We start from the raw sequence: 57,671 nt of genomic DNA, 5'->3' as shown, positions 1-57,671 counted from the left end.
ATTTGTAATGGGTAATGGCTTACTGGGGATGGAAGAACGTCTTCAAATGATTGATGGTACATGGTCTATTGGTAATAACAATGGAACAAGTGTTACTATTTCGATCCCAGTTATATTACAAGAGGGGAAGATAGTCTATGATAATCAAAATTGTAATAGCAGAGGATCAAAAAATGCTTCGAGGAGCACTTTCTTCTCTTCTTGATTTAGAGAATGATTTACAAGTTGTTGGCCAAGCAGCCAATGGAATCCAAGCGATTAAGTTAATAGAACAGTTACATCCTGATATTTGTTTAGTAGATATTGAAATGCCAATTATGAATGGACTAGAAGTTGCCGAAGAATTAAAAAGAATAGGTTCGGCGTGTAAAGTAATCATTCTGACAACTTTTGCTCGTCCTGGATATTTTGAACGTGCTGTAAAGGCAGATGTTTATGGATATCTATTAAAGGATGGTTCTAGTGATGAGCTAGCAGAATATATTCGCCAGGCTGTAGAAGGGAAAAGACAGTATGCATCTGAATTAATAATTGGATCAATGAAGAAGGATAATCCATTAACAGAAAGAGAACAAGAAATATTGCTGATGGTTTCAAAAGGCAAAACAACGAAGGAAATATCTCTGATATTGTATTTATCGAATGGAACAGTAAGAAATTATATTTCAGAAATAATCAGTAAGCTTGGTGCGAAAAATCGTATTGAAGCCATTTCAATTGCAGAAGAAAAAGGTTGGATATAATATTTTACTATAAGTATATAGAAAAAAGGGCCATGCTCCTTCAATTAAAAGTTAGAGGATAAATGAAAACATCCAACAAGTAAAGATTCACTTTATCATATCTTAATAATTATGGTAAAATGACAATGTTGAAAAATGAAACTACGATATGTTACAGATTTAAGGAGAGAATATCATAATGGAAAAAGTTCTTGTTTTTGGTCATAAAAATCCTGATACAGATACAATTTGCTCAGCAATTGCATATGCACAATTAAAGCAACAAATTGGAGTTCAAGCAGAAGCTGTAAGATTAGGTGATGTGAATGCGGAAACTCAATACGCACTTGATTATTTTAAGGTAGAAGCGCCAAGATTAATTGAAACAGCTGCAAATGAAACAAATGCAGTCATTTTAGTCGATCATAATGAGCGTCAACAAAGTGTGAGCGATATAGATCAAGTAAAAGTTTTGGAAGTAATTGACCATCACCGTATTGCAAACTTTGAAACAAGTGATCCTTTATATTATCGTGCTGAACCAGTTGGATGCACAGCTACGATTCTTTTGAAAATATATAAAGAAAAAGGAATCCAAGTATCAAAAGAAGCGGCAGGTTTAATGCTATCTGCCATTATTTCTGATTCTTTATTGTTTAAATCACCTACTTGTACAGATGAAGATGTTGCGGCAGCAAAAGAGCTTGCTGAAATTGCGGGAGTAGATGCTGAAGTATATGGTTTAGAAATGTTAAAAGCAGGAGCTAATTTATCAGATAAAACAAGTGCAGAACTGATTTCAATTGATTCTAAAGAATTTCCAATGGGTAATTACAAAGTAGAGGTTGCACAAGTAAATGCCATTGATGTGAATGAAGTATTGTCTAATCAAGAAGATTTAGAAAAAGCAATCCATGCTGTTATTGATGCTAAAAACTTAGATTTATTCTTACTTGCTGTTACAGATATATTAAATAGTAACAGTAAGGTTTTAGCTGTTGGAAAAGAAGCAGCAGCCGTTGAGGAAGCTTATAATGTTAAACTTGAAAATGGCACAGCTCTTTTAGAAGGTGTTGTTTCTCGTAAGAAACAAATTGTTCCAGTATTAACAGACATTTTTGTAGCTAAAAACTAAAAAAGCAGCTCAAGTAAATGAGGTCCATCAGACTGTAGACAAACACGAATAGATTCGAGTTTGTTTACAGTCTTTTTTCTTTTTGTAAGATAGAAAGATAAATACGACCGTTGATTTCCGCTCCGAGCGGACGCTATCCATGGGCTGGACCATAGCCACTTCATTAGCTGCTCTCAGTCCAGAATCTCGATTTTCTCTCTTTTACTACAAGTTGCCTTTTTGAAGCAGCTCAAGTAAATAGAAGCTGCTTTTTTATAGAACAACTGTTGTTTTTAAAAAAGCTTGGTGAATAAAATGAGCACAAAACGGTGGATAGGGGAGTGGGGTACAAGACTGTTGTAGAATCAAAATGTAACTGCAACTAATTTACACTTTTTGTTCCTAGTCATTACAGTAGGCAAAAATAACATATAGAAAAATACTCGACTCAAATCACTAAGATTACGTTCATTATTAGTATTACATTCTTTTTTTACATGAAATCCATCCACGATTATGATATTTTAAAAGTAAGGAAGATTTTTATGGATACAATGAACTAAAAGGTAGGCTGTTTTCAGAAAGAATTTTGTTTTTAAATAAATTTTTTGAATATGCAATCAGCATAAAAAAAGGTTGGTTGATTGGAGTGTACAATGTAAGACTTCCAGAACCAAATTCAACCTACATTCACTACTATATATTAAAAACAAAGTATGTGAATACGCCATAAGGAAAGACAACAGTATCTCTCAATGGAGTTGAACACGATGAAAATAACATGGAACGAAGAAGCGAAAAAAAGATTAGATGCATTGATTGATGGTAAAGAGGGCTATGTAAAGCTTATTTATGATAGTGAAGATTGTGGTTGTGGAGATGATGAAATTACAACACTATGGTACATAGGAGAACCAGAGGGAAATGAAGAATGGATAGAATCGAATATTGGTAAAATGCTTGTTGATCGTGATAAAACGGTCTATTTAGAAGATGAAATGGAGATCGCTTGGGTTAAAGATTACAATTGTTTTCGTTTAAAGAATTCAAATGGCATCATTAATCCTTTTATGAAATTCTACAATTGGATTAAGTAGGCAATCTCATTAAAACCTGTGACGTAGCCCAATAGTTTCATGATGATGTTGCATATACATAACATGAACTATGAAAATGGGAGGCATGAGAATGAATGCTCAGTTAGTGTCATATGATTCCTATTACCCAACAGGATTTTATGAAGATATGAGAATTCGTCCAGAGTTTGGAGGTAGACCAGGTTGGGAATGGGATCAGTCTAGGTGGGGATTTGGCGGCTTTGGCTTACCATTCCTAGGTGGTCTTGCTATAGGGACGTTATTGGCTGGTCCTCTTGGAGCGTACGGTGGATATCCTTACCCATATTCCTATCCGTATTATTATGGTACCCCATATGTTTATTAAACAGCTAGATTTATTCGCTTTATAAATAATAGGGAATTCTTATTAATATTTAGTTTGATTGAAGTGTACTAGGTGTATTACCACAGGCAACACTGTGCGCCGAGGATGCTCACAGCCTGTCTAAAGGAAAGTGAGTATCCTCGGCACATAGAATTCATGCTATATTCGAGCACATATTAAGAGTAGGTAGCAAAGTTTGCTTAAAAGTCTATTTTAAAGAAATATTTTGAGGCGTGAAATTTAGCATGTAAAAGCTGTTTTTCTAATTGTTATATTGATATAATAATAGCGGATAGATATTATTTTAAAACAATTTATTTGATTTTTTTATATTTATTCCTTGATACATAGCAAAGGTAGGAGTAAAATAACTTTTATCATATTTTTCTGATAATTAAAATATAATATTGTTTAGTAAGTAAAGGAGCTATAAATATGAGTGAGAAAAGTATTGAAATTATTTTAAGTAATAACAAAAAACAAAAACCAAAAGATGAAACATTGCAATTTGGTAAGGTATTTACAGATCATATGTTTGTAATGGATTATACTGAAGGTCAAGGATGGCATGACGCTAAAATTGTTCCTTATCAACCGCTAACATTAGATCCTGCATGTATGGTGTTCCATTATGGGCAAACAGTATTTGAAGGAATGAAGGCATATAGAACAAAAGAAGACAAAATAGTTCTTTTCAGACCTGAGAAAAACTTTGAACGTTTGAATTTATCGAATGAACGTTTATGTATTGCTCAATTAGATGTTGAACAAGCTATGAATGGATTAAAAAAATTAATCGAAATTGATAAAGATTGGGTTCCTCATTCTCAAGGGACATCACTATATATTCGTCCATTCATCATTGCAACTGAACCATTTTTAGGTGTAAATCCTTCAAGTAGATATAAATTTATAATCATTATGTCACCAGTTGGTGCATACTACAAAGAAGGAATTAACCCTGTAAAAATTGCTGTTGAAAATGATTATGTACGTGCAGTAAAAGGTGGTACAGGTACAGCTAAAACAGGTGGTAACTATTCTGCTAGCTTGAAAGCTCAAGAAATGGCAAGTGCGAATGGCTGTTCACAAGTTTTATGGCTTGATGGTGTTGAAAGAAAATACATTGAAGAAGTTGGAGCAATGAACGTATTCTTCAAAATTAATGGAGAAATTGTAACACCTATGCTTAACGGTAGTATCTTACACGGTATAACTCGTGCCTCTATTATTGAATTATTAAAACATTGGAATCTCCCAGTTAACGAACGTCGCGTTTCAATAGCTGAAATTTTTGAGGCTAGTGAAAAAGGACAGTTAGAAGAAGCTTGGGGAACTGGTACTGCGGCAGTTATTTCTCCAATTGGTGGGTTAGTTTGGGGAGATAAATCGATTGAAATCAATGACAACAAAACAGGCGAATTATCGCAAAAATTATATGATACATTAACAGGTATTCAAAACTGTGAAATCGAAGATCCATTTGGTTGGGTACAAGAAGTAGTTGTGAATGCTTCGGCAAATGCATAATGAATAAAAAGAAGCGATCTTATGTTTAGGTAAGATCGCTTCTTTATTTATTTGCACATTCAGTTGAAGCTAGTATAAAAAATAATTCAACATAAAGTGAAGGTGATGCCCCAAAATATGATGGAAAATCACTTTGGGGCATCACCTTTGTTTATTTATGAAATAGTTGATGTAGCTGAAGCTTGTTCTTTGAAATATCGTCAAGAGTATATTCATCTAATACTTTTAAAAAGGCAAACAATGCTTGATTTAATACACCTTTAAGAGTGCAAATGGACGTAATCGGGCATCCACTATGATCGCTAGAGAAACATTCTACAATATTGAAGTCCTCCTCGGTTTCTCTTACTAGTTTTCCGATATTAATATCTTCTGGTTTCATTGCTAATCGAATACCACCATTTCGACCTCTAATTGTTTCGATATAGCCTAGCTTACCAAGATTATAAATGATTTTCATCAGATGATTTTTAGATATATGATAGGCATCAGCAATATCTTGGATGGTACTTAATTCGTTATTATGGATATTTAAATACAGTAATACTCTTATAGAGTAGTCAGTATAACTTGTTAATTTCATGTCAAATATTCCTCACTAAAAAAAGCAATTATTTATTTTAATAGTAACATACGATTCGAAAATTGGACACATTTGATAATAAAGATGTATTTTAAATATTGCTTTTAGAAATATGGTTTCTTATAATAAAGATGTATTTAGAATACTTGTTTAGGGAAGAGGAGAAGTTATGCTATCACAAAAAACAATTGATATCGTGAAATCAACAGTACCAGTACTAGAAGTACACGGAAATGAAATTACTAAAGCGTTTTATAAAAACATGTTTGAAACACATCCACAATTACTTAACATTTTTAATCAAGCGAACCAACAAAAAGGTAGACAGCAAACAGCATTAGCAAATACAGTTTATGCAGCAGCGCAGTACATCGATCAATTGGAGGTACTACTTCCAGCTGTTAAACAAATTGCACATAAACATAGAAGTCTAGTAGTTAAACCGGAGCATTACCCGATTGTTGGGGAACATTTATTAAAGGCCATCAAGGAAGTTTTAGGTGATGCTGCTACTGATGAAATTATCGATGCTTGGGGTGAAGCATACGGTGTTATTGCAGATGTATTTATCTCTGTTGAACAAGAAATGTACGACCAAGCTGGAAGTGAGGCAGGTTGGGCAGAATATAAAACTTTTAATGTAGTTAAAAAAGTAAAAGAAAGTGATAATATTACATCATTTTATTTAAAAGCAGCTGATGGAACGAAAACGCCGAATTTTGCTCCAGGACAATACATTACAGTTCGTGTGAACATACCTGGTGAAGAGTACCTACTCAATAGACAATATAGTTTAACAAGTAAGCCAGGAGATGAATATTTCCGAATTTCAGTAAAAAGAGAACGGCTAGAAGGTTTACCTGATGGAAAAGTATCAAATTACTTGCATGATCACCTAAATGAAGGGGATACAATTGAAGTAACGGCACCTGCTGGTGACTTTACGATCGATGTGAATGATTCAAAACCAGTCTATTTTATTGCTGGAGGTGTTGGAATCACACCATTCATGAGCATGCTTCAAGCAACTGCAAGCTCAAATCCAGAGAGAAAGGTATCGGTCCTTCACGCAATGAAGAATCCTTCTCTACAACCGTTTGCAAATGAATTAATGGAAATGAAAAAGACTTTAGCGAATCTAGAAACATCTTATTTCTTTGATGAGGTAGATACAGAGAATACACCTACATTCTCTTACAAAATGGGTAGAATTCAATTACAAGATGTGAATGAATTAAATCAAGAAGGCGTTTTCTATGTGTGTGGTCCAGTACCATTTATGAAATCAATGGTAAATGAACTAACTCAACTTGGAATTGCAAGTGAGCAAATTCATTATGAATTCTTTGGACCTGCAATGAATATAGAACAATAAGATAAAAATGCTTCCTAAAAATTTTTGAAAGCAACTGATTATTGATAAAAGGTATGGAAAGGAAATCCTCTCCATACCTTTTGTCATTTTTACCAGAGAAAAAATACAATCTAAATTCCGCTTCTATTTCTTATAAATGTGAAACTTTACAAAATATACAAATTTCCTATAAATTAAAGATATTGAGATTTACATCTAGATATTATAGATATTAAACTAGGAGTGAAGTGCAATGGGGATTGAGTATAAAAAAATAAAAAAAAGAAAATTGTATGAAGAAGTATCTGAAGCACTTCATAATATGATAAAAAGTGGGGAATTGAAACCTGGAGATAAGTTAGACTCTGTACAACAGCTTGCAGAGAATTTTCAAGTTGGCAGGTCCGCTATTAGAGAAGCCTTAAGTGCCTTAAGAGCGATGGGCTTAGTAGAAATGAGGCAGGGGGAAGGAACTTATATTAAACAATTTGATGTTGACGATTTGGATTTTTCTATCTCGCCTGCTATTTTAATGAATCATAATGATGTCATTCATTTGCTTGAGGTTCGTAAGATTATTGAAATTGGAGTAGTCGGAGTAGCTGCCCGTAATAGAAGTGAAGTAGATATAGAATACTTACAATCTATATTAAATGAAATGAAAGAGGTTTTTGAGAAGGAAGAGGAGCAAGAGAGGTTAGATATTTTATTCCATTTAGGGATTGCTAGAGCGACTCGTAATCCAATGCTTTATAAGCTTATGGAGAATGTGTCGGCAATGATGGAAGTCAATATGAAAGAAACAAGGAAAATTTGGCTGTATTCGCAAGAAAGAAAGGTAGAACAAATCTATCAAGACCATTTAGCGATCTTAGATGCTATTGTCCAAAAGAATGACAAATTAGCAGAATTAACAATGTGGAATCATATTACTGTCGTTGAGAAAAACCTAGCCTTATATAATGAAAATAAAAAATGATCAAAACGCTGTATGTATGTAGTATTTTTAGATAATTTAGATTTATTCAAAAAAATAGTTAATTTAACATGTAATATAGCTTATAATTAGGTAAGGTCATCAGATGACCTTACCTAAAATCATATAGGGGGATAAAAAAATGAAAGTTAGTCTATTTGCCACTTGTTTAGTAGACATGTTCAATGCTAATGCTGGAAAGGCAACTGTAGAGCTATTGGAACGATTAGGCTGTGAAGTAGACTTTCCGGCAGCTCAAATTTGTTGTGGACAACCGGCTTATAATAGTGGTTATGTAAAAGAATCTAAAGAAGCTATGAAAAAAATGATACAGGCATTCGAACATGCTGAATATGTCGTCTCTCCCTCAGGCTCATGCGCTACGATGTTTAAAGAGTATCCTCATATTTTTCAGGATGATGTCAAATGGAAGAGTAAAGCAGAAGAACTGGCTAATAAAACATATGAGTTAACGCAGTTTATTGTAGATGTATTAAAAATAGAAGATGTAGGAGCACGTTTTGAAGGCAAAGTTACATATCATACATCCTGCCATATGACGAGATTATTGGGTGTTAAAGATGCACCAATCACGTTATTAAATAATGTGAAAGGCTTGGAATATACTTCATTACCAAATAAACAAAACTGTTGTGGTTTTGGTGGCACATTCTCAGTGAAAATGGGTCAAATTTCTGAACAAATGGTAGATGAAAAGGTTCAATGCATAGAAGAAACGGAATCAGAATATATCATTGGTGCTGATCCAGGATGCTTAATGAATATTGGTGGAAGAATTGAACGTAAAGGAAAACCAATAAAAGTTCTACATATTGCCGAAGTGCTTAATAGTCGATGAATAGTATAGAAAAAGAAAGAATATGGATAGGAGTTGAAGCAAAGTGGCAATGAGAATCGGTACGGACAATTTTGGAGATCGAATTGAAAAAGGATTGTCTAATACGTTTATGAGACAGGCAGTTTCAAGTGCGCAACAACGATTACATAGTTCGAGAAATACAGCCGTTGATGAATTAGGCAATTGGGAAGATTGGCGTAATCATGGTGAAGAAATAAGACAGCATGTTCTTGAAAATTTGGATTTCTATTTATATCAATTAACTGAAAATGTTTCAAATTTAGGTGGTCATGTATTCTTTGCAGAAACTGCTGAAGAAGCGAGCCAATATATTAAAGAAGTAGCAATTAAGAAAAACGCCAAAAAGATTGTTAAATCAAAATCGATGGTTACGGAAGAAATTAATTTAAATGATGTTTTAGAGGAAATAGGCTGTGATGTGGTAGAAACGGATTTAGGTGAGTATATCTTACAAATTGATGATCATGATCGACCTTCACATATCGTCGCACCTTCTTTACATAAAAATAAAGAGCAGGTAAGAGAAGTATTTGCTGAAAAAATCGGTTATACAAAATCATCGGATGCAAGTGAGCTGACTAATCATGTGCGTGAAGTGCTAAGACCTGATTTTTTGACGGCTGATATTGGAGTTACTGGATGTAATTTTGCTATCGCAGAAACTGGATCAGTAAGTCTAGTAACGAATGAGGGGAATGGTAGATTAGCTACAACTATACCGAAAACACAAATCACTGTAATGGGAATGGAACGAATCGTCCCTACATTTGAAGAGTTTGAAGTATTGGTTGGAATGTTAACAAGAAGTGCTGTCGGTCAAAAATTATCAAGTTACGTATCTATTACTACCGGTCCTAGAAAGCCTGGTGAAGTAGATGGTCCTGAAGAATTTCATTTAGTTATTGTTGATAACGGACGTTCGAAAATTTTAGGTACTGAATTCCAATCGGTTCTGCAATGTATTCGTTGTGCAGCATGCGTCAATGTATGTCCAGTATATCGTCATATAGGTGGCCATTCTTATGGATCTATCTATTCTGGACCAATTGGTGCCGTTCTCACTCCTTTACTTGGAGGATATGATGAATATAAGGAATTACCTTACGCATCTACTTTATGTGCAGCCTGTACAGATGCTTGTCCTGTTAAAATACCATTACATGAATTGTTACATAAGCATCGTCAAAATATCGTGGAGAGGGAAGGTAAAGCGCCTATTTCTGAGAAATTAGCTATGAAGGCTTTCGGGTTAGGTGCAGCATCTCCAATGCTTTATAAGATTGGTTCCAAAATTGCTCCATCTGCGATGAGTCCATTTACAGACAATGATAAAATATCCAATGGACCTGGGCCACTGAAAGCCTGGACAGAAATTCGTGATTTTCCTGCTCCAAATAAAGAAAGATTCCGTGATTGGTTTGCGAATCGTGAGAAAGGTGGTCAATCATAATGGCAGGTACCATTCAAAACCGTGAAAAATTTCTAAATAACATTGCTAGTAATCTTGGTAGAAAACCAAGATTGTCAGGAGTGGAGCGTCCATCATATAAATTTCAGCCTCAGCATGAAGTGTTGAAAGATAAAACGACTGATGAATTGTTAGAAATCATGAAGGAACATTGCACGAAAATTCATACTGATTATTATCAAACGAATTCAGAAAATTTAGTTCATACATTAAAGGCAGCGATTGATTACTTTGGTGGAGGTCCCATCACTATTACTAAAGACGAGCGCTTTGAAGAATTTGGTATTGCGGATTTGTTAAAAAAGGAGCTGCCAAATGAAGGTCATCCTCTTCATGAGTGGAATCCTGATGGGGATGTAGATAATATGGCATTAGCTGAAAAATCTAATGTTGGGATAACTTTTAGTGAATTAACTTTAGCTGAGTCAGCAACAGTATTATTGTTGAGTAGTAAAGAAAAGGGAAGAGCTGTCAGTTTATTACCGAAAACGTATATTGCCATTATTCCTAAGAGTACGATAGTTCCAAGAATAACGCAGGCCGCTAAATACCTCCGTGACTCAGTACAAAGAGGAGAGTTAGTTCCATCAAGTATAAATTTTGTATCGGGTCCTAGTTATTCTGCTGATATTGAGATGATTCTTGTTGTAGGTGTTCATGGACCTGTGAAGGCAGCCTATATTGTTGTAGAAGATAAATAAGTAAAGCACTACTTTCTTGGTAGTACCAATGAGTATCAAAATTATGTTGGTTTATAAACTAGATGGGTTAAGGAGCTAGAGTGAAGGGTTAACATAAAATGATGATTAAAAAACGAAGGATGTTTTCAAAAGTTTGATTAAAAAACCTGGATGAAAGCGTCTGTCTGTCTCGCAGTAAACGAGCATTCTGAAGCAAAATTCAACCTATATCTATATTGTTCATGTGTCATCAAAGTTTGCTAAAACAACAAATAGAAAAAAGAGTCCATTCAAAAAATTTGAATGGACTCTTTTTTTCTATTTATCCTAAGTATGCTTGGAGCATCCAGATATGTTTTTCTAGAGTTGCTTTAATGCCTAAGAAAAGATCTGCTGTTTCTTCATCTTTTGCTTCTTCTGCTACTTCCAATAATTGTTCAATATCTTTAGTTAAAGTAGTGAAGTCTTGAAGAATGATTTTTACCATATCATCAGCACTTTCGCCACCATTAGCTTCTTTGATAGTAGCAACTTCTAAAGTTTCTTTTAATGTTGCTACAGGTTGTCCACCAATTGTAAGTAAACGTTCTGCGATTTCATCAATGTATGTAGCTGTTTCTGTATAGAATTCTTCAAATTTAACATGTAAGGTAAAGAAGTTCGCTCCTTTAACATACCAATGATAATTGTGTAGTTTTGTGTACAAAACTGTCCAGTTTGTTAGTTGTTGATTCATTAATGGGTGTAATTTGCTCATATAAACTCCTCCTATAATTTGATAGTTGTGAATTATGTAACATAATAATATTACCATATTGTCGAGCAATCTAATATTATCTTGCATGTTTTCATTGGAAGTTATGTCTAAATTGTTAAAAAAGCATAATGATTCTTCTATGGTCTTAAAAAGAAAAGTAAAGATCTTTCAGAACCTAAATTATACGTTTGAGAAAATGATATTGTGGTATATCAATATCGTATAGCAATATTATTCGATAAGGAGCTGAATATTAATGGGAAGATTAGAGAATAAAGTAGCTATCATTACTGGTGCTGGTGGTGGACAAGGAAAAGATGAAGCCATTTTATTTGCTCAAGAAGGAGCAAAGGTTGTTGTTACTGATGTCCAAGCTGAAAAAGTACAAGATGTAGTTGAAGAAATAAAAGCAAACGGTGGCCATGCAATTGGTTTCTATCATGATGTTTCCTCTGAAGAAAATTGGAAATCAGTCGTAAAAGAAGCAGTTAGTCAATTTGGAAAAATAGATATCCTTGTTAATAATGCAGGTATTACGATAAATAAATCACTACATGAAACATCAGTAGCAGAATGGAATAAAGTAATGGATATTAATTTAACAGGTGCATTTCTCGGAATGAAATATGTCTTACCTATAATGATGGAAAATGAAAGTGGAAGCATCGTTAATATTTCTTCTATTGCAGGTTTAACAGGTGGAAGTGGTGCAAGTCCATACACTGCATCAAAAGGTGCATTGCGCTTATTAACAAAAGCTGTAGCCATTGACTATGCAAAACATAATATTCGCTGCAATTCCGTACATCCAGGGTATATTGAAACACCAATGACTAAAGATATGTTTACAAATGAACATATGATGAATTGGTTTAAAGCGAATACGCCATTGCCACGATTAGGTAAACCAAGAGATATAGCGAATGGTGTCCTATTCTTAGCTTCTGATGAATCATCTTTTATCACAGGAATAGAATTACCTATTGAAGGTGGCTATTCAGCTGTTTGATATGTAATGATGTTATGAGGTTATTGATTATGATCTGTGTTGAATATGGCTATCATCCGTTTTTAGTTCTACCAATTTTCTTCTGAATTAAAAAAGGATTTTATATAGCTTACTTCTTCCGTAGGAGACTCAGAGATTTATGATTTATATTTCTTGTTTTACACATCGACACAGTGATCCAAAATAAGTGATGATAAAAAAAGAAAGCCGAGTCATATGGTTTATATAATGATTCAGCTTTCTTTATTTTTATGGTCGTTTTCTAAAATAATGTTGTTTTCAAATCGAGACTCTTCCATGAGCAGTGGGAGATGTGAGATCTCCACAAAGTAATTTATGCCGAGCTCACTGCCTACCTTGTGGGGAAAAAAGTCTCCTATTAGCAGCTGAATTAAACTCAGCCAATATTCACTTGTTCAAAGGAACGAAGTATACGAAAACAGCCATTGTGATGTTGGTAGATCTTATTGTGTCTTTTGGTATTCTTTTTCTGTACCATCCGCAAATTTTATTTCTAGGTCAAACTTTTTAAAGTCTGATTTTAAGTTGAAGGATTTTAAAACTTCATCAATTACTTCATCAACCGATGTGTTTTGATCAAACTTAAATTGTTGAAAACGACTTTGCATTTCAGCAAAGGCTTCATCGCCTCTAATTTTACGATTATTTAACTCATCTTCGAGTTTTGCCTCCATACCATCAGATTCGTTTTCATATTCAACTTCAAATGATTTAAAGTTTGCATAATCAACATCTAAATCGAAAGAGGTAAAAGGGATATTTGTTTGATTTTGATTGGATTGATCTGTTGAATCATTCGTATCTGTTGTATCGGTTGCATCCGTTCCATTATTATTTTCAGCGGGTGCATTATTTGGTGGATTTGTTACTTTATCTTTGTCGTCATCATTGCCACAAGCGGCTAATAATAGTAGAGAGCTACATATTATTAATACTCTTAAAGTCTTCATGTAAAATTCCTCCGTATCTAAATGGTAATTAACATACGCTAAAATTATTTCCCATTTTTAACTTGTATAAACCTTTGCTAAATATTTAATTATATTTACGTAGTTTGTCACTTTTTTATAGTAAGTTTGATAATAATTGGCATTCTACACTTTTTTGGAAAGTAAAACGGAATGATCGAAAAAAGCCAAATAGTGAAGAAAGGTTCATATTAGATGAGGTAGAGTCTATATGTAGTGTATAGGTTTTTGGGAATGATTTAAGTATTTTTTAAAAAAGAGAAAAATAAATGAATAAAAATAGTGAACGATTTGCGCATGGGAATCGTATTATAGGTAGTTCAACAAAAAGGAGGCACATAATGAATGGAAATATTGATATAGAGGATGAAGAACATCTTATAGGTAGAGCACAATCTGGCGATGAAGAGGCATTTGTTGAACTTTTTCAAATTCATTATTCTTTTCTTTATAAGTACATTATCAAAATGACATTCGATCCGCTAATAGCTGAAGAAATATTGCAAGAAACCATGTTGAAATGTTACTTACACATTCAAAAATATGATGGTTCGAGTAAATTGACAAGCTGGATGATTACAATTGCAACAAGGATCTATATCGATTATTTGAGAAAAAAGAAAAGAGAGAGATGGTTATTTAAAAAGACGAAAGAAAATTATTCTGATGTTTTACGTTGGCAAATGCAGCACAATGGCTATGAATACGATGAATTGATGGAGATTATTCAGAAGTTGGATGCGAATCATCGGATTTCTTTATTATTAAAGCATTATTATGGATTTACCTATGAAGAGATAGCCGAAATGTTAGGGATAAAAGAGGGTACGGTTAAATCTAGAGTTCATAAAAGTATATTACTTGTAAGAAAGGAGTTGCAAGTGAATGAAAAATGAAGAAGAAAAATTAATAAAGCACGCATTCAAGAAAGTGGATGAGTTGTACGATGTTACCCCACCAAATCATGCGACACTTTCCGTTTTATTAAAGGACAAAAAAGAAGAATACAAAAAATCGCAAAAAAGAGAACTAATGGCATTTATGATTATCGCTTTTGGAATCATCCTTTTATTAACAACTTTATTAATGAAGGCAACGGTTATTTATTTTGTAATTCAAGTGTTAGGTATATGTCTTGCTCTAATATATACGTATTTCGAAAGAAAAAATCGCCATAAAGAGGATCAATGTGTATGAGTGTAAATGTTTTAGATTTACCATTTCCTATTCAGGTTATATTTTGGATTGTTTTAACGTCCGTATTATTGACTCAAAGCACAATCATTTTTCTTTCTGCAAAAAAAAGAGGAAAAAATGCATGGTTTTGGGGATTTATTGGCTTATTAAATATTCCATCAAGCGCGATTCTGTATTATTTTTGTGTTGTGTATCCAGATAAAAAAAGGGAGAGGGAATAGATGGATAAAACGTTGTTGTTACAAATACTAGTACCTATTATCATTCTACAACTTATATTAATGGTTACGGCTCTTGTTAGTCTTATTAAACAGGAAGAGACTAGAGGTCCTAAATGGTTATGGACAATCATTATTCTTTTCGTTAATTTAATAGGTCCTGTAGTCTACTTTATATTTGGTAGAAAGGATAGATAATATGAATATCATTGTGAAAAACATTACAAAAAGTTTTCAAAATAGAAAGGTTTTACAAGATGTAAGCTTTCAAATCAAAAAAGGAAGATGTGTTGCTTTAATTGGTCCTAATGGTGCTGGGAAAACAACTCTTTTGAAAATACTTGTCGGTTTATTAGACAGTGATCAAGGTGAGGTATCTTTTCATAGAACAAATAATTGGAAAAAAGAAATTGGCTTTCTTCCTCAAATCCCAAGTTTCTATAATTGGATGACTGCTAAAGAGTTTTTAATGTTTATGGGGAAAGTATCTCAAATAAACAAATCACAATTAAAAATAAAGGTGGAAGAGGTATTAGACTCTACAGGACTTACTGAAGCTAGCAATAGAAAAATTCAAGGTTTTTCTGGAGGAATGAAACAAAGACTTGGTCTTGCTCAAGCCTTGTTACATGAACCTTCATTACTCTTTCTAGATGAACCAGTATCTGCGCTTGATCCTGTTGGTAGACGAGATGTTATGAATATTTTGTCAGGATTAAAGGGGAAAACAACCATTGTTTATTCTACACATGTTTTACACGATGCAGAGGAAATTAGTGATGACGTCTTGTTTATGAAAGAAGGTTCCATTATTGCACAAGGAACATTAGATCAATTGCTCTCCCAAACCACAAAGACTTATACGTTAAAAATATCAAATGATTTTCCAAGTGATTTCAATACATGTAATTTTATTAAAAATGTCAATATGCTAGATGCTAAGACGGCTAATTTAACCCTACAGAATGAGAAAAGTAAGGAAGAGCTTCTACAATGGTGTCTGAATCATCATCTTGATATTATCCAATTTCAAAAAGAGAAGCTGACATTGGAGAGTGTGTTTATGGAGGTGGTAAAGAAATGAAGATATTTTCAGTGTTGTTACAAAAAGAATTAGTTGGAATATGGAGAAGTAAAAAGCTTATTTATGTACCTATTGTTTTTATGCTATACATGGTGATGCAACCAATTACTAATTATTATATGGAAGATATATTGAAAATGGGTGGAGGATTACCTGATGGAGCGATATTTTCTATGCCTGAATTAACAAGCGGAGAAGTGATGGGAGCTGTTTTGTCACAACTAAATACAATGGGTGTTTTACTTATTATCATAACAGTTATGGGAGCTATTAATGATGAAAGAAAAAACGGTTCATTAAGCTTATTGCTTGTTCGCCCAGTTTCTTTGTTCTCATTGATTGCTAGTAAACTAGTTTCTAACAGTTTATTATTGGTATTTTCGTTTATTTGTGGCTATTTATTGTCCTTATATTACACAATTATTTTATACGATGTTGTTTCATGGAATTTAGTATTAGCAAGTTTACTTCTCTATTGCTTATATATCATTTTTATTGTTTCGTGTGTAGTTTGTACAAGTGCATTATTAACTAGTAACGGAGCAATTGCTATTGTTAATGTTTTCGTTTTAGGAGTGCTATCTATTGGAAGCGGATGGTTTGTAGATGCCCTGAAGTATAGTCCGACACATTTAAGTAGCTATGCAGTTTCAATAGTTAGTGGTGAAAGGAATATCGAAGGCTTATGGGGGTGTGTAATAGTAACAATCATAGTCATGCTTTTATTACACTTTGTTTCAGCAATGGCTGTTAAAAAAATAAATAACTAAAATAAAAAGCCTGTAAAATGGCTTTTTATTTTAGGTGATATTGATTAAAAATTCTAAAAATTCAGTTGAATACCCATATTTCTTATGATAGAATAACTTTAATCTCAAATGAAGTTCAAACTTCATATATAAATAAAAAAAGTATAAAATTCATATTTGTAGAGAGGAAGGATGTTTATTGGATTTTCAGACGAAAGTAAAAGAGATATTCGCTACCCTTTCTACTGGTCAAAAGAAAGTGGCTAAATACTTATTGGATCATCCACATGAGTTTGCTATTCATTCGGCTCAAGAAATTGGCGAAGTTGTAGGAGTGAGTGAGACAACAATTATTCGTTTTTGCTATTCTTTACAACTAAAAGGGTTTAGTGAATTACAAAAAATAGTTCGAAATCAGATTTTTGTTGAAAAAAGTAGTTTAAATGAATATTATTCTTCTAAAAAGCAAGTGATGAATGAACCGAACTTTTTGGAAAGTGTTATGAAACAAGATATGACAAATATAAAAAAGACAATCGAAAACCTTTCGAAAGAGGATTTTTTACATGTAGTGAAAAGATTATCTGAAGCGGATTACATATTAATTTCTGGTTTACGCTCATCTTTTGCTGCTGCTCATTGGCTAGGATTTACATTAAGTATTGTCCGAGATGATATACATGTCTATCGACCTGATATAGATGATGTTTTTCTTCAATTGAATAAAATGTCTGAAAATTCTATCTTTATAGCGTTGTCTTTTCATCGGTATATGAAGGAAACGATAAAGCTTACAAAAATGGCAAAAGAAGCAGGAGCGTTTGTGATAGGAATTACAGACTCTGAGCTAGCACCAATAGCTGATTTTTCAGATGTCTTATTGCCGATATCTAAATCAAGAGTGTCTACTATTGATACTGCTCCGGTCTTATTTTCCTTATTAAATGCTTTGGTGGCTGGTGTTTCCCTTTATGATGAGAAAGCATTTAAAGAGCGCAAGGCGAAATATGATTCTTTTAATGAAGATGAATTTTTCTACAAATAATGAGGTGAATAATAATGGATATTACATCAGTCATACAACAATTAAAGCCAAGAATTTATGAGATATATCATCATTTACACGCTAATCCTGAAATAAGCTGGAAAGAAGTGAATACGACAGCTTTTATTTTAAATATTTTACAAGAAAATGATTGTAAAATTACAACATTTTCAGATTGTACAGGAGTTGTTGCCGAAATAGGAGAAGGAAACCATACAGTTGCTTTACGATCGGATATAGATGCCTTATGGCAGGAAGTTAATGGTGTCTATCAAGCCAATCATTCTTGTGGGCATGATGGTCATATGACGTTGGCACTTGGTGTTTTACTTGTGTTAAAGGAATTGAATTATAAACCTGATGGCAGATTGAAGTTTATTTTTCAACCTGCTGAAGAAAAAGGTACAGGGGCTTTGAAGATGCTTGAAAAACATGTGCTCGATGATGTTGATTATTTGTACGGAGTGCATCTTCGCCCCATTGAGGAAGTGAAGGATGGACAAGCTGCTCCCGCTATCGTACATGGTGCGGCTCAGTTTATAAAAGGTGAAATCATTGGAACGGATGCTCACGGCGCTCGTCCTCACCAAGGACAAAATGCAATTGAAATTGGCGCTTCATTCGTGACTATGTTGAATGCTATCCATTTAAATCCTTCTGTCCCATATTCAGTTAAAATGACACAGTTTTCTGCTGGTGGTGAGAGTAGCAATATTATTCCTGGAAAGGCGTCATTTAGCTTAGACTTACGTGCGCAAACGAACGATGTTATGAAACAATTAAACGAGCATGTGAAACGAATAGCAAATGCGTTAGAATTAGCAAATAATGTCGAGATCAAACTAGAAAAAGGAGCTAACGTGGCAGCTGCTATTGTAGATCAGGCTGCTCTGAATATTATGGCAGAAGCGATTGAGCAAACGTTAGGGAAAGAAAACCTAGTTCGACCAGTGATAACAACTGGTGGAGAGGATTTTCATTTTTATACATTGAAAAATTCACATGTAAAAGCAACCATGCTTGGTTTAGGATGTGGTTTAACTCCTGGGCTTCACCATCCAAACATGTCTTTTAATATAGAAGCTTTACTTTCAGGAATAGAAATTTTAACAAAGGCTATCATGCTAACATTTTCAAAACAGAAATAGAGAGGGACGATTTGGATGAGTGAAATCTTTACGATAAAGCCTTTAAAAACAATAGACGAATTAAAAGCAATGCAAAAACTAGAAATCGATACGTGGGGCATGGATTGTATACCAACTCATCAGACACTGACCGCTGTAAAAAATGGTGGAATTATTTTAGGTGGCTATTTAGGAAAGCAATTAATTGGCTTTCAGTATAGCTTCCCTGGCTTTCGAAACGGCGAAGCTTATCTTTGTTCTCATATGCTAGCCATTGACTCCGCTTATCGAGGAAAAGGATTAGGTGAACAATTAAAGATAGCTCAAAAAGAGGAAGCATTAAAAAAAGGATATAAGTTAGTATCATGGACATTTGATCCATTAGAAACGGCAAATGCAAAATTAAATGTCGGCAAATTAAATGCTATTTGTAACACTTATATTGAAAACTGCTATGGTGAAATGGAAGGAACGTTAACTTCTGGATTAGCAACAGATCGTTTCCAAGTAGAATGGTATATTACTAGTGATTATGTTAAAAATAAACAAGATTTCCTTTCGTATAAGCCGATTCATATAGCGACAGTTGCTAGCCATGATTCCAATTTTCCTATAATCGATTGGTTTGATGTTCATGTGTTAGACAATGTTGATAAAGATGAAGCGATATATGTGCCAATAACTACCCAATTTCAGCAAATGAAAAATGAACATTTAGATTTAGCTTCTGATTGGCGAATGAAAACTAGACAAATTTTTACTATTCTTTTTGAAAAAGACTTTGTTTTAGTAGACGTACAAAGAGAAAAAAATAGTTCCATACAGTATTATATTTTAGTCAGACAAGATATGGTTCAAATAGATCGATAAGGGAGAGAGAAGAAATGCGCATTAAGGAAGTAATATTAAGACAATTAAAAATGAAATTAATTGCACCATTTACTACTAGCTTTGGGACCTTCGTTGATAAAGATTTTATTTTAGTAGAAGTAAAAAATGAAGATGGACTTTCCGGCTGGGCAGAATCAGTAGCCTTTGCAGCGCCTTGGTATAATGAAGAAACGATAAAAACAAATTGGACAATGTTAGAAGACTTCTTAATCCCACTAATACTAGATAAAGAAATTGAACACCCGAATGAGGTCAATGAGTTATTTGCACATATACGTAAGAATAATATGGCGAAGTCAGCGATAGAAGGAGCAATTTGGGATTTATATGCTAAAGAGAATAACCAAACATTAAGTACTGCCTTAGGTGGAACAGCCAAAAAAATAGATGTTGGTATCTCAATAGGTATCCAAAAGACAGTTCCAGATTTATTGAAAAAAATAGAAGACGCTCTAGCAGTTGGTTACAAACGGATTAAGATGAAAATTCAACCTGGCTGGGATGTAGACGTAGTAAGAGCTGTTCGTGAAAAATTTCCAAACGTTCCAATAATGGCAGATGCTAACTCTGCTTTTCGCATGAAAGATATTGAGTTACTCAAACAATTAGATGAATTTAATTTAATGATGATTGAACAACCATTATCATCGGATGATATAGTAGACCATGCAACACTCCAAAAACAAATCAAAACTCCAATTTGTCTCGATGAGAGTATTCATTCTGTTGAGGATGCTAGAAAAGCAGTTGAATTAGGAAGCTGTAAAATAATTAATATCAAAATTGGTCGAGTTGGTGGATTAACAGAAGCTAAGAAAATACATGATTATTGTAAAGAAAATAATATTCCTGTTTGGTGTGGTGGGATGCTTGAATCAGGTGTTGGTCGAGCACATAATATCGCTTTAACTACTTTGGATAATTTTATTCTACCTGGTGATACAGCTGCTTCAGCAAATTACTGGCATAAGGATATCATTGAGCCTGAAGTAACAGTAGATCAAGGTGTTATTACAGTGCCTGATAATTCAGGTATTGGCTATGAAGTGAACTATCGAGTAGTAGATGAGTATTGTCACTTTAGTAAAAAATATACGAAGTAATACATGAAATAGATATATAACTTTAGGTATAAGTTTATGATGGATGAATTATCCATCATAAACTTATACAGTGAAAATTCAGAATTATTAATTAATTTATAGAGGGGCTAATTATGAAGAATAGTATAAATCTTGCAGGCGCATTTGTTGGAATTATTGTCGGTGCGGGGTTTGCATCAGGACAAGAAGTGTTACAATTCTTTACCTATTTTGGTATTTGGAGTATACCAGCAGTCCTTCTTGCCACTTTATGTTTTTCTTTTCTCGGTATGCAAATTGCACAGCTTGGCAGTCATATGCAAACTATTTCACATAAAAAGGTTATTTACAATATTTGCGGACGTTATTTAGGAATCATCGTTGACTTTATCATCACATTCTTTTTATTCGGTGTAACAGTAGTGATGATCGCTGGTTCAGGATCTATTTTCCAACAACAATTTGGTATTTCACCGATCATTGGTAATATTGTCATGACAGTCATTACAATTGCCACGTTATTATTAGATGTCAAGAAAATCATTACAATAATCAGCTCGATTACACCATTCTTACTAGGAATCATGATTATTATAGCTGTCTATTCATTTTTAACAACGGATGTTAGTTTTTCGGAAATGAAAAATATTTCTCAACCAGAATCTGCAGCAGCGTCTAATTGGGTGATGGGTTCTTTATTATACGTGTCATATAATATTGCAGCAGGTATAGCCATGTTAGCATTAATGGGAGGAACGTTAAAAAACAAGAAAGAAGCAGCCATGGGGGGGATTTTGGGAGGAATTGGTTTAGGGGTTCTGTTATTCTTAATTAATATTGGAATGATGGTAAAACTTCCAAATTTAAATGGTATTGAAATGCCAACTTTGTATTTAGCTAATGAAATATCTCCTATTTTTGGAGGGGTTTTAGCGATAGTATTATTAGGTATGGTATATAACACTTCGGTTGGGATGTTATATGCTTTTACCGCTAGATTTGTAACGGCAGAAACAAAAGTATTTAAAGGAGCTGTAATAGTGGTAGGCTTACTAGCGTTTTTTTCTAGCTTTGTTGGATTCATTAAGCTTGTTGGTACAGTTTATCCAGTAATGGGGTACTTGGGATTTGTAATTATAGCAGCAGTTATACTGTCTTGGATTAGAGCCAAACATAAAAGTCATGAAACAGAAAACGTAAATAGAATACTTGATGTTAGATAAGTAACGACGAATGTTGTTTTGGAAAGGTGTTTCAAGAATTTATTTTTGAAACACCTTTTCTTTGAATATAGGTATATGATGTTCATATCATTATAATGAACACTTTGTGAGTAATATAATTTTATAGTTGATTTATTTATAAAAATTAAGAAACTTAGTGTAAAATAGAAATATGTCTTTTCCGATAAATAAATGGAGATTTGTAAAGGGGAAATGGATAATAAATCTTATTATAACTAAATGAAAATATTGCTTTATTTATGTTTAGACAAATATAGATAGAAAGGGGAGGAATATAATAAATGGATGAATTTATAAGCTTTATAAAAAGTAAAGGATTTTCAAGATTCGTTACACTTTTAATATTAATTGTATTTTTGTATCTTATTGGAAATTTGATACATTTGGTGTTGTTTACTTTTATATTTGCTTTTTTAATGAATCAATTTCAAATACATATATCGAAATTATTAGAGAAATTTATTAAGGTTAATCCGAAATTTATTCTAGTTATATTGTACACAGTTGTTGTAGCTGCAATTGGATTAATTATGTATAAATACTTCCCAGTCATAATCAAACAAATCCTAGAGCTCATTGATCAAATTATCCATTTCTATAAACACCCACCGGATGACAAAGTGATAAGATTTATTATAAAGACCATTGGGGATACTCCATTAGATATAGAAAAGAATATGTCTAGTATACAGTCTGTAATCAAATACGCTTCGGGTATTGGTACAATTGCTTTGCACATTATGATTAGTATTATTCTGAGTTTATTCTTATTATTAGAAAAGAAAAAGATTGCAAGCTTTACCTCTCAATTTAAAAAGAGTAAATTTAGCCAATTCTTCGTGAACATTGAGCATTTTGGTTTTAAATTTGTAAATTCTTTTGGAAAAGTTATCGAAGTTCAGTTTTTAATTGCGCTAACTAACGCAATTATTTCCGTATTAGTATTGTGGGTATTAGGTTTTCCACAACTGATTGGACTAGGTATTATGATTTTCTTTTTAGGACTTATACCAGTTGCGGGAGTAATCATATCTTTAGTACCTCTTTGTATGATTGCCTATAATATAGGTGGTTTTACTACAGTGGTTGCTGTAGTTGTTATGGTAATGATTATTCATGCTTTAGAGGCATATATATTAAATCCTAAATTTATGTCAGTTAAAACGAATTTGCCAACATTTTTTACACTAGCTGTATTATTGTTAGCTGAACATTTCTTTGGTATTTGGGGATTAATTATAGGTATACCGATCTTCATCTTCATCATTGATATGCTTGAAATTCCAGAAGAAAAGCAAGAAAAAACAACGTAAATTAAATATTGCAGGGAAACGAGGCTGTCTCATGTTGAGGCAGCCTCGTTTCCTTAGGCTTTTTTAGAGGAACTATTTTGCAACAAAATACTGTTTGAACAATCGGAAAACGTCGTATATATCATCCAGGTTTCTTATAAGTATCCCCACACATTTAAATTCAGCTTATCTCTAAGAAGTCTGGCTATTACTACTTATTCCATATTTTCGAATGAAATGTAATAGAAAAATATCTTATTTCATTAGCTTTATGGTTGATTCTATAAATTGATACGTGTATTATAATATACTGCACGGTTATTTTTTGAACATACTGTTTATTTATTATATTACTAATAAGTGATATATTTAGAAAGTTCGTTCTTTAGTGGTAGATTGCAACTAATAAGTTTGTTATATGTACACTTACTAATGAATATAACCAAAGTTTATTTTTAAAAAGTCAAGGGGAGTAGAAATGGAAAACAAATTAATAGGTAAACAAGTTAAACCAGATTATGGGATATTAGCAATCCTATTAATCGGAGCCTTTGTTGCTCTTTTAAGTAACACTCTGCTAAATATTGCATTACCGTCCATTATGAAAGAATTTGACATTACAGCTTCTACAGTGCAATGGCTAACGAATGGATATATGTTAGTGAATGGTATTATGATTCCATCGACTGCATTTTTAATTCAAAGATACTCTGTTAGAAAATTATTTTTAACAGCAATGACTCTATTTACTATTGGAACAATTACTGCAGGATTTTCACCAGTTTTTGCGCTATTGTTAATCGGTCGAATGATTCAAGCGTCGGGTGCTGCAATCATGATGCCACTTTTAATGAATGTTCTATTAACGAGCTTTCCAATTGAAAAACGTGGAGGAGCAATGGGAATCATGGGATTAGTTATGATTTTTGCTCCAGCAATTGGTCCGACTCTTTCGGGATGGATTATTGAACATTATTCATGGCCAATGTTATTTCACATTATTTCACCAATTGCGTTACTTGTTTTAATTTTTGCTTTCTTTAAACTAAATGATAAGAAAGAAAAAGTAGTAATCAAATTAGATGTTCTTTCTATTATTCTATCTAGTATAGGTTTTGGGGGAGTATTATACGGTTGTAGTACAGCTGGAAATAAAGGTTGGGATGATCCACAAGTATATATAACACTTATCGTTGGTGTTATTGCATTAATCGTATTCATTTTGCGTCAATTAAAGCTTGAACAACCAATGCTAGATTTTAGAATCTATAAATATCCAATGTTTGCGTTAGGTTCGGCAATATCTATCACTTTAAACATGGCTTTATTCTCAGCGATGCTATTAATGCCAATTTACCTTCAAAATTTAAGAGGTATATCACCATTAGATTCCGGATTACTCATGTTACCTGGTGCAATTGTCATGGGGATAATGTCGCCGATTACTGGTAAATTGTTTGATAAATTTGGTGCGAAAATTTTGGCACTAGTTGGATTGTCTATTACGATTATCACGACCTATTATTTCAGTAAATTAACTTTTACAACAACTTATACAACTTTAATCATTTTATATACAATTCGTATGTTCGGGATGTCCATGGTCATGATGCCAATCATGACAAATGGTTTAAATCAATTGCCATTAAAATCCACACCACATGGTACGGCTATGAACAGTACTTTATCACAAGTATCTGGGGCTATTGGCGGAGCGTTACTTGTTACTGTAATGGCAAATCGTACAACAACGCATGCTAAAGAATTAGCTGAAGCTGCAATGAGTAAATTAACTGGTACTCCATCAGAAGCTGCAATGGCTGAAATGAAGCAACAAATCATGGCACAAGCTACTATAAACGGAATTAATGATTCGTTCTTTGTTTCAATGTGGATTACGGTTTTCGCTTTAATTCTGGCTTTATTTATTAGAAGAGTAAAACTGAATGCAAGTGTACAAGAAGATAATGAAAGTACTAAAGAAGCAGCAGCTAATAAAGAAGAGTAAGGCTGCTAGAATACAAAAAAATCCAGAGAGCGTCATGAAAAGCTTAGCTTTTTTATGACGCTCTTTTTTACATGGTCAGAAAAATATCACTTTGAGCCTGGTTTATTGTCTAGCTATAGCTCCTTTACCCCTTTATGTCAATAAGCCAAGACGTTGCGCAGGATGTGGTGTTTTTTAGGATTTGCTTTTTTGTTTGTAAGACGTTTAGTCTTTTCTTATGTTGAGGAATACGTTTTATTGTTGTTTTTTTATCTCACATAACGTGATCATAGTAAGTCTCTTTTAATCAATTTTTATTCATGAGTATAACTGGTTATAAAAGGTAAATGCTAATAGAATATAGGAGGAGATTAAATGAATGATAAAAATGAAACCAATCATATGACATCTTATTGGATTGAATCTGTAGAAAGTACTTTATTTCCTCAAATAAATGAAGATATGGCCGTTGATACTGTTATAGTAGGAGCAGGTATAACGGGAATTACCTTAGCATTTCTTTTAGTTGAAGAGGGACAAAAAGTAGCACTTATAGATGCCAATCGAATTATGAATGGAACAACTGGACATACAACAGCTAAGATTACTTCTCAGCATCATATTATTTACGACAAACTTATAGAGCAGCTTGGAATAGAAAAAGCAGAACAATACTATCAAGCCAATCATGCTGCAGAACAGTTCATTAACCATATAATAGAAACACATCGTATCGACTGTGACTATAGCATACAAGATGCCTATATCTATACAAATTCTGAAAGTTATATCGAACAAATAGAAAGAGAGTACAAGGCATATGAAAAGTTATCTATTGATGGAGAATTAACGAATCTGTCAACATTACCGTTTGCATCTAAGTTAGCTATTGTCATGAAAAATCAGGCGCAGTTTCATCCTTTAAAATATTTAAATAAACTAGTAGAGAAGCTAGAAAAGTCTGGAGGTGCGATTTTAGAGAATACAATCGCAGTTGATCTCGAAACAGGAGATAGACCTTCTGTAATATTGAAAAATGGTAAAAAAATTTCTGGGTCACAAGTAGTTCTTGCTTCTCACTTTCCTTTTGTGGATTGGAAAGGAATATATTTTGCACGATTATATGCAGAACGTTCATACGTTGTAGCTGCAAAAGTAAAAGAAAAGCCTTTTAATGGCATGTACATTAGTGCTGAAAGTCCAACACGCTCCATTCGTTTTACTCCTCTATCAAAAGGAGAACAGTTATTACTAGTTGGAGGAGAAAGTCATAAAACTGGTCAAGGAAAAAGCACAAGCTATTATTATCAGGCTCTTAGTCAATTTGCTAATGAATATTTTCATATTGAAGATTTTTCTTACCATTGGTCAGCCCAAGATTTAAAAACATTAGATAGTGTTCCTTACATTGGAAATATTACTTCAGGTGAAGAAAATATATACGTTGCTACAGGCTATGCAAAATGGGGCATGACAAATGGAACAGCAGGAGCAATGTTACTCCGTGATAGGATCCTAAATAGAAGGAATGATTGGCAAGATTTATTTAATCCGTCACGTGCCATTTCAGGTAGTGCGGTCAAAAGTTTTATTGTCCAAAATGCAAACGTAGCTAAAAATCTAGTATCAGGAAAACTTGGTATTATTGAAAAAACAGCAGAAGATTTATTAATTAATGAAGGTGCGCACATCAATGTAAACGGGAAAATAGCTGGTGGCTATAAAGATGAAGCTGGTGTTGTTCATATAGTTGATACAACTTGTACACATCTAGGCTGCGAGGTTAATTGGAATAGTGGCGATTTGAGTTGGGATTGTCCCTGTCACGGATCTAGATTTTCCTATACTGGTGAGGTATTAGAAGGGCCTGCCAAATGTCCGTTAAAGAAAATTAAATAATAATTAAAGAGGGGCTGTCTAAAAAATGATTTTTTATCACTTTTTAGAGGCCTCTTCTATTCAATCTTTGCTCACTATTTATAGGCAACAAAGTATGCGAAAATAGCCTTTTTGGATAACCTATTGTCGATAGAAACAAATAAAGCATTCCTATTTTATTTCATCTAGATGAGTAAGAGTTTAATCTCACCATTTACATCAATACTATTTTTAGAAAATATTTAGACTGATAACTAGAAAATATTTACTAGACGAATAAACATTCAGAAGATAATTAGTCTATTAACTAGATACATTTTAGTAGATTTGCATATGATATTGAAAGTAGAAAAAACTTTTATTCGTAAATCAGGAAAGGAGGGAAATACAAGAAAATGGATATTTACATTTTTCTTTCAGTCTTTGTGTTCCTGATAACAACTTTGATTATTTTCTGGAGACCTATGGGAATTAATGAAGCTTGGCCAGCGGCAATAGGTGCAGTAATCATTTTAATAACAGGTGTAGTAACAAAAGCAGATGTCATAGATATTGTTGAAAAAATCGGTGGAGCCTCTATTACTATTATCTCGACGATTGTAATGGCTGTTATTCTAGAAAGTTTTGGATTCTTTCATTGGGCAGCAGCAAGAATTGGAGCATTAGCAAAAGGTTCAGGGTATCGACTGTATTGGTATATTCAACTTTTATGTTTTCTCATGACTTTATTATTTAATAATGATGGTAGCATACTTATAACAACACCTATATTAATTCTCCTTCTAAAAAATCTTCGTTTAAAACCACATCAACAAATTCCTTATTTATTGACAGGAGCCCTAATTGCAACAGCAGCATCAACGCCAATTGGAGTAAGCAATATAGTAAATTTAATTGCTCTAAAAATTGTTCATATGACATTATACATGCATACTGCTATGATGTTTATTCCAGCATCCATCGGATTACTATTTATGTCCTATTTAATGTTCATATTAGTTAAAAAGAAATTACCTGGGAGATTACCAGAAACAGTGTATGATATGGAACAAATATTTTTCACCAAAAACTTTCATCCATTAAAAGGGAAAATCTCAGTTGAAACTAGAAAAAAACGTACAATATTTATGTTGAAAATCCTTCTTTTTGTTTTTATCATTCGCTGCTCTCTTTTTATTGCATCGTACTTTTCAATACCTATAGAATTTGTCGCTATATTAGGCTCATTCGTTCTATTAGTTTGGAGATGGTATCATCTACGCACAAATCCAACTGATATTTTGAAAAAAACCCCGTGGCAGATTTTACTTTTTGCATTTTCTATGTATGTTATCATTTACGGTCTTCACAACTCAGGGTTAACAGATTTACTTGTTCAAATTAGCGAGCCGATTGTACAAAAAGGGTTATTTGAAGCTAGTTTTCTAATGGGAGGACTCGTTTCGGTTCTATCCAACTTTTTTAATAACCATCCAGCGTTGTTAATTGGAACGATAACACTAACTGAATTACATTTAGATCCTCTTACATTAAAAACGATGTATTTATCAAGTATTATAGGTAGTGATATTGGTTCATTATTGTTACCAATTGGAACATTAGCCTCTTTAATTTGGATGCATATCTTAAAGCAAAACAAGATAAAGGTTAAATGGAAAGATTATTTACAAGTATCACTTGTTGTTATACCTTTAACATTAGTTGTAACAATAGTGTTACTTTATTGCTGGATTCACTTGTTTTTTAGATAATTATGCCTTGTGCTAAAAGTGATGGAGAATTACTTTTGGCATATTTTTTATTAAAAAATTACATATATTTGACGATAATCTATATATCCTTCGTGTTATAAAAGAAATAATTTGTTGTGAGTATAAGAGGATAAAAGTATGATTCTGTTGCAGAGTGTATGAAAGTATATAGGTCAATATATATGAATTTAAGAATGGAAAGGGATTTTATGGATAAAAAAAGAATAGTAGAAGAAACGAAACAATATGTGATGCAAAAGTCATATGGAGAGGGAAGCGGGCATGACTGGTGGCATATTGAACGAGTCTATCATTTAGCTAAGTTAATTGCCTCTAAAGAAAAGGCAAACCTTTTTGTCGTGGAAATGGCTGCTTTATTACATGATCTAGATGACTGGAAATTTTCAAATAACAACTTTCGTGCAACTGAAAATTATCTTCTTTCTGTTAATATTTCACCTAGAGAAAGAGATGACATTATGAATATTATTAAGACGATGTCATTTAAGGGAGGTGTTACAGAATCTAGGCAAAAGTCTATGGAGGGGAAAATTGTCCAAGATGCTGATCGTTTAGATGCAATGGGAGCAATAGGTATTGCAAGAGCTTTTACTTACGGAGGTTATCGAAATCAACCAATTTATGACCCTCATATAGAACCAAGAAATTTTACTTCTGTAGAAGAGGTTAAAGAACTAAAGAATCATACTGTGAATCATTTTTATGAAAAACTTTTTAAATTAAAGGATTTAATGAATACAGAAACAGCAAAAGAAATTGCGAATAGAAGACATAGGTATATGGAAACGTTTTTGAAAGAGTTTTATTCAGAATGGAATCAAAGATAATTCTATTCCAAATAATACTATATACATAGTTTAATTAGGTATAAAGATACTATATTTTTTCGAATATTGTAAAGTTGTCATGTTTTTACACTGTGGACTTATGATAAACTAGTACTATATGAATATAAAAACGCTTAAAAGATAGGAAGAATGGAGGTCTGTTATGAGGAAGCTATTATCATTTGTTTTTTCTGCTATACTGTTAATTGCTATTTTACCAATTACTAAAACACATGCAGCTAATGTAACGGGTAATGATATTGTAAAAATTGCTAACCAATATATAGGTGTTCCATATAAGTGGGGAGGTAATACACCGGCAGGATTCGATTGCTCGGGATTCTTAGTTTATGTTTTTGATCAGGCGGGTATATCGTTACCGAGAACAGCGGATGACCAATATAATAAGGTTGGTAAGGCTGTTGAAAAGAGTGATTTGAAAATTGGGGATTTAGTGTTTTTCTCCGGTACATATGATAAGAAAGGGATCACTCATTCTGGTATTTACGTAGGTAACAATAATTTTATTAGTGCAACAAATAGTGGAGTACTAGTTGCAAGCTTAGATAACTCTTATTGGAAATCGAAATATACAGGTGCAAAACGAGTTTTAAATGAAGAAGTATTAGTAGTATATACAGACTTGAACAAAGACCATTTTGCATATACAGCTGTAGGTACACTTGGAGCACAAGGTATTATTAGCGGTTACAATGATGGGACTTTTCGTCCAGAAGATTCTGTTACTAGAGGACAAGCTGCAGCAATCATTAACAGAGTTTTAAAGCATAAGCCGAAAAATGAATCATCATATCGTGATGTTTCTCCATCAAGCGCATTCGCTAAAGACATTGCTTCAATTAAAGAGTTAGGAATTATTAATGGATACTCGGATGGGACATTTAGGCCGAATGATACAATGACTAGAGGTCAAATGGCTTCTATTGTTAAGAGAGCCTTTAATATTAACATTACAAATATTTCTAGTTTACATACTGTTTATAAGGATGTTAAACCAACTACAAGTTTTTTTGATGCTATTATAACTATGCATGCTATTGATCGAACTGAAGGATTTAAAACCAGTACGTATCGATCAAATGATGCTGCTTCTAGAGCCTATTTTTCAGCAGCAGTTTATAATGGTATTGCAGTAAAATAATACTTTTCTAGCATTCTATATTTGAAAAAAGAAGAAACAGACTCAGGTCATTTTTTATATTGTTTCAAAGTGAATAACTTTCTTTTTTGTATAGGAAGCAAAAAGAAAGCCAAACAAATTATCAAGCTTAATAATAGAACAATATGAAGTGAAGAGGTGTCTAAAAAGGAGGAAATCCATTTTAGACTCCTCTTCTTTTTATATGCTTAAGTAGTAGAAACTGTTTATATGATGTGGATATTGTCAATTTTTATCAAAAAGGACAAGTATAAGAATCTATACACTGTAAAAAAATTCATACATTTCATAATAAGTATTGCCTTTCTGTCACTAATCATTTCTTGGCATATAAATTGCATTAAATATTTTAGAGATTAATTGTATTACCAAAAAAAGTTATTTAAGAGAGGAGATTCATGATGAAAAAGTTTGAAGGAGTGTATGTGGCAATTGTTACACCATTTACGGAGGACTATGAAGTAGATTACAAGAGGCTATCAGAAATTTGTAACTGGTTAATTGAAGAAGGAGTAGATGGTTTAGTACCATCAGGCTCATTAGGTGAGTATGCAACATTGACTGTAGAGGAAAGAGAAAAAATGATTGAGACAGTTATTGATGCAGTGGCTGGAAGGGTACCAGTAGTCGTTGGTACAGGTGCTCCATCTACTGCACAAGCTGTAAAATGGGCTACTTTTGCTTTGGAAAAAGGTGCAGCAGGAATAATGGCACTTCCACCTATAAATTATCGACCATTAGAAAATGAAGTGATTGCTCATTATGAGGCGTTAAATAATGTTGGAATTCCAATTATTGCTTACAATAATCCTCTTGATTATCCAACTGATTTAACACCCGATTTATTAGTGAAATTATCTAAATATGAAAATATTGTTGCAGTTAAAGAATTTTCAGGAGATATTCGTCGTGTTCATGAAATATTAGAAAAAACAGATTTAGAGGTAATGATTGGAGTAGACGATCTTTCTTTTGAAGGTCCATTAATGGGTGCGACTGGTTGGATTGCAGGTGTACCTAATGCTCTTCCAAAACAATGTGTGGAATTATTTCGATTAGCAAGAGAAGGAAAAATGGAAGAAGGCATGGAACTTTACAAAAAATTATTGCCTTTATTTCATTATGACGCAAATCCACAATTAGTACAATCTATCAAATATATGATGGAATTAGCTAGTCAGCCAGTAGGACCTACTAGACCTTCTCGACTACCTTTATCGCATGACGTATATGAAGCTATTAAAAAAGCATATGGAAATGCAGTAACTCCTATTCATCAATAATGGAAAGAGGTGAGTACAATCGAAACAAAAAATTGGATTGCAGAAGAATTTGTTGCTATTAAGAGTGAGGGAAGAGTAGTTCATAATCCTTCAGATGTTACAGAAGAGGTTGGCGTCATGTACTATTCTAATGATCAGCATGTGTTTGAAGCAGAAGGTGCAGCAAAAAAAGCATTTAAATCTTGGTCTAAACTACCAGGTCCGATACGAGCGAATTATTTGTTTAAAATGGCAGATGCACTACAAAAACATATTGAAGAATTGGCAACTCTAGCAAGTCGTGAAATGGGAAAGCCTATTACTGAAATGATAGGTGAAGTGAACCGTGCCATTCAGCTACTTCGATATTATGGAGCTGAGGGTGTACGTTCCGATGGAAGCGTCATACCATCAAATGATGTACATGTCCATCAATATACGAAAAGAGTAGCTTTGGGTGTAGTAGGAATCATTACACCTTGGAACTTTCCGGTTGCGATTCCGATTTGGAAAATTGCACCAGCTTTAATTTGTGGGAATACAGTAATTTGGAAACCAGCGGAGTATGCATCTCTTACCGCTACTAAAATAATGGAGATTTTTAAGGAAGTTCAGCTCCCTGCAGGAGTATTAAATCTCGTTAATGGTAAAGGTAGCCATATTGGTAATACGCTTGTTGAAAAAACGGATTTACAAGCTATTAGTTTTACAGGCTCTTCAAAAATAGGATCATATATTGCTTCTATATGTGCAAAGAGAAATATTAAATATCAAACTGAGATGGGAGGAAAAAATGCTGCTATTGTACTCTCGGATGCGAATTTAGATCAAGCAGTACCCTTAATAGTAAGCGGTGCCTTCCGTTCAGCAGGGCAAAAATGTACGGCAACTAGTAGGATTATTGTCGAAGACGCTATTTTTCCAGATTTTTTAAGTAGATTGAAAAAAGCTGTTTCAGAAATAAATATATTACATGCATTAAATCCACATGCGTATTTAGGCCCTGTTGCGTCTAAATATCAGTTTGATACAGTGAACCATTATGTCAATTTAGCAAAAGAACAATCGGAAATACTTGTTGAAGGAAAGATATCAGCAGAGACAGAAGGTTACTTTATTAAACCTTTGGTTGTAACTGGGTTAGATCCGAAACATGCATTGGTTCAAGAAGAAATATTTGGACCGCTAGCGGTTATTTTAAAAGCTAGCAATTTTGACGAAGCCATTCAGTTAAGTAATGATTCCATTTATGGATTGAGTGCCTCACTTTTTACATCAGATTTATCGAAGGCTTATCATTTTTTAGAAGAAAGTGATGCAGGAATGGTAAGAGTTAATCAAGAAACGGCTGGTGTAGAATATCAAGCTCCATTTGGAGGGATGAAGCAGTCAAGTTCACATACTAGAGAACAAGGTCAAGCAGCACTGGATTTCTATACGACAATAAAAACATGTGCCATTAAATATTCATTTTAAAGATAAAGGTGGATTATCAAAATGAAATTTAATAAACTATATTCTTCGATTGATACGCATACTGCAGGTGAACCTTTACGAATTATTACGAGTGGAATACCGATCATAATAGGAAGTTCAATGTTAGAAAAACGCCAATATTTTACGGGACATTTTGACTATATTCGTAAAACCTTAATGTTCGAGCCAAGAGGACATGAAGGGATGTATGGATGTATTGTGACAGAGCCAACAAGTTTGGATGCTGATTTTGGTGTGCTGTTTATGCATAATGAAGGACTAAGTACGATGTGTGGACATGGTATTATCGCAGTTGTAACAGCGTTAATTGAAACGGGTGTACTTTCCCAAGAAGTGGTCAATCGACCGATAAAAATTGATAGCCCAGCTGGTAGAATCCTTGCTTTTGCGGATTGTCAGGATGTACAAGTGAAAGCTGTCTCTTTCTTGAATGTTCCTTCATTTGTTTACAAAGATGATATAACGGTAAATGTTTTGGATAAGGAAATAAAGGTGGATATCGCTTTTGGTGGTGCTTTTTATGTAATAGTTAAAGCTAGTGAAATAGGTACTACGGTTGATATTAATCAACTTTCCTTTTTAAAGAAAATAGCTACTACGCTTAAAAATCAAATAGAAAAAGAGTATAACGTTCAACATCCGTTAGAAAAAGATTTAAAAGGAATTTATGGAGTTATCTTTTCAGATGAAGCTACAAAAAATGATTCTCATTTAAGAAATGTAACTGTTTTTGCAGATGAACAAATTGACCGTTCACCTTGTGGTACGGGTACAGCTGCAAGGCTAGCTAGCTTATTCCATCATGGCGAAATGCAAATGAATGAAACGTTTGTTCATGAGAGTATAATAGGTAGTCAATTTCAAGCTGAAATAATAGAAACGACAATGGTAGACAACTATAAAGCGGTTGTACCGAAAATTACAGGGAGTAGCTATTTAACAGGTATTCATCAGTTTGTTGTAGATCCGACAGATCCGTTGAATCAAGGATTTTTATTAAAATGATTTTAGTTTACAAATATTCGAAGGGTATCTACAATTCTATTTTGTAGATACCCTTTTCATTTCTCAATGCATAATTTTTTAGACTGTCAAATTATTTTTACGCTCGATAGTTTCATTCCAAATACTTTGTAATTTCCTTCTCCCTTCATCTATTTTTGGATGAAATTGAATGATAGCAAGTTTTCTAGTGTTTTCAACTGCTTGAATAGCCTCATCTAGCTCTGATTTTATTTTTTTGTGCGATGGAAAAAATGAATTGCAAATACTCAATCCTGCAACATTTCCTTGTGCAATAGCTACTTTCGCACTTTCAATTCCAGTAATATTTCCTGCCACGAATAGCCCATCGAGTGTAGTTTCCATTTTTTCATTATGTAAGGGAATGTGGCCACCCAGTTCGGGAATAAAATAAAAAGGGCATCCTGCTAATGAGGCCAATTCTGCTAACGGATATAAACCTCCTGCAATACAAACAAAATCAGCTGCTATGACTTCTTCAGTACCAGGAATAGGTAATCCTTCATCATCGATAGTTACGATTTTTACTGCCTCAACTTGATCTTCACCAATAATTTGTGTCGCTGCCTTTTTTAAGTGTATGGGTATATTCCACATTTTCATGCCTTTCTTTGGATATGCTTTCATGCCTATGTTTTGAAAAACGGAATATTTCATTAATTTACTACCAAATCGAATGAATGGAGAAGGGGCGAGATGAGCTACTTTTAACAGTGATTCCATCGTTTTTCTAGGATGACCACTATCCCTGGATAAGCTGTTTAAGCTAGGAAGCATGATATTCGTAATGGTAATTCCAGCTAATTGTAACTCTCGAGCAATGGCTGTTGCTAACACATTAACTCCGATGATTATTCCCTTTTGTCCAACCTTTACTCGATGGATATTGGTCATTACTTGAGCTGCTCCAATGGACATAACTCCAGGAAGTGTCCATCCAGGCACAGGTATGGCTGTTTCTGCTGCTCCTGTAGCTAAAAGAAGGCTAGTAGCATCAAGTGAATAATTAGATGTATGAATACTCCAATGATGATCTTTTTTTTCGATATTGCATACTGCTATTCCACAGTCTATTTGCACACCGAGATTTACGCATGTTTGGTACAAATGTTTCGCTTCGTTTATTCCGTTCCACCAGGTACCATCCGGTTCTTCATGCAACTGTCCTAACAGGCGACCACCCGGTTTGATAAATTCATCAATAATTTTGACTTGAAGACCGTAATTGGCACATTTTATTGCGGCTGAAAGACCTGCAGGACCAGCTCCAACAATGACAACATCATACATTGATTAATTTACCTCCTTTCTTAGAGGAGTAGGGAGCTTTTGTCCACCTTCAACTTTCATTCCATCTTCAATAAGTGTCAGACATGATCTTGAACCATATAATCCATCGACAGTGACACGACATTCAAAACAATGCCCAATATTGCAGTATATACCTCTTGGTGTACCGGATTCTTCATGTAAGCGAATTGTACGAATTCCGTTAGCTAGTAGTGCTGAGGCAATTGTATCTCCTTCTATACCAGCTATTTCTTTCCTATTAAATGTAAAACGGATGGTTCTTCTATTAGTCAAATCATTTAAGATCGGATGGACTATAATTCGGTTTGAGTTATTCATGTTCGATCACCTAACTTCCCGAATGTAATAGGTCTAATGGGAGGTTGATATTTTAATGGAATTTGGTCAGGTGTTATTTCATTATTTACCTGACAAACGACCAAATCGATTAGATGTCGACATGTTCGTCCACCACAATAGCCCATTCCTGCTCTTGTTCGAAGTTTCGCTTCTCTTGAAGAGCATTGATATTGTTTTACTGTATTTTCTAGCTGACTGTAAGTTACTTCTTCACATCTACAAATAATGACATCATTGAATTTCATAGATAATCCTCCTTATACATGTTACATATGCAATCTTTATGCCAAATGTATGATGGGATTAGATGGGGATACAAAGTCTTTTCATACGATTATAAAGAGTGGCTCTTGTTATACCTAATTTTCTTGCACAAGCTTGTTTATTACCATTTTCCAATTTGAGTATTTCTAATATTAACTTTCTTTCGTACTTTTCTAGTTCCTCAGATAAAGTTCCAATTGACTCATCAATTAATTCATAGCCTTCTAATTTTGTTTGAATATAGGGTTCTGGATTTGTAGCATTTAGAGAAAAAGGCAAATCTTCTGTTTTAATAATGCCATCAGTTGCTAATACGACTAATCTTTCTATCACATTTCGAAGCTCGCGTATATTTCCATGCCAATCATATTGTAACAACTGCAGCATGACTTCTTGAGAAATACCATGTATAGGACGGCTATATCGAACAGAAAATTCATATAAAAAGTAATGTGTGAGCTCAATTATATCTTCTTTTCTCTCGCGTAATGGAGGAATGGACAAGCTGACAACATTTAGTCTGTAATATAAATCCTCTCGGAATTTTCCTTCTTTTACGAGTTCTTTTAAATTACGATTTGTAGCTGCAATCACTCTAAAGTCGGCAGTAATTTCTTTCGTCCCACCTACAGAATAATATTTTCTTTCTTGTAATACTCGTAACAGTTTAACCTGCATTTCGAGTAGGAGCTCACTAACTTCATCTAGAAACAGCGTACCTCCTCGTGCTAATTCGATTTTTCCTCTTTTTCCTTTGTAGTCTGCACCTGAGAATGCACCTTTTTCATAACCAAATAACTCACTTTCAAACAATGTAGGCGGTATGGCTCCACAATTGATAGGGACAAAAGGGGCTTTAGATGATTCTCTTAATTCATGAATAGCCTTGGCAAAAATCTCTTTACCAACACCACTTTCACCTAAAATAAGTACCGTTGCTTCGGTTGTACTTATTTTTTTGACTAACTCAATGGTCTGTTTAATAGCGGGAGTACTTCCTTTAATAGAATGAAAGGGATCTTTTGATGGACTAAGCTTGGCAACTTCTTCTTCGAGATGATGAATTTTTGAAGATACATTAAATAATTCTTGATTTAATCTAACTTGGCTTGTGATATCAGTTTCAGAAACAGCGGCTCCTACAATTTGGTTATTTAAATATACTGGGTTTGAATTAATTAAGACGTACAAATCTGAGCGGGGCTGATGTTGATGGCGGTATATAGATCTTCCTTCTTTTAGGCTTTTCATAATTTCTAGCATATCGATATCAAAAAAGTTTGTTATATCCTTTCCTAAAATATCTTCTTTTTTCACAGAAAAAATTTTTTCAGCTCCGTCTGTCCAAACAAGAACTCGTCCAGTTCGATCAATGACTGTTACTGATACATCAAGTATTTTTATGACGGTTTCGAAATTGGCAAGTAAGTATTTATAGGAATCTATGAGACTATTCGCTAGAATCTTTGAGTTGATAAAACCTAGTAATGTATTAGATTGACCTAAAATGATAGCGATTTCGTATTTATTTAAGGCAAATAATAATTCATTGATATTGGCATCGCTTGATATAACTCGGCAAGGTTTCCATGTAATTTGTTTGGGAGAGTCATTAGATGTGAGTATAAAGTAAGAAGAACGGTCCTGTAAAAAGATGGTATGTGTTTGTAAGCTGAAGAGGAGTGTTTGTTCAGTTGATAATTCGTTTTTCTGAAAGAGTAAGAATTCTTTACACATCATGCTAGATATTGAAGGTAATTTAAATGCTGACATATAAGACCCCCTAATTCAAAATCAATGTAAAAATCATTATACAATTTAAAAATATTATACACATAATCATATAAAATACATATAAAAATTGAAAAAAATGTAAAAAATAGAGATGATGTTTTGGCACACTCCTTGCATATTGTTATTTACAATGAGCGTAGCTTTTTTTGAATGGCTGTTTGATATAAGACTGCTAGTTATAAACAAGTATGGTGAGTAGCAGCATTCCTTTGGAATAGTCTTTGATACATATCTGTGATGCTATGCAAATTATGATTAAATAATAAGCTATCAAATCTAGAGGAAGGAGGAGGCACTAGAACTAGCGATTTGAATAAGTTTACGAAAATTTATTTTTTCGTAAACACAGAACGTTACATGTTTCTTTGGAAAATGTATAAAAGGGGGTATGTCACTTTGTCTACCTATACAGATGTTTTAGTCATAGGTGGTGGTATTATCGGTGGAGCAATCGCTCATTATGTGGCCAAATTGGGACTATCGATAATGGTTGTCGAAAAAGGAGAATTAGCAAGTGGTACGTCATCAAGATGTGATGGAAATATACTAGCCATCGATAAAGAACCTGGTTTTGATAGTCAGATGTCATTAGCTAGTCAAAAGTTAGTACAGCAATTAAGTGTTGAACTTAAACTATCGTTCGAGTATCGAGCTCCTGGAAGTATTTTAGTATGTGAAACGGAGGAAGAAATGCTAGCAGCACAAAGGTGGGTAACGCAACAAAAAGAAGCGGGTTTACCTTTTAAAATGTTAAATCAGCAAGATATAAGACATGAGTCTAAATATTTTTCAGATGATATTTTAGGTGGACTTGAATGTGCTACAGACTCAACAGTTAATCCCTATATGTTAACGTTTGCTTTATTTGATTCTGCAAAGGAGTATGGTGCGAAAATTTCCGTTCATACAGAGGTGACATCAATAACTAGGGAGGTAGGTTTTTTTAAAGTACAAACGTCAAAAGGTGAAATCAGGTGTGAAAAAATTGTTAATGCTGCAGGGATATGGGCGCCTTTTATTGGAGAAATGGTAGGAATCCAGATTCCGATAATTCCGCGAAAAGGTCATATCATTGTAGCTGCTAGACAGCAACCAGTGGGATTACGAAAAGTAATGGAATTCGGATACCTGATCTCGAAGTTCGGTGGAAAGCGCATTGTCGATACCGAAACGGAAAAGTATGGAGTGGCTCTTGTGTTTGAGCCAACTGAAAGTCAAAACTTCTTAATTGGAAGCAGCCGACAATTTGTAGGATTTCATACAGGAGTAGACCATAGTGTCATTAAAACGATTGCTAACCGTGCCTTTCGTTTTTACCCCAAAATGGCTGATATGACTGTTATAAGAACATATGCAGGGTTAAGACCATACACTGAGGATCATCTTCCAATCATTTCTGAGGTGAATGAAGTACCTGGTTTTTATATTGCAGCGGGTCATGAAGGAGATGGGATAAGTCTTGCTGCTATAACAGGAAAAGTAATAAGCGAACTGTTAACAAATCAGAATACGTCTATTCCAATTGAACCACTTAAAATGACTCGATTTCAAGAAAGGGTGGAGAAATGATGAAAGCTACTAAAGTATTTACAACCATAGATACTCATACAGGAGGTAATCCAACAAGAACTGTATTGAGTGGTATTCCTAAGCTACCAGGGAAAACGATGGCAGAAAATATGCTATATATGAAAGAAAACTTAGATTGGATTAGAAAATTTCTTATGTTTGAACCAAGAGGGCATGACGTGATGTCGGGAGCTTTAATGGTTGAGCCATGTCATCCAGAAGCTGACTTTGGTGTAATTTATATAGAAACAGGTGGTTATTTACCGATGTGCGGGCATGATACTATTGGTTTTTGTACAGCAATAGTAGAAGCCGGCTTGGTAGAACTAAAGGAACCTATCACTAAACTTAAATTGGACACCCCAGCAGGATTAGTCGATGTTGAAATCTCCATCGAAAATGGGAAAGCTAAACATGTGAGCTTCTGTAATATACCAGCATTTTTTTTAAAACATGTGGAGGTTGAGATAGAAGAACTTGGTTTGATTTCATGTGATATAGCTTACGGAGGTAATTTTTACGGAATTATTGATGCGAAAACAGTACATTTAGAATTACTACCAGAAAACGCTTCAATTATTGTAGAAACAGCAGTCAAAATTAGAGATATAATTAATAGCAACTTTGAAGTAGTCCATCCACAATTTCCGTTCATCAATGGTTTAACACATATAGAATTTTATTCAGAGCCAACTGACCCATCAGCTACCGTAAAAAATACAGTTATTGTTCCGCCGGGAGGGATTGATCGATCTCCATGTGGGACGGGAACGTCAGCAAAACTAGCAACGTTATATTCCTATAATCAAATAGAAATTGATGAAGTATTTGTCCATGAAAGTATAGTTGGGAGTTTATTTAATGGAAAAATAATAACTACCACTTCAGTGGCGGATGTACAAGCGGTTATTACCCAGATATCGGGTTCTGCTTGGATAACAGGAATGCACCAACTATTCTATCAACCAGAAGATCATATAGGTGCGGGCTTTCTTTTGATACCAGAGATGAAAGAACATTAACATGTAAAAGAAAATAGACATGGAAATAAACGTAACAGTATAAAATCTAAAAGTGTCCATATATTTTGACAATTAAAAAGTAAGATATATGATTTTAGCGAAAAATAGCGAAAATTTTGACTTGGCATGACTTTTGCATTATAAGTTTGTGAAAGGCTTTTATCCCGTTCTAACTGATACTAAGTTTCCTAATTCAAACCGGAGTAAAATTGTTTTATGGAAGTAAAATGTGTCTGATAGAACGTAATTGTTTTACTACCTATCAGTGGGAGGATTCTTACTGAGGGAAGTTGCACTTTATCATGCTGAAAGGGGTAGATGAGTTTAATTAGGTAGAATCTTCCAAGTTGATCATACTTTAAATCAAAAAGGGGGTTTGTAAAATGAAAAAGTTGAATTTGTTATTAGCTGCAATACTTACTTTATCAATGTTTCTTGTGGCCTGTTCTAAGGATTCAAGCAGCGATGGTGGGGGTTCAAAAAAAGGTGATACGATTGTGATTGGATCGATATTACCTACCTCTGGGAACAATGCTACTGATGGAAAAGATATGAAAAATGCAATGGAAATGGCTATTAAAGAAATAAATGATGATGGCGGTGTACTCGGAAAAAAACTAAAGCTAGAAGTAGTAGATGATGCTTGTGATCCACAAACAGCGACAAGTGCAGCAAATAAATTAGTATCTATGGAAGTTACAGCGGTTGTAGGTGGTTATTGCTCGGGTTCTACTTTGCCAGCTTCAGGTGTTTTTCAAAAAGCAGGAATTCCGTTAATAGTTCCAGCAGCAAATTCTTCAGAGTTACCAGAACAAAATTATGACAGCCTATTTTTAATTAATGGTCTTGTACCAGATCAAGCGAAAACGGGTGCAGACTATTTCAACGATAAAGGTGCAAAAAATATTGTAATTGTTCATGATAATTCAGCTTATGCACGTAATTTAGCTGACTTTGCAAAAGAATCCGTTGAGAAAAATGGTGGTAAAGTTATTGGTTTTGAAGCGATTAATCCTGATGAAAAAGATTTCTCTTCGTTAATGACTAAATTAAAATCTTTAAAGCCTGATGGTACATATTTCACAGGCTATTACGCTGCTGCGGGCTTAATGAAGAAACAATTTGAGCAAAAAGGTGTATCTGGATCATTTATGGTTGGAGATGGTAGCTATTCACAAGATCTGATTGATATTGCTGGTGGAGATTCAGAAGGAATTCTAGTTACAGCAACTCCACAAGCGAGTTTTATTGAAGGCGCCGAAGATTTCGTGAAAAAATATGAAGAAAAATACAGTTTATCACCAGGTCCATTTTCAGCTTTATCATACAACGGAATGAAATTGATGGCAGATGCAATCAAACGAGCTGATTCAACGGATTCAGCAAAAGTAAAGAAAGCGATTAAAGAAACAAAGGCATTTGCAGGTATTGGACAAACGATTGAATTTAACGATAAAAATACATTGAATGAATCCAATTTCAAAGTCATGACAGTTGTTGATGGAAAATTTGATATTGCTAAGTAAGAATGATTGAATAGTACTGTGAAAAATCAATCGATAACTATGTAATATGATTTCTGATCAAATGATTTGAATGGATTATCGAGCATAGCGGTTTTAAAAGTCTGAAATATCTGACAAAAATAAAATCGCTATGTTACTTTTGATTAGCCGACTTATGTATTTAGTAAAAGTAGCCCAAAAAAGGAGGGGTACGTTTGGATGTTATTCTACAAATATTAATAGATGGAATTGTTATTGGTGCTTTTTATGCTCTTATTGCCCTTGGTTACACAATGGTATATGGAATTATTAAGCTTTTGAACTTTGCACACGGCGATTTATACATGTTAGGATCATTTGTCGGTTTTACTTTACTATCCTTTTTAACAGGAGATGGCGGGTTTAATGGCGGAGTGCTAGGATTAGCAGTTGTCTTTCTTGTATCGATGGCTATTGTAGGTACAATCGGAATGGGTATTGAGCGTATTGCATATCGACCATTATTATTAGCTCCGAGATTGTCGATTTTAATTACAGCAATTGGTGTCTCCTTGTCGTTGGAATACAGTTCGATGATTGGATGGGGGGCATCCTATAAAGTATTTCCAATTACTCCTCCGACTACCGGTTTTGAAATATTAGGTGCTCATATTAGCTATACGCAGATTGCTATGATTGCCATATCTGGAGTATTGATGTATGGTTTAAGAATTTTTATTGAAAAAACAATTTATGGTAAAGCAATGCGCGCAATTGCATTAGATCAAACGGCTACAAGTCTAATGGGAGTAAATGTTCATCGTATCATTGCTCTTACTTTTTTTATCGGAGCTTCTCTTGCTGCAGGAGCAGGAATTATGTCTGGAATCTATTACGGTACGATTAATTTTATGATGGGATTTGTTATCGGTTTAAAAGCATTTACTGCTGCTGTGTTAGGTGGAATCGGGAATATAACAGGTGCTGTAATTGGCGGAATCATATTAGGTATCTTAGAGTCATTTGGTACTTTTTATTTAGGTGGATCCTGGAAAGATGTACTGGCATTTAGCATTCTCATTTTAATCCTAGTATTTAAGCCAACAGGGATCATGGGTGAAAAAGTGACGGAAAGGATGTAGCGTATGAAAAATAAAAAAGTCTTCGCTTATATTTTATTATTAATAATATCATTAATCCTTCCGTTTATAGTAAATAATTATTGGCTAGATGTTGCTAGTTTAGTATTGTTTTATGTCGTATTAACTCAAGGTTTAAATGTAGTAGTTGGTTTTACAGGGCTTTTAGATTTAGGCTATGCGGCCTTTTTTGCAGTAGGTGCCTATACAACGGCTATTTTAATGACGACCTTTCAATGGTCATTTTGGCTAACGATACCAGTTGCTGTCGTATTGGCTGCTATTGCTGGCATTATTATTGGCACTCCTACATTGCGTTTAAGAAGTGATTACTTAGCTATTGTGACACTTGGATTTGGAGAAATCATTCGTATTTTGGCAGTAAACTTAAATATTACGGGTGCAGCTGCTGGTATTTATGGAATCCCGCAACCAAAGATTGGATCATATGAATTATCTAGTCAACTTGATTTCTATTATTTAATTTTAGCATTTGCAGTATTGATTATATTAGCTGTATCAAGACTTGGTAAATCACGAGTTGGTAGAGCTTGGGTGTATATACGAGAAGATGAAGATGCTGCAGAGGCTATGGGAATCAATAGAATTAAATATAAGCTACTTGCCTATGCTACTGGTGCTGTAATTGGTAGTTTAGCAGGGTGTGTATTTGCAGTTAAAATGACAGCTATTTCACCACAAAGTTTTAGCTTTACACAGTCAGTTATGATATTAGCTGCTGTTGTATTGGGTGGACTAGGTAGTATATCCGGCGTAGTTGTTGGCGCAATCTTAGTTATTGTTTTACCTGAAGCCTTGCGCTCATTAGAAGAAGCTCGATTTTTATTATTTGGTATTGCATTAGTTGTCATGATGTTATTTCGTTCACAAGGAATTTGGCCTGCAAAATATGCTTCTGATGAAACGAAAGACAAGGATGGCGAAGACGAAATATTTGATGTGAATAATGATAAAAAGATTCTAATGTAAAGTAAGGTTATTCTGAATAGGGAGGAGCTACCATCATGGCTGCCATATTAACGGTTGAAAATCTCACGTTAAAATTTGGAGGATTAACGGCTGTAAACGAGTTGTCTTTTTATGTGGAAGAGAATTCGATTTCTAGTATTATTGGTCCCAATGGTGCAGGGAAAACTTCGGTATTTAACATGATCACGGGTTTTTATACACCAACGAGCGGAAAAATCGAATTGCATAATACAAGTCTAGTAAATAAAAAGCCTAGTCAAATAACACAGCTTGGCTTAACGAGAACCTTTCAAAATTTACGGCTTTTTCCTAACCTATCTGTACTTGATAACGTGAAGTCCGGCATGCATAGTAGAACAAAGCAAACGGTTTTCGGCTCCATTTTTCATACAAAAGCACAAAAATCTGAAGAACAGTTAATTGAAGAAGTTGCACTCAAATGTATTGATTTTGTGGGGATAACTAAATATAAAAATCGAGCTGCTAAAAATTTACCCTACGGAGCTCAGAGATATTTAGAAATTGCAAGAGCTTTAGCAACTCAGCCAAAATTACTTTTGCTAGATGAACCAGCAGCAGGTTTAAACTATGCGGAAAAGCAAATGTTAATTAGTTTAATACAACGAATACGTAAAGAATTCAACATTACGGTTTTGATGATTGAACATGATATGGGATTAATAAAACAAATCTCTGAGAACATCATTGTTATTGATTATGGAACAAAAATCGCTGAAGGCACTGCTGAAATGGTATTAACGAATCAAAAGGTAATTGAAGCCTATTTAGGGAAGGAGGAAGTTATTTGAAGCCTCTCTTAAAGCTGGAAAATATCAACTCCTATTACGGTAAGATACATGCGTTAAAAGATGTGAGTATGGAAATTAATCAAGGTGAAATTGTTGCCTTATTAGGAAGTAACGGAGCAGGTAAGAGCACGACTTTAAAAACAATTTCCGGTATTATTAAACCGAAAAATGGGTCTATTACGTGGAATGGTGAAAATATAGTTGGTAAATCTGTTCACAGCATTGTTGAAATGGGGATTATTCATGTTCCGGAAGGCAGACGTATTTTTGGTGGATTAACCATTTTAGAAAATCTTGAATTAGGTGCCTTTACTGTTCGAAAAAATAAACAGGCTGTTCAAGACGGTATTGAGAATGCTTTTAACCTATTTCCGAGGCTTAAAGAACGACAAAAACAGTTAGCAGGTACTCTTAGTGGAGGAGAACAACAAATGCTGGCTATTAGTCGAGGGTTAATGGCACAACCGAAATTGTTAATGCTCGATGAGCCATCAATGGGACTTGCACCAATTATTGTACAAGAAATAATGGAAAATATACGTTCCATTAGTAAGACAGGAACTACAATATTATTAATTGAACAAAATGCCAAGGCTGCGTTAAAATTAGCAGATCGTGGATATGTAATTGAAACATCACAAATCATTATGCATGAGCCAGCAGAAGTACTACGAGCAGATGATAAAATAATCAAAGCTTATCTTGGCGCATAAAGAATTATGTAAGAGAGAAAGGGGCTCTATCAAAAGTGTCATTGTACCTTGCAACGACTTTTTGATACAGCCTCTTTCTTTAGGGGAAAAGTATAGTGTTGTAGTCAATGGGAGGCTTCTTTTAGATTTTTTATTCATTGATGATGATAATTGTCTTTCTAACAAGTCATTTTCCAAATAAGAAGGCTGTTTTAGCTAAGTGATTTAACAGATTTCTTATCTGTCATTTTCGCAAAAAGAAGTAATTTACCTTGTTTATTAATCTAAAAGATTACACTATTCGATATGTTTTTTTGTTCGAATGTATATAGTAAGGTTAGTGCATATCCTTTATAGTAATACAAGAAATATATGGAAGTATATCGAAAGATATGTTTATATATATGAATTATGAAGGGTGTGATGTTGAGTGATTACTCAGATAATCAAAGATCAGTTGATTGCTATAGTAGGAGAAGAGAACTATGAGGATTCAAACACAAGCAGGCTTGTATATTCTTATGACGCAACTCCACAATTTCAATCAATGCCCGATGCAATCATAGCACCTAGAAATACGGCGGAAGTGTCAAAGATTGTAGCAATATGTAATGAAAATAGGATTCCTATTGTTCCAAGAGGGTCGGGAACGAACCTCTGTGCAGGTACTTGTCCTACTAATGGTGGACTAGTATTACTATTTAAACATATGAACAAAATTTTAGAAGTAGATGAAGAAAATTTAACGATTACTGTTCAACCTGGAATCATTACTCAAACATTAATTGATGAAGTGGAAAATAGGGGTCTTTTCTATCCTCCTGATCCAAGTTCTATGAAAATTTCTACTATAGGAGGCAACATCAATGAAAACTCTGGAGGTTTACGCGGTTTAAAGTATGGCGTCACTCGAGATTATGTCTTAGGGCTAGAATTTGTTTTAGCAAATGGTGATGTAGTTCGTACTGGCGGGAAATTAGCTAAGGATGTTGCAGGTTATGATTTAACGCGATTAATAGTAGGCTCGGAAGGTACGTTAGGTATTGTGACAGAAGCAACTTTAAAGTTGATTCCTATTCCTGAAGATAAGCAAACCTTGCTTGCGTTATATGATGATCTGGAAGCAGCTGCGAAAACGGTTTCGAAAATAATAGCTAATAAAATTATTCCTACTACTCTTGAATTTCTAGATCAACCAACTCTTCAAGTAGTAGAAGACTTTGCAAAGATTGGACTCCCGACAAATGTTGCGGCCGTGTTGTTAATTGAACAAGATGGCTCAAAAGAAGTGGTATCCCGTGATATGAAATTAATGGAGGACATATGTATAAACGAAAAAGCCATTTCCGTTCAGTTAGCTGAATCAGAAGAACACGCAATGGCCTTGCGAACAGCAAGACGTTCAGCATTATCCGCTCTTGCTCGGTTAAAGCCTACAACAATTCTAGAAGATGCCACAGTACCACGATCAGAAATTGCCATAATGGTTGCTGCTATAAATGAGATTGCAGAAAGAAATCAAGTGGATATTTGTACATTTGGTCATGCAGGGGATGGTAATCTTCATCCAACTTGCTTAACAGATTCTCGAGATAAAGATGAAATAGAAAGAGTAGAACAAGCTTTTAAAGAGATTTTTGAAAAAGCCATTGAATTAGGTGGGACGATTACTGGTGAACATGGTGTAGGTGCTATGAAATCACCCTATTTACAACTGAAACTTGGTAATGAAGGGATTGATATGATGCTAGCGATTAAACAAGCATTAGATCCTAATAATATTATGAATCCTGGAAAAATATTCACTGATGAGACACGTAAACGTGTGGTGGTAATGAAATGACAACAAGTATAGAACGAGAAAAAATTCAAGATGAATTTAAAAACAGAATGGATGAAGATCAGTTATTAAACTGTATGCGTTGCGGTTTCTGTCTGCCATCGTGCCCCACCTATATAGAATCAGGATTTAAAGAGTCGCATTCTCCACGTGGGCGAATAGCCTTAATGAAGGCGGTTGTTGATGGTGTGATAGAGCCAGATGAGGATGTTGAGCGATCTTTAGAGCTTTGCCTAGGATGTAGAGCCTGTGAACCAGTTTGTCCTTCTGGGGTTAAATATGGACACTTATTAGAAGAGGCACGAGACATTATCAATCAAAATAAAAAGCACTCTGCACCAGTGAAGATGGTTCGTAAAATGGTATTTGAAGACATGTTTCCGTATCAAAATCGAATGAGAAATATGATGTCTTTAGTAAGAATCTATCAGAAATCTGGGTTGCAGCATGTAGCGAGAAAACTTGGAATCGTGGATGTATTACCAAAGAATCTGGCAGCAATGGAACAAATTCTACCTGAAATACCATCCTTAAAACAAATGCGAAACAGACCTCATAAATTGGAATCAATTGGACCGAAGAAAAAAAGAGTGGCTTTTTTTTCTGGGTGTTTGATGGATACAATGTTTATGAATACAAATGATGCTACTATGAAACTTTTACAAAATGCAGGATGTGAAATCGTCATTCCAAAAGCACAAGCCTGCTGTGGAGCCTTACATGGACATAGTGGCGAAAAAAATGGAGCAAAAGAATTAGCAAAGAGGAATATCGCTGCCTTTGAAGAGTCGAAGATTGATTATATTGTTTCCAATGCTGGTGGTTGTGGCGCTTTCCTAATTGAATATGATCATTTGCTAAAAGATGAGCCTGAGTGGAAGGACCGTGCGGTGAATTTTGTGAAAAAGATTAAAGATATAACGAATATATTAGTAGAATTAGATTTTCATCTAAAATCTCTATCTTTGCCTAATCAAATTATTACCTATCAGGATTCCTGTCATCTTCGGAATGTAATGAAGACTTCAGAGCAACCGAGAATACTCCTAAAATCAATTAAAGGAGTAGAGTTTAGGGAAATGAAAGGAGCAGATCATTGCTGTGGATCTGCGGGGATTTACAACATAGTTGAATCAGAAATGTCTTTGCAAATATTAGATCATAAAATGGAAAAAGTGAAACAGACACATGCAACAACCATTGTAACTGCTAATCCTGGTTGCTTGCTTCAAATGAAATTAGGGATTGAAAGAGAAGGATTATCGCATTGTACTCGAGCTGTACATATTGTGGATTTATTATTAGAAGCTAGTGAACATGACAAAAAAGACGTTTTTGGATAAAGGTCTAAAAATTCAGATAATAAAAGACAGATTTTTGGTTTCGAATATATTATTATTGGAATTTATCGATTTTATAATAGAAATGAATAATTTAATGGGGATAATTTACTTTCCTGTTAGTTTGTTTCATATATTGGATAAAAAGGAATGGTGAATTCAATGAGTAAAAAAGTATTAATCGTAACAGGAGATGCAGTTGAAGCGTTGGAATTAATGTATCCTTATTATCGTTGTCTTGAAGAAGATGTACAGTGTACAATTGCTTCACCAGTACAAAAGAAGCTGCAAACAGTCGTTCATGATTTTATCCCAGAAATGGAAACGTATACAGAAAAATTAGGTTACGTAATCGAATCACATACATCCGTTGACTCTGTTGATCCAGCTGAGTACGATGGCTTAATTATTCCAGGTGGTCGGGCTCCAGAATATATTCGTTTGAATTCAAAAGTACAAGAATTAGCAGCTCATTTCTTAATAGAGAATAAACCGATTGGTGTCATTTGTCATGGTAGCTTAGTTCTAACTACCGTGAGAGAATACATTAAAGGTAGAACAATGACAGCTTATCCAGCATGCAGACCGGAAGTTGAAGCAGGAGGAGCAACGTTTAGCGAGAACAATTTATATGTGGAAGATAATATTGTTTCAGGGCAAGCATGGCCTGATTTACCAGGCTTTATGAAAGAATTTTTAAAATTGTTAAATAAATAGTCAAACAAAGAACAAATGTCTCATCATAATGAACGAGACATTTGTTCTTTATTTAAAGGCTCTATTCTATCGTTGGGGTTATTTTTGTCAAGAAAAGATTGGGTGTTAAACTGGTGGGTTAGCTTTTGCTAACCGAAAGTAAACGTATGGAAGCAATTAAACTCTATTTGATAAATAATACAGATTTTATATAAGGAGTTGCTTCTTCACCTCTTGTATGGGATATCAATAGTACTTAACTTTTGCAAATAAATGGGCTTGATAATTAACTCATTATTCAGGAAATTTATTTTGCAATTGAAATATTTACGTTTATAATTAAAATTATATGTAAGTAAACAGTTTATTTAAATATACTATTTTCATAAATAATACAGTGAGGATCGAAAAAGCAATGATAAGTAGAGATACATCACTTAGAGAAAAGAATATTGTTTTCATTGGCTTCATGGGTGTAGGGAAAACAACTATTGGGAAATTAGTTGCCAAAAAATTATATAGAAGTTTTGTCGATATTGATGAAGTGATTGAAGCTGAGTATGGAATGAAATGTTCGGAAATATTTAATACGATTGGTGAAAAAGCCTTTCGAACCAAAGAAAAAGAAGTTATTTCACATTATTGTCAACAAAAATCAAAAATTATTTCAGTCGGTGGAGGAGCCTTTTTACAGGAGGAAGTTCGAAATATTTGCTTGTCAACTTCAATCGTGATTTTTTTAGATTTATCATGGGATTCCTGGAAGGAGAGAATTCATCTCATTATTGATAGCCGACCTGTTTTACAAGGGAAAACAATTGAGGAAATAGAAGAGTTATTTTATGCAAGACAAAAAATATATGCTGTTCATAATTCGAGAGTGCAAACGGATCATCAAGATATCGAAGAAGTAGCAGATTATATAGTAGAATCATTAAAGCTCGCTTGGGATTTATATGAGCCTAATAAATAGATATTGGATTGATATTAACGCGTTGTAGGAGCTAACCTTACTTTAATATTTTTGTATGTCGGAACCTACAAGTAAAATAAGACAAGCATAAGAAGCAGATATGTGTACTATCCATTAGTGCTGTATGATGCTTCTATTTTTACTGACTAGTTATCTATAAATTTTGAAATTCGCAAGTATGAATCATTTATTTGGTTAATTACTTTCAAAATGGTGGTGAAAATCATATTGAATATACTTCCTGAGCTTGCAATGAAAATAATTCGTGAAGTGCAACAAGTTATTAATGAAGATATTATTGTTGTTGATTTGAACAGTGTTATTATTGCTTCTACGGATTCTAGTAGAATAGGGACTTTTCACGAAGGTGCTCAAAGAGTTTTGAAATCAAAAAAGAAATTGTATATTAATAAAGACATGATTTCGGAGCTAAAAGGTGTAAAAGAGGGCATAAATATGCCGATTATGTTGGGAACGAATTTAATTGGAGTGGTAGGGGTAACTGGAAATCCAAAAGAAGTCGAACCATTTGCAGAAATGATTAGAAGAATGACAGAATTAATTCTTCAAGAGGCAAGATATACAGAACAAATGGAATGGAAAAATACGGGCTTACAATCTTATTTCTATGAGTGGGTAAATTTAACGCATGTTGATCGAGATTTTTTAGACAGGGGTATTCTAATGGACATTCCTGTACATCAGACACATATATGCTGTTTAATACAAGTTGAAATGTCAGAATTAAGTGAAAATGACACCCGTTGGATTGAACGTGAGTATTATGAGTTATTTCACCATTTTTTTTCTGAGGGTACCGACTATATTATTCGCTTTGGACAAGGAAGATATTTATTACTAAAGAATTGTAAAAAAGAATTAAAACGATCGAGGCTTATATTTGAATTAGAAGAGCTACAAAAAAGCTTTGCGAACAAGTTTAACAGCTATCTTTATATTGGAGTTGGTAAAACACCTGGCACATATCTGATCAATCAATCATACAAGGAGGCAAAGAAGGCGTTAAAAGTTTCTGAAAAGCAGCATCAAATCGTTTTTTATGAAGATTTAATTATTGACGTTGTTCTGGAAGAAGTTTCTCTTGAAATGCAAAAAGAATATATTGATCGTACCATAAAAGTATTAATGCGTCAGCCAGAATTACTTGTTACTTTACAGTCTTATATTAATAATAATCAATCGATTAAAGAAACCTCTAAAGAGCTTCATTTACATATTAATACGCTTCACTATCGACTAAAACAAATTAAAGATTTAACATCCATTGATCCTAAGGAAACGGAAGGGATTGTACTATTTTATTTAGCTATGATGTTTTTTCGAAATCTAGAAAAAGATCAAAAATCTCGTAATGCAGTGGTTTATGAACAATCTCATTCTTTTTAATAGAAAGAGTCTCGAAAGTGTTTAAAGCTACCTTTGAGACTCTTTTTTAGTATTTTTATTTGATTTGTCTAGCTTCTGTCATTTGTTTCCAAACAGAACCTTTTGCTTCTTCTCCATGTTCTATTCGATCTATAGCCATTTTTACTTGCATAGCTACTTCAAATTCCGTATCATTTTCGGCTTGTTTTAAAGCGGAAAGAACAGTTTCATCTCCTAATTCGTATAAAAACATGGCCGCTCTCCATCTAACGAGTTTACTTTTGTCTTGAAGTGCAACTGCCATCTCATTCATAGCTTCCTCAAAACCTAAATCTGATAAACAGTCACCAGCGGTTCTTCTTACTGCTGGATTTTTATCATGAAGACCTTTATATAATCCGTTCAAGACTTTTTTATCCTCGATCATGCCTAAATATACTACGGCTAATCTACGAATGGATGTTTTAGAATCTTCTAAGGCTTTTTCTAATAAAGGAATATCTTCAATTGTAGGATCTTCCATTTGATCTAATGCTTGATAACGTTTTTCCCAATTATCATTAAGAAGCATCTCTTCTGTTAATTTGATCTTTGGTTTTCTTTCGAGCGCTTTTTTAGTGGATAAGGCATGAGCTTCATCTACTAACTGCTGTAATCTTTCAAGTGGAAAAGAAGCGATGATTTCTTCGGCTACTTCAGCCCCAATTTTATCCATATTTCCATAGCGATAACCATAGTCAGTCCATTTTCTAAGTAATACAACATTATCACCTTGTTGTTCGGCTTCGTGAATGGCTTTGATAAAATGATCGGGTAGTCCAAATCTTTTTTCCTCATTCCCATCATTTAATTTAATTTGCATAGGAATTCCTTTAAATTTTTGAATTTGAACAGATACCTCACCAAAATGATCGAGAATAACCTGATTGGAATCTTCATTACTAGATTCCTCACCGAAAATTTGACGGATTTGCATTAATAGTTCTTTCCAATCGAATTTAGCATTGCGTTCTACTGCTAAGAAATCCGCTACATGGTAAACTCCCTTTATTCCATCAATAGACAAGATTTCTTGAATGAGTTGAGGAGCCTGTTCAGCCTGATCTTTCTTATAATTATTACTTTTACCTGATGGTAATTCTTCTGATAAATTTATTTTCATTGTATTTGGGCTTGGTGTTGGCTCAATAGAGATAATCTTCAATGAAATTCACTCCTAGCTTTTTAAATTTTCAATAGTGTTATAATCAATCTAGGCATATGTTTGCCTATAGGCAATTCGTAAGTATCAGGTTGCATTATCAATGTATGTAGGAAAGATTGAATCGTATAATTAGGTATGATATGAATAATATAACGAAATGTTAGTCATAGATTCATATACTGATTTCATCTTACCTAAAATAATGTGAACAAATCAAACCACATGCATTAATGAAGGCTTGTTTACATTGAAAAATTTCAATTAACGATACATAAAGATGGTTTTCATGTTCGAAAACAGAAAAATCGGGAATAGTATGTTGGATAACGATTGTTGAAGGAGGATTATTTTAATGATTGAAAATGTCAAAGGAACAGTTACTTTACATAATGGAGTGAAAATGCCGGGTTTTGGTTTAGGAGTGTATAAATCAGAAGATGGGAAGGAAGTTATTAATAGTATAAAAAATGCAGTAGAAGCAGGTTATCGTTTAATTGATACAGCAGCTTTTTACAATAATGAAATAGGTGTCGGCCAAGCAATTAAAGAAGTTCAAGTTCCAAGAGAAGAACTATTTGTCACTACCAAAGTATGGAATACAGATCAAGGATATGAACAAACTTTAGCTGCTTTCGAAACTAGTTTGCAAAAGTTAAATCTGGACTATATCGATTTATACTTAATACACTGGCCAGTTCCAGGAAAATATATCGATACATGGAGAGCATTAGAAAAGCTGTATCGAGAAGGTAAGGTTAAAGCAATTGGTGTTAGTAACTTCCAAATTCATCATATAGAAGATTTAATACGTGAATGTGAGATAGTACCTATGGTTAATCAAGTAGAACTTCATCCTCTACTATCACAAAAGGAGCTACGTGAATATTGTGCTTCAAAAAATATAATGGTAGAAGCATGGTCACCGATTGCGAGAGGTAGATTATTTGATCATCCGACACTTATTGAGATAGCAGCAAAGTACCGTAAATCTATTGCACAAATAATACTACGCTGGGATATACAGCATGGAATCATTACAATTCCTAAATCAGTAAAAAAAGAACGTATCATTGAAAATGCAAGTATTTTTCAATTTGAATTAGACTCTGATGATATGAAGAAAATAGATGAATTAAATGAAAATAAGAGATTTGGTCAAGATCCTGACAATTTTAATTTATAAAACCACTGGACTATGGTATAATAATAGTATATAAGAAGTTATCAAAAGTGATTGTAGACCTTGTAAATAGGAGGTTCTCATTACTAGCAAGGCGTTTGCTTTGAATGATAACGAACGGCTATGGCTCTTTGTGCATTCTTTGCAACGAAGGGCCTTTTATATATTGTAAGTAAAAATATTGTTTTAATTTGTATAAGCTGTATGCAGTATATTTCATGTTAATCTGTTGAACGGATAAATAATCTTTTAGGAGTGGATTATTATGAATATAAACGGTATGGTACGAGGTTTTATAAGTAAGGAATATGACCCGGAATATTTTTTAAAACATATAGCCATTACGATTGAACATCAATTAAAAGAATGGGATCCATACTATGAAGTGTTGATCATGAAAATGGTTGATTATCATTTCATAGTCAAGAATAAGGGTGAATACTACACAATAATCATTTCTGAAGAAGAAGTTAGAAACCTTCAAAAAAAAGATTTGTTTGCTCTAGATCAATTTATTTGGAAGGAATTAACGCGTCAAGGAGTCATTTTATATAAAGGATACGGCAACTATCTAGAAAATGTATTATCTGATATGTAAGCAATGAGATGATTACGTATCGGAAATTCTGAATAAATAATCTTTAAAGAGTTTATAAAAAAGGATTGTCTTCTAAGATAAAATGCAGTAATATACTAATACAAGCTGCGTTGTGCGTATGAATGATTAAGTTTTAACCTTTATGCTAGAATAGGGAGTTTTATTATTAAAACGAAAATGACAAGCCTCTGTCTATATGACAAGGAGGACATGCAAAGGCGTTTTTGCGAACACCCACTTTGTGAAGTGGTGGTTTAAAACTTTCTTACATGGATACGGCAAAGGCGGCTCTTAATACGATATGACATGAGGATGTAATAGAAAGCTTTAAGGCTTTTTATCGCATCCTTTTTTTATTTTACTAAATATTAAATAGGGTGAAATCCCTAAATAAATACACTAAGATCTTTTGATTACTTTTGACATATACTTAACTGCTATTTTTGACTTACTTGCTTCTCTTGAAGGAGTCTCAAGGACAGAAAAGCATAATAAAAGTTAAGCCAAGCTGTTTAAAAGTATCTACAGAACTTTTAGACAGCTTGGCTTTATTGTTTTATAGCAACACTTATATCTTATAAGCTTAATTCAGAAAGTAATGCTTTTTTTTGGACTTATTATTTTGATTAAACAAGATAGAGGGTTGTGTAAAATGATAATCTGGTAAACCATCAATGGATCTAACGTACTGATGATGATGTAGGTTGACACTTTTAGATAGTGTTAGTGCTGTCGTTGGACATGCCTCTACACAAGCTGCAGTCAAACCTGATTCTAATCTGGATGAGCACATCTGACACTTGACGACCTTTTGTGTTATAGGATCATATTGTGGTGCATGATAAGGACAAGCATCGAGACAATTCATACAGCTTGTACAACGATTTGCATCAATTTCTACGATACCATTTGTTCTTTTTATAAACGCATTCTCAGGACATACACGAAAGCATTCTGGGTTTTGACAATGATTACAAGAAATTGATATGTATGTGGCAAAAGAATGTTTAATCACTTTTCTTCTACTAATTGTACAATTATCATCATTTTCACTTTTACAAGCAACCTCACAAGCTTTACAACCAATACAAAGTTCAGGGTTAAAGATAAATCCTAATTGTTTTTCCACATTAAACACTCCATTTTCGAATATCTACAAAACGATCATAAAAAGGTTGCTTTTCTTCATTAACCTTTTTTTCCTTTAATACAGTAAATTGATTTATCCGATTTTTTCCAGATTGGAAACTTAATATAACATTATGAGGTAAAGTGGAATTTATTTTGATACGAGATGTAAAAGATGCATTTGCATTAAATACTTCGACCACACAACCTTCTTCTAAACCTCTTTCAATTGCAATGTTTTCTGATAATTGGATATAGCCCGTATCATATTTTTTTGAAAGCCCTATCATAGAATGGGATGAAGAAGAATGAATCGATAAAAATTGATAAGGAAAAGCGTCACTTTGTTCCTGATTCATCGGTACATGAGCTTGATTTTGGGTAAAAGGGAATAGCTTAAATTTAGTTTCTTCAGCTAATAAAGTGGAAGCTTTTTCTTTTCTTTGCTTCGGTCCTTTTAATAAATCGCTCCAATCTTTAATCGTATACAATTCCATTATTTCGGCAGTTAGTTCCTCTTTTATCCAATCAATGGGTTCTTTCTCATATGGAAAGTTAGAAAAAAAAGGTGAAAGCTCATTTAGTTTTTTTGTCAGTTCTCTTGCAATTTGGAGATCACTTTTCGCTTCGTAGTATGGATCTATAGCTTTTTGATTGAAAGAAAGCCAATGGTGCCAATAACTTACGCACAAATCCTCTTCCTCAAAATGTGTTGCAGCTGGAAGTACAAGATCAGATTGTTCAGCTGTCTCTGTCATGTACAAATCGACTGTCACTATTAAATCCAGCTTTTGTATTAATTGATTCCAAGCCTCAAAATTTTGATCTTGAATGAGTGGATTCCTTGAAGAAACCCATAATAATTTTAATGGAGGATCATTTAAATATCTTGCTTTTTCAGCAAAATGATTAATATCAATTACGCGTGATGATTTTATCGAATGATGCTTCAATGGTTCATGATTTAGAAGGGACATTGGAAAGCATTCTTTACCATAGTGCGAATAATAAACACCACCGTATGATTTGATACTTCCTGTTAAAGCAGCTAAA

The 57,671-nt window shown here is 33.8% G+C and carries 56 protein-coding genes and 1 other RNA gene (1 of these 57 running past the window's edge); 47 read left to right on the top strand and 10 right to left on the bottom strand.

The window, feature by feature from the left end; translation table 11 throughout:
• From BN349_RS08040 to BN349_RS08015, 6 genes are all read left to right on the top strand, one after another.
• Positions 1–205 carry the end of a sensor histidine kinase gene (locus tag BN349_RS08040; protein WP_019241776.1) on the top strand. The gene continues 986 nt to the left of window position 1, outside the view, so the window shows 205 of its 1,191 coding nt (coding positions 987–1,191); its start codon lies beyond the left edge, outside the window; the stop codon is at positions 203–205.
• On the top strand, positions 141–743 hold the full coding sequence (locus BN349_RS08035; RefSeq protein ID WP_026089234.1) for a response regulator transcription factor: 603 nt from the start codon (positions 141–143) through the stop codon (positions 741–743). Before BN349_RS08040 ends, BN349_RS08035 begins: the two co-directional genes overlap by 65 nt.
• Before the next feature lie 178 nt (positions 744–921).
• Positions 922–1,857, top strand: coding sequence for a manganese-dependent inorganic pyrophosphatase (locus tag BN349_RS08030; protein WP_019241774.1), 936 nt, complete (start codon positions 922–924; stop codon positions 1,855–1,857).
• A gap of 749 nt (positions 1,858–2,606) precedes the next feature.
• Positions 2,607–2,933, top strand: coding sequence for an iron-sulfur cluster biosynthesis family protein (locus BN349_RS08025; RefSeq protein WP_019241773.1), 327 nt, complete (start codon positions 2,607–2,609; stop codon positions 2,931–2,933).
• A gap of 91 nt (positions 2,934–3,024) precedes the next feature.
• Positions 3,025–3,279 carry a hypothetical protein gene (locus tag BN349_RS08020; RefSeq protein ID WP_019241772.1) on the top strand — a complete coding sequence of 85 codons (255 nt, stop codon included), beginning with the start codon at positions 3,025–3,027 and terminating at the stop codon, positions 3,277–3,279.
• A 435-nt stretch (positions 3,280–3,714) separates the two neighbouring features.
• Positions 3,715–4,809, top strand: coding sequence for a branched-chain amino acid aminotransferase (locus BN349_RS08015; RefSeq protein WP_019241771.1), 1,095 nt, complete (start codon positions 3,715–3,717; stop codon positions 4,807–4,809).
• A 151-nt stretch (positions 4,810–4,960) separates the two neighbouring features.
• On the opposite strand, the gene BN349_RS08010 is transcribed toward BN349_RS08015, so the two are convergent.
• Positions 4,961–5,392, bottom strand: a complete 432-nt coding sequence (locus BN349_RS08010) for an RrF2 family transcriptional regulator (RefSeq protein ID WP_019241770.1) — start codon at positions 5,390–5,392, stop codon at positions 4,961–4,963.
• Positions 5,393–5,561: 169 nt separating this feature from the next.
• Here BN349_RS08010 and hmpA point away from each other — a divergent pair, with 169 nt between their 5' ends.
• The 5 genes from hmpA (at position 5,562) to BN349_RS07985 (ending at position 10,771) form a co-directional block, all read left to right on the top strand.
• Positions 5,562–6,767 (top strand): NO-inducible flavohemoprotein, encoded by a 1,206-nt coding sequence (hmpA, locus tag BN349_RS08005; RefSeq protein ID WP_019241769.1) that lies wholly within the window; start codon positions 5,562–5,564, stop codon positions 6,765–6,767.
• A 232-nt stretch (positions 6,768–6,999) separates the two neighbouring features.
• Positions 7,000–7,725, top strand: a complete 726-nt coding sequence (locus BN349_RS08000; RefSeq protein ID WP_019241768.1) for a FadR/GntR family transcriptional regulator — start codon at positions 7,000–7,002, stop codon at positions 7,723–7,725.
• A gap of 139 nt (positions 7,726–7,864) precedes the next feature.
• A complete protein-coding gene (locus BN349_RS07995) occupies positions 7,865–8,581 on the top strand; it encodes a (Fe-S)-binding protein (RefSeq protein WP_019241767.1) in 717 nt (238 codons plus the stop codon).
• Between the two features lie 43 nt (positions 8,582–8,624).
• Positions 8,625–10,052, top strand: coding sequence for a LutB/LldF family L-lactate oxidation iron-sulfur protein (locus tag BN349_RS07990; protein ID WP_019241766.1), 1,428 nt, complete (start codon positions 8,625–8,627; stop codon positions 10,050–10,052).
• Complete coding sequence (locus BN349_RS07985; protein ID WP_222860254.1) at positions 10,049–10,771, top strand: LutC/YkgG family protein; 723 nt, start codon at positions 10,049–10,051, stop codon at positions 10,769–10,771. Before BN349_RS07990 ends, BN349_RS07985 begins: the two co-directional genes overlap by 4 nt.
• Positions 10,772–11,072: 301 nt before the next feature.
• Here BN349_RS07985 and BN349_RS07980 read toward each other — a convergent pair whose 3' ends face one another.
• Complete coding sequence (locus tag BN349_RS07980; RefSeq protein ID WP_019241764.1) at positions 11,073–11,507, bottom strand: Dps family protein; 435 nt, start codon at positions 11,505–11,507, stop codon at positions 11,073–11,075.
• Positions 11,508–11,763: 256 nt separating this feature from the next.
• Between BN349_RS07980 and BN349_RS07975 the strand changes: the two genes are divergently transcribed.
• Complete coding sequence (locus BN349_RS07975; RefSeq protein WP_019241763.1) at positions 11,764–12,516, top strand: SDR family NAD(P)-dependent oxidoreductase; 753 nt, start codon at positions 11,764–11,766, stop codon at positions 12,514–12,516.
• 464 nt (positions 12,517–12,980) lie between these two features.
• Here the strand turns inward: BN349_RS07975 and BN349_RS07970 are convergent, their stop codons facing one another.
• Entirely contained in the window at positions 12,981–13,487 is a 507-nt protein-coding gene (locus tag BN349_RS07970; RefSeq protein ID WP_019241762.1) for a YusW family protein, read from the bottom strand.
• A gap of 359 nt (positions 13,488–13,846) precedes the next feature.
• Between BN349_RS07970 and sigY the strand changes: the two genes are divergently transcribed.
• From sigY to BN349_RS07870, 20 genes are all read left to right on the top strand, one after another.
• Positions 13,847–14,401 carry an RNA polymerase sigma factor SigY gene (sigY, locus tag BN349_RS07965; RefSeq protein WP_019241761.1) on the top strand — a complete coding sequence of 185 codons (555 nt, stop codon included), beginning with the start codon at positions 13,847–13,849 and terminating at the stop codon, positions 14,399–14,401.
• Positions 14,391–14,702, top strand: coding sequence for a DUF5345 family protein (locus BN349_RS07960; protein WP_019241760.1), 312 nt, complete (start codon positions 14,391–14,393; stop codon positions 14,700–14,702). The genes sigY and BN349_RS07960 overlap by 11 nt, the downstream gene beginning before the upstream one ends.
• Entirely contained in the window at positions 14,699–14,923 is a 225-nt protein-coding gene (locus BN349_RS07955) for a hypothetical protein (protein WP_019241759.1), read from the top strand. Before BN349_RS07960 ends, BN349_RS07955 begins: the two co-directional genes overlap by 4 nt.
• A complete protein-coding gene (locus BN349_RS07950; protein WP_019241758.1) occupies positions 14,924–15,118 on the top strand; it encodes a PLD nuclease N-terminal domain-containing protein in 195 nt (64 codons plus the stop codon).
• 1 nt (position 15,119) lies between these two features.
• Entirely contained in the window at positions 15,120–16,004 is an 885-nt protein-coding gene (locus tag BN349_RS07945) for an ABC transporter ATP-binding protein (protein ID WP_019241757.1), read from the top strand.
• The gene (locus BN349_RS07940; protein WP_019241756.1) at positions 16,001–16,774 is read left to right on the top strand and encodes an ABC transporter permease; all 774 of its coding nucleotides are present in this window, start codon (positions 16,001–16,003) and stop codon (positions 16,772–16,774) included. Before BN349_RS07945 ends, BN349_RS07940 begins: the two co-directional genes overlap by 4 nt.
• A gap of 178 nt (positions 16,775–16,952) precedes the next feature.
• On the top strand, positions 16,953–17,798 hold the full coding sequence (locus tag BN349_RS07935) for a MurR/RpiR family transcriptional regulator (RefSeq protein WP_019241755.1): 846 nt from the start codon (positions 16,953–16,955) through the stop codon (positions 17,796–17,798).
• A gap of 14 nt (positions 17,799–17,812) precedes the next feature.
• Positions 17,813–18,946, top strand: a complete 1,134-nt coding sequence (locus BN349_RS07930) for a M20 peptidase aminoacylase family protein (RefSeq protein WP_019241754.1) — start codon at positions 17,813–17,815, stop codon at positions 18,944–18,946.
• Positions 18,947–18,961: 15 nt separating this feature from the next.
• The gene (locus BN349_RS07925) at positions 18,962–19,795 is read left to right on the top strand and encodes a GNAT family N-acetyltransferase (protein WP_019241753.1); all 834 of its coding nucleotides are present in this window, start codon (positions 18,962–18,964) and stop codon (positions 19,793–19,795) included.
• Positions 19,796–19,809: 14 nt separating this feature from the next.
• Positions 19,810–20,919 (top strand): o-succinylbenzoate synthase, encoded by a 1,110-nt coding sequence (menC, locus tag BN349_RS07920; protein ID WP_019241752.1) that lies wholly within the window; start codon positions 19,810–19,812, stop codon positions 20,917–20,919.
• A 113-nt stretch (positions 20,920–21,032) separates the two neighbouring features.
• The gene (locus BN349_RS07915; protein ID WP_019241751.1) at positions 21,033–22,121 is read left to right on the top strand and encodes a YkvI family membrane protein; all 1,089 of its coding nucleotides are present in this window, start codon (positions 21,033–21,035) and stop codon (positions 22,119–22,121) included.
• A 302-nt stretch (positions 22,122–22,423) separates the two neighbouring features.
• The gene (locus BN349_RS07910; protein ID WP_019241750.1) at positions 22,424–23,455 is read left to right on the top strand and encodes an AI-2E family transporter; all 1,032 of its coding nucleotides are present in this window, start codon (positions 22,424–22,426) and stop codon (positions 23,453–23,455) included.
• Positions 23,456–23,912: 457 nt separating this feature from the next.
• Positions 23,913–25,442: a DHA2 family efflux MFS transporter permease subunit gene (locus tag BN349_RS07905; protein ID WP_019241749.1), complete on the top strand. Its 1,530-nt coding sequence runs from the start codon at positions 23,913–23,915 to the stop codon at positions 25,440–25,442.
• Between the two features lie 354 nt (positions 25,443–25,796).
• Positions 25,797–27,320 carry an FAD-dependent oxidoreductase gene (locus BN349_RS07900; protein ID WP_019241748.1) on the top strand — a complete coding sequence of 508 codons (1,524 nt, stop codon included), beginning with the start codon at positions 25,797–25,799 and terminating at the stop codon, positions 27,318–27,320.
• A 374-nt stretch (positions 27,321–27,694) separates the two neighbouring features.
• Entirely contained in the window at positions 27,695–29,050 is a 1,356-nt protein-coding gene (locus BN349_RS07895) for an arsenic transporter (RefSeq protein ID WP_019241747.1), read from the top strand.
• 209 nt (positions 29,051–29,259) lie between these two features.
• Positions 29,260–29,898 (top strand): HD domain-containing protein, encoded by a 639-nt coding sequence (locus BN349_RS07890; protein WP_019241746.1) that lies wholly within the window; start codon positions 29,260–29,262, stop codon positions 29,896–29,898.
• A gap of 163 nt (positions 29,899–30,061) precedes the next feature.
• Positions 30,062–31,060, top strand: a complete 999-nt coding sequence (locus tag BN349_RS07885) for a C40 family peptidase (protein ID WP_019241745.1) — start codon at positions 30,062–30,064, stop codon at positions 31,058–31,060.
• A gap of 419 nt (positions 31,061–31,479) precedes the next feature.
• A complete protein-coding gene (locus BN349_RS07880) occupies positions 31,480–32,361 on the top strand; it encodes a dihydrodipicolinate synthase family protein (RefSeq protein WP_019241744.1) in 882 nt (293 codons plus the stop codon).
• 18 nt (positions 32,362–32,379) lie between these two features.
• On the top strand, positions 32,380–33,816 hold the full coding sequence (locus tag BN349_RS07875; RefSeq protein ID WP_026089231.1) for an aldehyde dehydrogenase family protein: 1,437 nt from the start codon (positions 32,380–32,382) through the stop codon (positions 33,814–33,816).
• Positions 33,817–33,837: 21 nt separating this feature from the next.
• Positions 33,838–34,842 carry a proline racemase family protein gene (locus BN349_RS07870; RefSeq protein WP_019241742.1) on the top strand — a complete coding sequence of 335 codons (1,005 nt, stop codon included), beginning with the start codon at positions 33,838–33,840 and terminating at the stop codon, positions 34,840–34,842.
• 78 nt (positions 34,843–34,920) lie between these two features.
• On the opposite strand, the gene BN349_RS07865 is transcribed toward BN349_RS07870, so the two are convergent.
• Genes BN349_RS07865 through BN349_RS07850 form a run of 4 tightly spaced genes read right to left on the bottom strand, consistent with a single transcriptional unit; the run spans position 34,921 to position 38,547 of the window.
• Positions 34,921–36,150, bottom strand: coding sequence for an NAD(P)/FAD-dependent oxidoreductase (locus tag BN349_RS07865; RefSeq protein ID WP_019241741.1), 1,230 nt, complete (start codon positions 36,148–36,150; stop codon positions 34,921–34,923).
• A 3-nt stretch (positions 36,151–36,153) separates the two neighbouring features.
• On the bottom strand, positions 36,154–36,489 hold the full coding sequence (locus BN349_RS07860) for a (2Fe-2S)-binding protein (protein ID WP_019241740.1): 336 nt from the start codon (positions 36,487–36,489) through the stop codon (positions 36,154–36,156).
• Positions 36,486–36,755: a (2Fe-2S)-binding protein gene (locus BN349_RS07855; protein WP_019241739.1), complete on the bottom strand. Its 270-nt coding sequence runs from the start codon at positions 36,753–36,755 to the stop codon at positions 36,486–36,488. The genes BN349_RS07860 and BN349_RS07855 overlap by 4 nt, the downstream gene beginning before the upstream one ends.
• A 58-nt stretch (positions 36,756–36,813) precedes the next feature.
• Positions 36,814–38,547 (bottom strand): sigma-54 interaction domain-containing protein, encoded by a 1,734-nt coding sequence (locus BN349_RS07850; protein ID WP_019241738.1) that lies wholly within the window; start codon positions 38,545–38,547, stop codon positions 36,814–36,816.
• 417 nt (positions 38,548–38,964) lie between these two features.
• On the opposite strand from BN349_RS07850, the gene BN349_RS07845 reads away from it, so the two are divergent.
• The 12 genes from BN349_RS07845 to BN349_RS07785 all read left to right on the top strand — a co-directional run bounded on the left by BN349_RS07845 (position 38,965) and on the right by BN349_RS07785 (position 52,529).
• Complete coding sequence (locus BN349_RS07845; protein ID WP_019241737.1) at positions 38,965–40,137, top strand: FAD-dependent oxidoreductase; 1,173 nt, start codon at positions 38,965–38,967, stop codon at positions 40,135–40,137.
• Positions 40,137–41,159: a proline racemase family protein gene (locus BN349_RS07840; RefSeq protein WP_019241736.1), complete on the top strand. Its 1,023-nt coding sequence runs from the start codon at positions 40,137–40,139 to the stop codon at positions 41,157–41,159. The genes BN349_RS07845 and BN349_RS07840 overlap by 1 nt, the downstream gene beginning before the upstream one ends.
• 383 nt (positions 41,160–41,542) lie before the next feature.
• Entirely contained in the window at positions 41,543–42,685 is a 1,143-nt protein-coding gene (locus tag BN349_RS07835; protein WP_019241735.1) for a branched-chain amino acid ABC transporter substrate-binding protein, read from the top strand.
• A gap of 194 nt (positions 42,686–42,879) precedes the next feature.
• Complete coding sequence (locus BN349_RS07830) at positions 42,880–43,785, top strand: branched-chain amino acid ABC transporter permease (protein WP_019241734.1); 906 nt, start codon at positions 42,880–42,882, stop codon at positions 43,783–43,785.
• 3 nt (positions 43,786–43,788) lie between these two features.
• Positions 43,789–44,772 carry a branched-chain amino acid ABC transporter permease gene (locus BN349_RS07825; RefSeq protein WP_019241733.1) on the top strand — a complete coding sequence of 328 codons (984 nt, stop codon included), beginning with the start codon at positions 43,789–43,791 and terminating at the stop codon, positions 44,770–44,772.
• A 35-nt stretch (positions 44,773–44,807) separates the two neighbouring features.
• Positions 44,808–45,581, top strand: coding sequence for an ABC transporter ATP-binding protein (locus tag BN349_RS07820; RefSeq protein WP_019241732.1), 774 nt, complete (start codon positions 44,808–44,810; stop codon positions 45,579–45,581).
• Positions 45,578–46,294 (top strand): ABC transporter ATP-binding protein, encoded by a 717-nt coding sequence (locus tag BN349_RS07815; RefSeq protein ID WP_019241731.1) that lies wholly within the window; start codon positions 45,578–45,580, stop codon positions 46,292–46,294. The genes BN349_RS07820 and BN349_RS07815 overlap by 4 nt, the downstream gene beginning before the upstream one ends.
• A gap of 409 nt (positions 46,295–46,703) precedes the next feature.
• The gene (gene glcD, locus BN349_RS07810) at positions 46,704–48,116 is read left to right on the top strand and encodes a glycolate oxidase subunit GlcD (RefSeq protein WP_019241730.1); all 1,413 of its coding nucleotides are present in this window, start codon (positions 46,704–46,706) and stop codon (positions 48,114–48,116) included.
• On the top strand, positions 48,113–49,456 hold the full coding sequence (locus BN349_RS07805; RefSeq protein ID WP_019241729.1) for a (Fe-S)-binding protein: 1,344 nt from the start codon (positions 48,113–48,115) through the stop codon (positions 49,454–49,456). The genes glcD and BN349_RS07805 overlap by 4 nt, the downstream gene beginning before the upstream one ends.
• Before the next feature lie 159 nt (positions 49,457–49,615).
• On the top strand, positions 49,616–50,170 hold the full coding sequence (locus tag BN349_RS07795; protein ID WP_026089229.1) for a DJ-1/PfpI family protein: 555 nt from the start codon (positions 49,616–49,618) through the stop codon (positions 50,168–50,170).
• Between the two features lie 394 nt (positions 50,171–50,564).
• Positions 50,565–51,122 carry a shikimate kinase gene (locus BN349_RS07790; protein WP_019241726.1) on the top strand — a complete coding sequence of 186 codons (558 nt, stop codon included), beginning with the start codon at positions 50,565–50,567 and terminating at the stop codon, positions 51,120–51,122.
• A gap of 228 nt (positions 51,123–51,350) precedes the next feature.
• A complete protein-coding gene (locus BN349_RS07785) occupies positions 51,351–52,529 on the top strand; it encodes a CdaR family transcriptional regulator (protein ID WP_019241725.1) in 1,179 nt (392 codons plus the stop codon).
• A 55-nt stretch (positions 52,530–52,584) separates the two neighbouring features.
• Here BN349_RS07785 and BN349_RS07780 read toward each other — a convergent pair whose 3' ends face one another.
• A complete protein-coding gene (locus tag BN349_RS07780; protein WP_019241724.1) occupies positions 52,585–53,712 on the bottom strand; it encodes a conserved virulence factor C family protein in 1,128 nt (375 codons plus the stop codon).
• 352 nt (positions 53,713–54,064) lie between these two features.
• On the opposite strand from BN349_RS07780, the gene BN349_RS07775 reads away from it, so the two are divergent.
• The 3 genes from BN349_RS07775 (at position 54,065) to ssrS (ending at position 55,785) form a co-directional block, all read left to right on the top strand.
• Complete coding sequence (locus BN349_RS07775) at positions 54,065–54,895, top strand: aldo/keto reductase (protein WP_019241723.1); 831 nt, start codon at positions 54,065–54,067, stop codon at positions 54,893–54,895.
• A 262-nt stretch (positions 54,896–55,157) separates the two neighbouring features.
• Positions 55,158–55,490: a hypothetical protein gene (locus BN349_RS07770; RefSeq protein ID WP_019241722.1), complete on the top strand. Its 333-nt coding sequence runs from the start codon at positions 55,158–55,160 to the stop codon at positions 55,488–55,490.
• 99 nt (positions 55,491–55,589) lie between these two features.
• A non-coding RNA gene (ssrS, locus tag BN349_RS25305) (6S RNA) lies at positions 55,590–55,785 on the top strand.
• A gap of 288 nt (positions 55,786–56,073) precedes the next feature.
• Here ssrS and BN349_RS07765 read toward each other — a convergent pair.
• Together BN349_RS07765 and BN349_RS23625 are read right to left on the bottom strand one after the other, a co-directional pair.
• Positions 56,074–56,619 (bottom strand): 4Fe-4S dicluster domain-containing protein, encoded by a 546-nt coding sequence (locus tag BN349_RS07765; protein WP_019241721.1) that lies wholly within the window; start codon positions 56,617–56,619, stop codon positions 56,074–56,076.
• A 1-nt stretch (position 56,620) separates the two neighbouring features.
• The coding region (locus BN349_RS23625; RefSeq protein WP_019241720.1) for a molybdopterin-dependent oxidoreductase at positions 56,621–57,671 on the bottom strand (1,051 nt) is incomplete at its 5' end.

The sequence above is a fragment of the Bacillus sp. AP8 genome (assembly GCF_000321185.1).
In the GTDB taxonomy this organism is placed as follows: Bacteria; Bacillota; Bacilli; order Bacillales; family DSM-1321; genus Bacillus_AD; species Bacillus_AD massilioanorexius.
The sequence above is the reverse complement of the archived record's forward strand: the minus strand, read 5'-3'. Positions and strand labels throughout refer to the sequence as shown.

What these genes read in the sequence shown, in the direction of transcription:
- BN349_RS07900 (WP_019241748.1), top strand. Translation starts at nt 25,797, where the DNA reads ATGAATGATAAAAATGAAACCAATCATATGACATCTTATTGGATTGAA.
- BN349_RS08020 (WP_019241772.1), top strand. Translation starts at nt 3,025, where the DNA reads ATGAATGCTCAGTTAGTGTCATATGATTCCTATTACCCAACAGGATTT.
- BN349_RS07820 (WP_019241732.1), top strand. Translation starts at nt 44,808, where the DNA reads ATGGCTGCCATATTAACGGTTGAAAATCTCACGTTAAAATTTGGAGGA.
- BN349_RS07905 (WP_019241749.1), top strand. Translation starts at nt 23,913, where the DNA reads ATGGAAAACAAATTAATAGGTAAACAAGTTAAACCAGATTATGGGATA.
- BN349_RS07995 (WP_019241767.1), top strand. Translation starts at nt 7,865, where the DNA reads ATGAAAGTTAGTCTATTTGCCACTTGTTTAGTAGACATGTTCAATGCT.
- BN349_RS07945 (WP_019241757.1), top strand. Translation starts at nt 15,120, where the DNA reads ATGAATATCATTGTGAAAAACATTACAAAAAGTTTTCAAAATAGAAAG.
- BN349_RS07980 (WP_019241764.1), bottom strand. Translation starts at nt 11,507, where the DNA reads ATGAGCAAATTACACCCATTAATGAATCAACAACTAACAAACTGGACA.
- BN349_RS07790 (WP_019241726.1), top strand. Translation starts at nt 50,565, where the DNA reads ATGATAAGTAGAGATACATCACTTAGAGAAAAGAATATTGTTTTCATT.
- BN349_RS07885 (WP_019241745.1), top strand. Translation starts at nt 30,062, where the DNA reads ATGAGGAAGCTATTATCATTTGTTTTTTCTGCTATACTGTTAATTGCT.
- BN349_RS07775 (WP_019241723.1), top strand. Translation starts at nt 54,065, where the DNA reads ATGATTGAAAATGTCAAAGGAACAGTTACTTTACATAATGGAGTGAAA.
- hmpA (WP_019241769.1), top strand. Translation starts at nt 5,562, where the DNA reads ATGCTATCACAAAAAACAATTGATATCGTGAAATCAACAGTACCAGTA.
- BN349_RS08030 (WP_019241774.1), top strand. Translation starts at nt 922, where the DNA reads ATGGAAAAAGTTCTTGTTTTTGGTCATAAAAATCCTGATACAGATACA.
- BN349_RS07840 (WP_019241736.1), top strand. Translation starts at nt 40,137, where the DNA reads ATGAAAGCTACTAAAGTATTTACAACCATAGATACTCATACAGGAGGT.
- sigY (WP_019241761.1), top strand. Translation starts at nt 13,847, where the DNA reads ATGAATGGAAATATTGATATAGAGGATGAAGAACATCTTATAGGTAGA.
- BN349_RS07835 (WP_019241735.1), top strand. Translation starts at nt 41,543, where the DNA reads ATGAAAAAGTTGAATTTGTTATTAGCTGCAATACTTACTTTATCAATG.
- BN349_RS07955 (WP_019241759.1), top strand. Translation starts at nt 14,699, where the DNA reads ATGAGTGTAAATGTTTTAGATTTACCATTTCCTATTCAGGTTATATTT.
- BN349_RS07795 (WP_026089229.1), top strand. Translation starts at nt 49,616, where the DNA reads ATGAGTAAAAAAGTATTAATCGTAACAGGAGATGCAGTTGAAGCGTTG.
- BN349_RS07850 (WP_019241738.1), bottom strand. Translation starts at nt 38,547, where the DNA reads ATGTCAGCATTTAAATTACCTTCAATATCTAGCATGATGTGTAAAGAA.
- BN349_RS07890 (WP_019241746.1), top strand. Translation starts at nt 29,260, where the DNA reads ATGGATAAAAAAAGAATAGTAGAAGAAACGAAACAATATGTGATGCAA.
- BN349_RS07940 (WP_019241756.1), top strand. Translation starts at nt 16,001, where the DNA reads ATGAAGATATTTTCAGTGTTGTTACAAAAAGAATTAGTTGGAATATGG.
- BN349_RS07970 (WP_019241762.1), bottom strand. Translation starts at nt 13,487, where the DNA reads ATGAAGACTTTAAGAGTATTAATAATATGTAGCTCTCTACTATTATTA.
- BN349_RS07895 (WP_019241747.1), top strand. Translation starts at nt 27,695, where the DNA reads ATGGATATTTACATTTTTCTTTCAGTCTTTGTGTTCCTGATAACAACT.
- BN349_RS07825 (WP_019241733.1), top strand. Translation starts at nt 43,789, where the DNA reads ATGAAAAATAAAAAAGTCTTCGCTTATATTTTATTATTAATAATATCA.
- BN349_RS08025 (WP_019241773.1), top strand. Translation starts at nt 2,607, where the DNA reads ATGAAAATAACATGGAACGAAGAAGCGAAAAAAAGATTAGATGCATTG.
- BN349_RS07880 (WP_019241744.1), top strand. Translation starts at nt 31,480, where the DNA reads ATGAAAAAGTTTGAAGGAGTGTATGTGGCAATTGTTACACCATTTACG.
- BN349_RS07930 (WP_019241754.1), top strand. Translation starts at nt 17,813, where the DNA reads ATGGATATTACATCAGTCATACAACAATTAAAGCCAAGAATTTATGAG.
- BN349_RS07975 (WP_019241763.1), top strand. Translation starts at nt 11,764, where the DNA reads ATGGGAAGATTAGAGAATAAAGTAGCTATCATTACTGGTGCTGGTGGT.
- BN349_RS07960 (WP_019241760.1), top strand. Translation starts at nt 14,391, where the DNA reads ATGAAAAATGAAGAAGAAAAATTAATAAAGCACGCATTCAAGAAAGTG.
- BN349_RS07805 (WP_019241729.1), top strand. Translation starts at nt 48,113, where the DNA reads ATGACAACAAGTATAGAACGAGAAAAAATTCAAGATGAATTTAAAAAC.
- BN349_RS07915 (WP_019241751.1), top strand. Translation starts at nt 21,033, where the DNA reads ATGAAGAATAGTATAAATCTTGCAGGCGCATTTGTTGGAATTATTGTC.
- BN349_RS08015 (WP_019241771.1), top strand. Translation starts at nt 3,715, where the DNA reads ATGAGTGAGAAAAGTATTGAAATTATTTTAAGTAATAACAAAAAACAA.
- BN349_RS07950 (WP_019241758.1), top strand. Translation starts at nt 14,924, where the DNA reads ATGGATAAAACGTTGTTGTTACAAATACTAGTACCTATTATCATTCTA.
- BN349_RS07770 (WP_019241722.1), top strand. Translation starts at nt 55,158, where the DNA reads ATGAATATAAACGGTATGGTACGAGGTTTTATAAGTAAGGAATATGAC.
- BN349_RS07925 (WP_019241753.1), top strand. Translation starts at nt 18,962, where the DNA reads ATGAGTGAAATCTTTACGATAAAGCCTTTAAAAACAATAGACGAATTA.
- BN349_RS07865 (WP_019241741.1), bottom strand. Translation starts at nt 36,150, where the DNA reads ATGTATGATGTTGTCATTGTTGGAGCTGGTCCTGCAGGTCTTTCAGCC.
- BN349_RS07910 (WP_019241750.1), top strand. Translation starts at nt 22,424, where the DNA reads ATGGATGAATTTATAAGCTTTATAAAAAGTAAAGGATTTTCAAGATTC.
- menC (WP_019241752.1), top strand. Translation starts at nt 19,810, where the DNA reads ATGCGCATTAAGGAAGTAATATTAAGACAATTAAAAATGAAATTAATT.
- BN349_RS08000 (WP_019241768.1), top strand. Translation starts at nt 7,000, where the DNA reads ATGGGGATTGAGTATAAAAAAATAAAAAAAAGAAAATTGTATGAAGAA.
- BN349_RS07855 (WP_019241739.1), bottom strand. Translation starts at nt 36,755, where the DNA reads ATGAAATTCAATGATGTCATTATTTGTAGATGTGAAGAAGTAACTTAC.
- BN349_RS07860 (WP_019241740.1), bottom strand. Translation starts at nt 36,489, where the DNA reads ATGAATAACTCAAACCGAATTATAGTCCATCCGATCTTAAATGATTTG.
- BN349_RS08010 (WP_019241770.1), bottom strand. Translation starts at nt 5,392, where the DNA reads ATGAAATTAACAAGTTATACTGACTACTCTATAAGAGTATTACTGTAT.
- BN349_RS07870 (WP_019241742.1), top strand. Translation starts at nt 33,838, where the DNA reads ATGAAATTTAATAAACTATATTCTTCGATTGATACGCATACTGCAGGT.